The following is a 55,605-nucleotide window of genomic DNA, read 5'->3' on the forward strand; positions in this document are numbered from 1 at the left end:
AGCAGCAGCTTCATGGAGATCCCTCGTCCTCTTCGCGATAGTTCGGGCGATTTAACCATACAGATGGTTACTTTTGAGCCTGCTTTGTCGCGAAGTTGCGACGAACGAGTTGCTGAGTGCTTTCTGCTGACAGCGGAAGAGCGCCTCTTCTACCTGGATCGCGTGGCCGTGCGGCGCTTGCCGGCCGCCGCGGGGCGAAGCGACTCGAAGGCCTCCGCCAGCGACAGCACGCGGCCGCAGTTCACCGCCTGGTAGCCCGGCAGGCGGTTCACGGCGCTCTGGTAGGCCTCGCTCTGCAGGATGTCCAGCATCCGCCGCACGATCGGCGCGGCAAGCGAGCGCTCCTCGCACAGCAGGAAATAGCGCTCCACCTGGTTGGAGATGAAGTCGAGCTTGAACTGGCGCGCCGGCGTTTCCACGCCGTAGCCCGCGTCGGCCATGCCGCTGGCCACGAAGGCCGCGACGGCCGCGTGCGTGAACTCGCACTGCTCGTAGCCCTTGATGGCTTCGGGCGCGATGCCCTGCTCGCGCAACTGGAGGTCGAACAGATAGCGTGTGCCCGAGCCCGCCTGCCGGTTGATGAAGCGGACATCGGGGCGCGCCAGGTCGGCCAGCGTGTAGATCTTCTTCGGGTTGCCGGGCGCCACCATCAGGCCCTGGTGCCGCGTCGCCATGCCGATGACTTTCTGCGTATCGGCGTTGAGCCAGGAACCGTAGTGCGCGACGGCTTCGGCCTCGAACGCGCCCAGCGGCACATGGAAGCCCGCCACGTCGCAGCTGCCGTGGTGCAGCGAGGCCACGGCTTCCTCGCTGCCGCAGTAGCGCAGGTCGCCCGGCACCTGCGCCGCGGCCAGGAAGCCATGCAGCGCCTCGATGGCGAAGCCATGGCTCGCGTGGATGCGCAGCAGCGTGGGCGCGGTGGGAATCAGCTTCTCGATTTCCGCGCCCAGTTCGGAGGCCAGCGAATCCAGGAGCGGCGACAGGCGCGCGGTGATGCGGCGGTCGGCCCACACCAGCTTTTCACCCAGTGGCGTGAGGCTGGAACCCTTGCCGCGCTGCATCGCCACCAGCGGCTGGCCGAACATGGCTTCGCCCTGCCGGATCAGCTCCCAGGCGTGGCGGTAGGACACACCGGAAACGGTGCAGGCGCTGGACAGGCTGCCGTGCTCCAGCACCTGCACCAGCAGTTCGATCACCCGCGGCGCCAGCGCCGCGCCGTCGGCCTGGCGGATGGTCCATTGCGGCCTGATGTGCACTTCATGCATGAGTTTCGGCTTTCCAAAGCATATTTATTGGGCTGAACGCCTCATATTGTGGCATTCGATGCCTCTCCATAGACTCGCGCCACCACGGTATTGCAGCTCCAACATTAGGAGATTCAAAGCATATGAACAATCTGGGCATCGCGGCATCCATCGCCGCTGCGCACAAGGACACCCCGGGCGGGCTGCTTCCTGCGCTGCACGGCATCCAGGACGCGCTGGGGCATGTTCCGCCCGACGCCGTCCCCCTCATCGCCGAGCAGTTCAACCTGTCGCGTGCCGAGGTGCATGGCGTGGTCAGCTACTACCACCACTTCCGCTCGGCCCCGGCAGGCCGGCTGCTGGTGCAGGTCTGCCGAGCAGAGGCCTGCAAGGCCATGGGTGCGGATGCGCTGCTCGCGCATGCCGAGCAACGCCTGGGCTGCGGTGTGCACGGCACGTCGGCGGACGGCCAGTACTCGCTGGAGCCGGTGTTCTGCCTCGGCCTGTGCGCCTCGTCGCCCGCCATCGCGGTGAACGATGAGGTGCATGCGCGCATCACGCCGGCACGGTTCGACGGCATCGTCGAGGAAGCGCGGAGCGCCTCATGACCACCACCGTCTATGTCCCCCGCGACTCCGCGGCGCTGGCGGTCGGCGCCGACCGGGTGGCCCGGCAGATCGCGGCGCAAGCCCGTGCACGCAACGCCGATGTGCGCATCGTGCGCAACGGTTCGCGCGGCCTGTTCTGGCTGGAGACGCTGGTCGAAGTGGCCACGCCGCAAGGCCGCGTGGCCTACGGCCCGGTCACGGGTGCCGACGTCGCCGGCCTGTTCGACGCCAGCTTTCTTTCGGGCGGCGCGCATGCGCTGAACCTGGGCCTGACCGAAGAGATTCCGTACCTGAAGAAACAGGAGCGCCTGACCTTCGCCCGCATGGGCGTGACCGATCCGGTGTCCGTGGCCGACTACGAGGCGCACGAAGGCTTCGCGGGGCTGCGCCGCGCGCTCACCCTCGCACCGGCCGAGATCGTGCAGCAGGTGCTGGACTCCGGCCTGCGGGGCCGCGGCGGCGCCGCATTTCCGGCCGGCATCAAGTGGAAGACCGTGCTGGCTGCAGAGGCGCCGCAGAAATACATCGTCTGCAATGCGGACGAAGGCGACTCGGGCACCTTCTCGGACCGCATGACGATGGAAGGCGATCCGCTGATGCTGGTGGAAGGCATGGCCATCGCGGGCCTTGCGACCGGCGCGACCGAGGGCTACGTCTATGTGCGCTCGGAATACCCGCATGCCATTGCCACCATCAACGAGGCCATCCGCCATGCCGAGCAAGCCGGCTTCCTGGGCGACGACATCCTGGGCTCGGGCCGCAGCTTCCGCCTGACCGTGCGCAAGGCGGCCGGCGCCTATGTGTGCGGCGAGGAAACCGCGCTGCTCGAAAGCCTGGAAGGCCGCCGCGGCATCGTGCGCGCCAAGCCGCCGCTGCCGGCGCTGCAGGGCCTGTTCGGCCAGCCGACCGTGATCAACAACGTGATCACGCTGGCCTCGGTGCCCCTCATCCTGGCGCGCGGCGCGGACTTCTACAAGCACTACGGCATGGGCCGCTCCCGCGGCACGCTGCCGTTCCAGCTGGCCGGCAACATCAGGCATGGCGGCCTGGTCGAGAAGGCCTTCGGCCTGAGCCTGCGCGAACTGCTCTACGACTTCGGCGGCGGCAGCGCGAGCGGCCGGCCGATCAAGGCGGTGCAGGTGGGCGGTCCGCTGGGCGCCTACGTGCCCGAATCGCAGTGGGACCTGCCGCTGGACTACGAGGCCTATGCCGCCGTGGGCGCGGTGGTCGGGCACGGCGGCATCGTGGTGCACGACGACACGGCCGACATGTCGCAGCTGGCCCGCTACGCGATGGAATTCTGCGCGATCGAGTCCTGCGGCAAGTGCACGCCCTGCCGCATCGGCTCCACGCGCGGTGTGGAAGTGATCGACAAGATCACCAGCAACCAGAACCGGCCGCAGCAGGTCGTTCTCCTGCGCGACCTGTGCGACACCATGCTGCACGGCTCGCTCTGCGCCATGGGCGGCATGACGCCCTACCCCGTGCTGTCGGCCATCAATCACTACCCCGAGGACTTCGGCATCGAAGCCCCCGACCGCGCCGCAGCCTGACCGACGAGACGAACAGAGGAGACATCCCATGCTGAACCCATCGCAAGACATCGACCACGGCACGCCCAGGCGCGAATCCACCGAGGAAGTCACGCTCGAGATCGACGGCATGCCGATGACGGTGGCCAAGGGCACCTCGCTGATGCGCGCCGCGGTCGATGCGGGCGTGCAGGTGCCCAAGCTGTGCGCGACCGACAGCCTGGAGCCCTTCGGCTCCTGCCGGCTCTGCCTGGTGGAGATCGACGGACGCAAGGGCTATCCGGCGTCGTGCACCACGCCGGCCGAGGCCGGCATGAAGGTGCGCACGCAGAGCCCGAGGCTGCAGGAGCTGCGCAAGGGCGTGATGGAGCTCTACATCTCCGACCATCCGCTCGACTGCCTCACCTGCGCCGCCAACGGCGACTGCGAACTGCAGGACATGGCCGGCGTCACCGGGCTGCGCAACGTGCGCTACGGCTACGACGGCGCCAACCATCTGAAGAGCGCCAAGGACGAGTCCAACCCCTACTTCACCTACGACCCGGCCAAGTGCATCGTCTGCAACCGCTGCGTGCGGGCCTGCGAAGAAACGCAGGGCACCTTCGCGCTCACCATCAGCGGCCGCGGCTTCGAATCGCGCGTATCGGCGGGCCAGGACCAGCCCTTCATGGAATCCGAATGCGTGAGCTGCGGCGCCTGCGTGCAGGCCTGCCCCACGGCCACGCTGCAGGAAAAATCAGTGATCTGGCTGGGCCAGGCCGAGCACAGCGCCATCACCACCTGCGCCTATTGCGGCGTGGGCTGCGGCTTCAAGGCCGAGATGAAGGGCAACGAAGTGGTGCGCATGGTGCCCTGGAAGGACGGCAAGGCCAACGAAGGCCACTCGTGCGTGAAGGGCCGCTTTGCCTGGGGCTACGCCACCCACAAGGACCGCGTGCTCAAGCCCATGATCCGCAGCAGGATCACCGACCCGTGGCGCGAGGTGAGCTGGGACGAAGCCGTCAACCACGCCGCCAGCGAATTCCGCCGCATCCAGGCCAAGTACGGCACCGATTCCATCGGCGGGCTGGTGTCCTCGCGCTGCACCAACGAAGAGGGCTACCTGGTGCAGAAGCTGGTGCGCGCGGCCTTCGGCAACAACAACGTCGACACCTGCGCGCGCGTGTGCCACTCGCCCACCGGCTATGGCCTGAAGCAGACCATGGGCGAATCGGCCGGCACGCAGACTTTCAAGTCGGTCGAGAAGTCGGACGTGATCATGGTGATCGGCGCCAACCCGTCCGACGGCCACCCGGTGTTCGCGTCGCGCATGAAGCGCCGCCTGCGCGCCGGTGCACGGCTGATCGTGATCGACCCGCGCACCATCGACCTGGTGAAGTCGCCCCACGTCAAGGCCGACCATCATCTCAAGCTCAAGCCCGGCACCAACGTGGCGGTGATCAGCGCCATGGCGCATGTGATCGTGACCGAAGGCCTGGTCGACGAAGCCTTCGTGGCCGAGCGCTGCGAGCCCAAGTCGTTCAACGAGTGGCGGGAGTTCGTTGCGCGCCCGGCCAACTCGCCCGAGGCCATGGAAGCAGTGACCGGCGTGCCGGCCACCGAGCTGCGCGCCGCCGCGCGGCTGTTTGCCAAGGGCCACGGCGGCAAGCGCAATGCCGCCATCTACTACGGCCTGGGCGTGACGGAGCACAGCCAGGGCTCGACCATGGTGATGGGCATCGCCAACCTCGCCATGGCCACCGGCAACGTGGGCCGCGAAGGCGTGGGCGTGAATCCGCTGCGCGGCCAGAACAACGTGCAGGGCTCCTGCGACATGGGCTCGTTCCCGCACGAGCTGCCGGGCTACCGCCATGTGTCGGACAGCACCGCGCGCGGCAGCTTCGAAGACGCCTGGGGCGTGGCGCTGCGCGCCGAGCCGGGGCTGCGCATTCCCAACATGTTCGATGCCGCCATCACCGGCAGCTTCAAGGGCCTGTACTGCGAGGGCGAGGACGTGGTCCAGTCGGACCCGAACACGCAGCACGTGGCCGAGGCCCTGATGGCGATGGAATGCATCGTGGTGCAGGACCTGTTCCTGAACGAAACCGCCAAGTACGCCCACGTGTTCCTGCCGGGCGCGTCGTTCCTGGAGAAGGACGGTACCTTCACCAACGCCGAGCGCCGCATCTCGCGCGTCACCAAGGTGATGCCGCCCAAGGCCGGCTATGCCGACTGGGAGGTGACGCAGCTGCTCTCCAACGCGCTGGGCTATCCCATGAACTATGCGAGCGCCGAAGAAATCATGGACGAAATCGCCGCACTCACGCCCACCTTCGCGGGCGTGAGCTACGCCAAGCTCGCGAAGCTCGGCAGCGTGCAGTGGCCCTGCAACGAGGCTGCGCCCGAAGGCACACCGACCATGCACGTCGGCGAGTTCGTGCGCGGCAAGGGCAAGTTCATCATCACGCAGTACGTGCCAACGGACGAGAAGGTCACGCGCATGTACCCGCTGATCCTGACCACCGGGCGCATCCTGTCGCAGTACAACGTGGGCGCGCAGACCCGCCGCACCGACAACAACCAGTGGCACAGCGAGGACCGCCTCGAGATCCACCCGGCCGACGCCGAGGACCGCGGCATCGCCGAGGGCGACTGGGTCGGCATCCGCAGCCGCGCCGGCGAAACCGTGCTGCGGGCCACCATCACCGAGCGCGTGCAGCCGGGCGTGGTCTACACCACCTTCCACTTCCCCGAATCGGGCGCCAACGTGATCACCACCGACAACTCCGACTGGGCCACCAACTGCCCCGAGTTCAAGGTGACCGCGGTGCAGGTGATGCCGGTGATGCAGCCTTCCGAATGGCAGCAGGAGTACAGCCGGTTCAACGCTCTGCAGGAAGAGCTGCTGAGCAGGCGCATCGAAGAAACGGCGGCCGCCAAGTGAACCTGTCCGACGTCCCACTGCGTCCCGGAAGCGCGGAACTTCTGCCCGTGCGCGGCGTGCGCGCCCGCCGGGCCTTCGACAACCGCGACTGGGTGGCCGTGGAGGTGCCGGTCGCGCTGGAGTTCAACGGCATTGCGCACGCTGTGATGCTTGCGACGCCCACCGACCTGGCCGACTTCGCGCTGGGCTTCGCGCTCAGCGAGGGCATCCTGCTCGGACGCGGCGAGCTCTACGGCGTGGAGGAAGCGTACGCCCCCGAAGGCATCACGCTCAAGCTCGAGGTGGCGAGCGCGGCCTTCGCGCGGCTGAAGGCGCGCCGCCGCTCGATGGCCGGGCGCACGGGCTGCGGCCTGTGCGGCACCGAGAGCCTGGCGCATGTCACGCGCGCGCTGCCGCCCCTGCCCGAGGGCCCGGCGCTCTCGACCCGCGCCGTCGCGCGCGGCATGCGGGAGCTGGCCTCGCTGCAGGTGCTGCAGAAGGTGACGGGTGCCGTGCATGCGGCTGCCTGGTGCAGCGTCGAGGGCGAAGCCCTGCTGGTGCGCGAGGACGTCGGCCGCCACAACGCGCTCGACAAGCTCGTCGGCGCGCTCGCAAGAAGCAGCGTGCCCGCCTCCACCGGCTTCATCGCGGTGACCAGCCGGGCGAGTTTCGAGATGGTGCAGAAGACCGTTGCCGCCGGCGTGCCGCTGCTGGCCGCGGTATCGGCCTCGACCTCGCTGGCCACGGCGGTTGCGCAGGACGCGGGCCTGACGCTGGCAGGCTTCGTGCGCGGCGACGACCTGGTCATCTACACCCACCCGTGGCGGCTGAACGGCCTGCCCTCCAACGCCTGAGGTTTCCTGCAATGCACGTCGACCAGCTGATCCGCATGGTGAACCAGATGGGCAGCTTCTTCGAAGCCATGCCCGACCGCAGCGAAGCCCTGCATGACCTGGCGCTGCACCTGAAACGCTTCTGGGAACCGCGCATGCGGCGCGAGCTGCTGGCGCACCTGGACACCGGCGGACCGGGGGAACTGAACCCCGTGTCGGCCGAGGCGATCCGCGTGCACCGAGCGCTGCTCGAATAGCAGCGCTACTGCAGCGGCGCCGGCTTGATCCGCGACGCCATGCCCGCGGTGCCGAAGGCCTGGAAGCGGTCGATGCAGACATCGCGCGCGGCCGCGGTCGCCTCCTTCAGGAACTTGCGCGGATCGAATTCGCTGCGGTCCTGGCCCATGGCGCGGCGCATCGCGCCGGTCATCGCTAGCCGGATGTCGGTGTCGATGTTGACCTTGCGCACGCCATGGCGGATGCCTTCCTGGATCTCCTCCACCGGCACGCCGTAGGTCTCCTTGATGTCGCCGCCGAACTCGCGGATCACGGCCAGCCATTCCTGCGGCACCGACGAAGAGCCGTGCATCACGAGGTGCGTCTTCGGAATGCGCGCATGGATCTCCTTGATGCGGTCGATCGCAAGGATGTCGCCGGTCGGCCTGCGGCTGAACTTGTAGGCGCCATGCGAAGTGCCGATGGCAATGGCCAGCGCATCCACGCCGGTGCGCGACACGAAATCGACCGCCTGCTGCGGATCGGTCAGCAGCTGGTCGTGCGACAGCACGCCCTCGGCCCCGCTGCCGTCTTCCTCGCCGGCCATGCCCGACTCGAGCGACCCGAGGCAGCCCAGCTCGCCCTCGACCGAGACGCCGACCGCATGCGCCATCTCCACCACGCGGCTGGTCACGCCCACGTTGTAGTCATAGCTCGCGGGCGTCTTCGCGTCTTCCATCAGCGAGCCGTCCATCATCACGCTGGTGAAGCCCGAACGGATGGCCTGCATGCACATCGACGGGCTGGCGCCGTGGTCCTGGTGCATCACGATCGGGATCCCGGGGTACATCTCGGCCGCCGCCTCGACCATCTTGCGCAGGAAGGGTTCGCCCGCGTATTTGCGCGCGCCGGCCGAGGCCTGCAGGATGACCGGGCTGTCGGTCTTGCGCGCGGCCTGCATGATGGCCTGGATCTGCTCCAGGTTGTTGACGTTGAACGCCGGCACGCCGTACTGGTGCTCGGCGGCGTGGTCCAGCAATTGGCGCAGCGAAATCATGGCCATGGGAGCTCTCCTGTGAAGTTGGAAATGGGCGTGGGCAGGTCGCGCGTTTCGAAGCTCATGCGGCCTCTTTCAGGCCGGCCGGCGCGGCGTTCGCAAGCAGGCGGCGGGCGCGCTCGGCCACCACTTCGGCGGTCAGTCCGAACAGCTTGAAGAGCTCGCCAGCCGGCGCCGATTCGCCGAAGCGGTCGAGCCCGACCACGTCGCCGTATTCGCCGACGAACTTCCACCACAGGCCGGTGCTGCCGGCCTCCACCGCCACGCGCGGCAGGTGGCGCGGAATGACCGCGTGGCGCCAATCCTTGTCCTGCCGTTCGAACACGTCCATGCACGGCACGGACACCACGCGCGCCTCGATGCCGTCCTGCGCCAGCAGGGCCGCGGCGGCCAGCGCCACGCTCACCTCGGAGCCGCTTGCCAGCAGGCAGACGCACTCCGCCTCCGGACGGCGCAGCACATAGGCGCCGCGCGCAATGGATCCGATGCGCTCTTCGCCATCGCCAGCATGCGGCAGCGCCTGGCGCGTCAGCAGCAGGCAACTCGGCCCATCGACGCGGCGCAGCGCCTGGCGCCATGCCACGGCCGTCTCGGCAGCATCGGCCGGGCGCCAGACATCGACATCGGGAATCAGCCGCAGGCTCGAGGCATGCTCCACCGGCTGGTGCGTCGGGCCGTCCTCGCCGAGCCCGATCGAGTCGTGCGTGAAGACATAGATGACCGGCAGCTTCATCAGCGCCGACATGCGCACGCCGTTGCGCGCGTAGTCGGAAAAAGTCAGGAAGGTGCCGCCGAAGGGACGGAAGCCGCCGTGCAGCGCGAGCCCGTTCATGATGGCCGCCATGCCGAACTCGCGCACGCCGTAGTGCACGTGGTTGCCGGTGCCCGTGCCCTTGAGCGCGCGGTGGCCCTTCCAGTCGGTGAGGTTCGAACCCGTGAGGTCGGCCGAACCGCCGATCAGTTCGGGCATCGCCGGGCCGACTTCGTCGAGCACCTGCTGCGAGGCCTTTCGCGTGGCGACCGATGCCTTGCGCTGCTCGGCGCCCGACGCGGCCGCAGCCAGGGCTGCCTCGGCTTTTGCAGTGAGCGGCGCGTCGGTGCGATGGCGTCGCAGCAACTCGCGCGCCAGCGCCGGATGCTCCTGTGCGTAGGCGGCAAAGCGCTCCTGCCAGGCTTTGTGCAGCGCGGCGCCCGATTCGCGCGCCGACCACGCCTCTGCAATGGCCGCCGGCACTTCGAAGGGCGCGGCGCTCCAGCCGAGCGCCTGCCGCGTCAACGCGATCTCGGCCTCGCCCAATGCCTCGCCATGCGCCTTCGCGGTGCCGGCGCGGTTCGGCGAACCCTGGCCGATGCGCGTCTTGCAGCACACGAGCACCGGGCGGTCCGCGGCCGTGGCGCTTTCAATGGCTGCGTCGAGCGCCTCGGCGTCATGGCCGTCGACGTCGCGCAGCACGGTCCAGCCGTAGGCTTCGAAGCGGCCCGGCGTGTCGTCGCTGAACCAGCCGCCGACCTCGCCGTCGATCGAGATGCCGTTGTCGTCGTAGAACGCCACCAGCTTGCGCAGGCGCCAGGTGCCCGCGAGCGAACAGGCCTCGTGGCTGATGCCTTCCATCAGGCAGCCGTCCCCCAGGAACACGTAGGTGCGGTGGTCGATCACCTCGTGGCCGGGGCGATTGAATTCCTCGGCCAGCAGCTTCTCGGCCAGCGCCATGCCCACCGCATTGCTGATGCCCTGCCCCAGCGGCCCGGTGGTGGTTTCCACGCCGGGCGTGACGCCGGCCTCGGGGTGGCCCGGCGTGCGCGAATGCAGCTGGCGGAAGCGCCGCAGCTCCTCCATCGGCAGCGCATAGCCGCTCAGGTGCAGCAGCGCATACAGCAGCATCGAGCCGTGCCCGTTGGAAACGACGAAGCGGTCGCGATTCATCCAGCGCGGATCGGCGGGATCGTGCCGCAGGCGATGCCGCCACAAGGCTTCGGCGATGTCGGCCATGCCCATCGGCATGCCCGGGTGGCCCGAGTTGGCGGCTTGCACCGCGTCCATGGCCAGCGCGCGGATGGCGTTGGCGCACTGCGTGCGCAAGGCGAGGTTGTCAGTCGTCATGCGAGGTTCCGGTGGGTTCGTTGTGCGTGAGGTGTTCGGCCGCGGCGGGCGCGCGCTAGATCGCATAGGCCTTCTTGCGGCGCTCCATGAGGCGCAGGATCATCGGCGTGAAGATCAGCTGCATCGCGAGCTCCATCTTTCCGCCCGGCACCACCAGCGTGTTGGCCCGCGACATGAAGGAGTCGTGCAGCATGCTCAGCAGATAGGGAAAGTCGAAGCCCGTGGGGTTGGCGAAGCGGATCACGACCAGGCTCTCGTCCGGGCTCGGGATGGTGCGCGCAATGAACGGGTCGGAGGTGTCGACCACCGGCACGCGCTGAAAGTTGATGTGCGTGCGCGTGAACTGCGGGCAGATGTAGTGCACGTACTCGTTCATCCGGCGCAGGATCACGTCGGTCACGGCCTCGGTCGAATAGCCGCGCGTGTTCTTGTCGCGGTGCAGCTTCTGGATCCACTCGAGGTTGATCACCGGCACCACGCCGATCAGCAGGTCGACGTGGCGCGCGATGTCGACCTTCCCGGTGGTCACGCCGCCATGCAGGCCCTCATAGAACAGCAGCTCGCTGTCGGGCAGCGTTTCCCACGGCGTGAAAGTGCCGGGCTCCTGCTTGTAGGGCGCGGCCTCCTGCGCATCGTGCAGGTACTTGCGGCTCTGGCCGACGCCCGCCTCGCCGTAGTCGCGGAACAGCGCCTCGAGTTCGGCGAACAGGTTGGCGTCCTCGCCGAAGTGGCTGAAGTTGCGGTTGCCGGCGGCCTCGGCCTCGGCCATGGCCACCTTCATGGAATTGCGGTCGTAGCGATGGAAGCTGTCGCCCTCCACGATGGCCGCCTTGACGCTCTCGCGGCGGAAGATGTTCTCGAAAGTCCGCGTGACGGACGTGGTGCCCGCGCCGGACGAGCCGGTGATGGCAACGATGGGATGTTTGGCTGACATGGTGGCCTTGGGGAGATGAAGAATTCGTGCGGGCGGCGGGGTCTCGTTCAGGCGGCGGTTGCAAAGAGGCCGCGCTTTCCGAACAGCGGCGCCTGGTAGGTGTCCTGCGGCTCCTCGCTGTGGTAGGCCTCCACGCGCGCCACCTCGTCGGACGACCCGAAGACGAAGCCGATGCGCTGGTGGATCGACTCCGGCTCGACCGTCATCAGGCGGCGCCGGCCGGTGCTGGCCATGCCGCCGGCCTGCTCGATCAAGAACGAGATCGGATTGGCCTCGTAGAGCAGCCGCAGGCGCCCGTCGCGTCCGGCTTCCTTGCTGTCGCGCGGGTACATGAAGACGCCGCCGCGCATCAGGATGCGGTGCGTTTCGGCCACCAGCGAGGCGATCCACCGCATGTTGAAGTCGATGCCGCGCGGGCCTTCCCTGCCGGCCAGGCATTCGTCGACGTAGCGCTTCACGGCCGGCTCCCAGAAGCGGCTGTTCGAGGCGTTGATCGCGAACTCGCTGGTCTGCCGCGGAATGCTCAGGTTCGGATGGCTCAGCACCCATTCGCCCAGCTGCGGATCGAGCGTGAAGGCATGCGTGCCGTTGCCCAGCGTCAGCACCAGCATGGTCGAGGGGCCGTAGATCGCATAGCCGGCCCCCACCTGCTCGGTGCCGGGCTGCAGGAAGTCTTCAGGCCTGGCGTCGGCCTCTGGCGTGGGCGCGCGCAGGATCGAGAAGATGCTGCCCACCGCCACGTTGACGTCGATGTTCGACGAGCCGTCGAGCGGATCGAACAGCAGCAGGTACTTGCCGCGCGGGTACTGCTGCGGCGGCAGGTAGGGCTCTTCCATCTCTTCCGAGACCATGCCCGCCACGTGGCCGCCCCACTCGTTGGCGCGCAGGAACATGTCGTTGCTCAGCACGTCGAGCGTCTTCTGTTCCTCGCCCTGCACGTTCTGCGTGCTCGCGCTGCCGAGTACGTCGCCGAGGGCGCCGAGCGCCACCTTGCGCGAGATCGCCTTGCAGGCAAGGGAGACGTCGGTGATGAGCGCGTTGAGCGCGCCCGTGGCACCGGGGTGGCGGCGGCGCTCCTCGATGATGTACTGGGTCAGCGTGGCCTTGCCTGCAATGGGCATGATCGTCTCCTGGTTGAATCAAAAAATCCGGGTCGTCATTTCTTCGTCTCGGCGGCCCGCAGCGCGCGACTCGCATGCCCTCAGCAGCAGTTGCTGCGGCGTCGAGACGCGCCATGCGCGCGCCGCTTCGCCCGCATTCGCCGCCGCATGGCCGCCATAGCCCCAGGCCACCAGCGCGGCCGGACAGCCCGCTGCCTGTGCCGCGAGCAGGTCGGCCGGGCCGTCGCCCACCATCAGCAGCCTCGCGGGTTCCACGCCCAGCTGGCGCGCCGCGGCCTGCAGCAGGAGCGGCGCGGGCTTGCGCTGCGCTGCGGTGTCGGCGCCGTGAACCCCCGCCATCGCCGGCAGCAGACCTGCTGCATCCAGCACGGCGCGTGCCAGCGGCGTCGGCTTGTTCGTGACCACCACCATCGGCAGCGTGCGGCGCAGGCCGGAGACGAGTGCGGCAATGCCCTCGAACACGCTGCCGAACTTCAATGGCGCCGCCAGCGTGGCGGCATCGAAGGACTTGCGCAGCCGGCCGCGCAGCGCCTCGCTGCCGCCGAGCCCGTGCTCGCGCAGCGCCTGCAGGATCAGCGCGTCGGGGCCGTCGCCGATCCACGCGCGCACGGTGTCCAGCTCGAAGCAGGCCAGCCCGGCTTCCTCGAGCGCGCAGTTCAGCGCATGCCGGATGTCGGGCGCGCTGTCGACCAGCGTGCCGTCGAGGTCGAAGGCGATCGCATCGATGCCGTGCAACTCTTCTTTCGTCATGCGGGACGCCCTTCCATCGACTCGCGGCCCTGCAGTGCCTGCACGCGGATGGCGCCGATGGCCTCGCGGTAGCGGCCGCCGTTGAACACGGCCGAGCCCGCCACCAGGGTGTCGGCACCCGCGGCGCCGATGCGCGCGGCGTTGCCGGGCTTCACGCCGCCATCGACCTCCAGCCAGATCTCGCGCCCGCTGGCATCGATGCGGCGGCGCACCGCCTCGATCTTCGGCAGCACGCTCTCGATGAAGCTCTGGCCGCCGAAGCCGGGATTGACCGACATCAGCAGCACCAGGTCGAGCTGGTCCAGCACATGGTCGAGCACCGCAAGCGGCGTGGCGGGGTTGAGCACCAGGCCGGCCCTGCAGCCGCTGTCCCTGATCAACCGGATCGTGCGGTCGATGTGCTCGCTGGCCTCGGGATGAAACGAAATGATCGAGGCGCCGGCCTGCGCGAACATCGGGATCAGCGCATCGACCGGCTTGACCATCAGGTGCACGTCGATCGGCACCGTCGCATAGGGCTTGATGGCCTCGCAGACCAGCGGACCGATTGTCAGATTTGGAACATAGTGGTTGTCCATGACATCGAAATGGATCAGGTCGGCACCGGCTTCGATGACCGCCGTGACCTCCTCGCCGAGCCGTGCGAAGTTCGCCGACAGCAGGCTGGGCGCGATCCGCATGGTGTTTTTTTCGTTCTGCATCTAACTGTCCTCACGGTAAAGCGCCTGCACGGCATTCACTGGCGGCGCCACGGTGGCCATACGCAACAGTTCTTCGATTCCGAGCCACGCCGCCGATGCCAGGCAACCGCCGGGCTCGCCGGCCAGCGGCTGAGTGGGGTCGCCCAGGCTCGGCAGCACCAGCCCGGCGCCGCTGAAATCGCTGCCTTCGGTCCAGAAGGTCGGCGTGACCAGCGTCCAGAGACCAGCGCCCAGCGCCGAGCGCAGCCCGTTGGGCGAGTCCTCGATGGCGATGGCGCGTTCGGGCGGCACGCCCAGCGTGTCGAGCGCCAGCAGGTAGATGTCGGACGCCGGCTTCTTCGCGCGCACCTGGTCGCCGCAGGCGATCACGTCGAACATCGTGAGGCCGCGCGGGCCGAGCGTGGCCTGCAGCAGCGCGTCGATGTTGACGGCGGTGGTGGTGCTGGCAATCGCCAGGCGCAGGCCGGCGCGCTGAGCCTCCTCCAGAAACCGCAGCACGCCGGTGCGCAGCTCGATGCCGCCGCGCCGCGCGATGTCGGTGTAGTGCTGCGTCTTGGCCACATGGATGGCCGGCACGCGTTCATGCAGCCGCTTCTTCTCGGATGCACCCAGCGGCAGCGAATCGATGTAGGCCTTCATGCGCTCCTTGCCGCCCGTGACCGCCAGCAGCGCGCGGTATTCGGCCTGGCTCCAGTGCCAGCCGAGCCCGAGCTGCTCGAAAGCCAGGTTGAAGGCCATGCGGTGCACTTCCTCGGTGTCGGCCAGGGTGCCGTCGACGTCGAAGACCAGGGCTTCGATGCTCATCTCTTTTCTCCTTCGGCCTGCGGAGCGTCCGCCGGCGCATTGAAGACACGGCTGGCCAGGATGTCCTGCGCCTGCAGCGTGCAGAGCTGCTCGCGCGTCAGGGCCTCGTCGCTGCCGAACAGGCGCGTGGCGTGGCGCAGCCGGATGCGGTCGAGCGCGTTGCGGATCGATCGCGCATTGGCAAAGTGCGGCTGCTGCCGGCGCAGGCTCACGTAGCGCGAGAAGGTGGAGGCCGCGCCGTCGTCGAAGCTGTAGTTCAGCCGCCCCAGCATGAGCTGCGCGATCTGCATCAGCTCGGCCTCGCTGTAGTCCGGAAAATCGATGTGGTGCGCAATGCGCGAGGCCATGCCCGGGTTGCTGCCGAAGAAGGTCTCCATGCGGTCCTTGTAGCCCGCAAGAATCACCACCAGGTCGTCGCGCTGGTTCTCCATCACCTGCAGCAGGATCTCGATGGCCTCCTGCCCGTAGTCGCGTTCATTCTCGGGCCGGTAGAGGTAGTAGGCCTCGTCGATGAACAGCACGCCGCCCATCGCCTTCTTGATCACTTCCTTGGTCTTGGGCGCCGTGTGGCCGATGAACTGGCCCACCAGGTCGTCGCGCGTCACCGCCACCAGGTGGCCCTTGCGCACATAGCCCAGCTGCTTGAGCACCTCGGCCATGCGCATCGCCACCGTGGTCTTTCCGGTGCCCGGGTTGCCCGTGAACGACATGTGCAGCGAAGGCGGCTGCGACTGCAGCCCCTGCGCCTGGCGCAGCTTGTCGATCAGGAGCAGCGCCGCGATGTCGCGGATGCGGCCCTTGACCGGCGCCAGCCCGATCAGCTCGGCGTCGAGCTGGTCGAGCAGCGCCTTCACGCCCGAAGACTCGAAGAGCTGCCTCGGCGCCGTGGCCGTTGCGGCGGGGGATTCGGTGGCGTCCATGCGTGCCTCTTGCAATGCGCGTGCGAAAGGGTTCGATCAGTAGCGGCTGCCTTCGGGCCGCGCCTGCGCCGCATAGCTCTCGATGCTGTAGCGGATCGTGCGGCCCGGCTCCTCGGTGCGGATCAGGCGGAAGCCCGGTTCGTTCGACGGCCGGTTGACGATGAAGGACATCACGACCGACTCGGTGCCGTGCGTCGAATCGAAAGCCGTCACGCGGATGTACTGCTGCGGGAAGGTCTTGCGGCAGGCCGCGAGTTCGAGCATGACGCCGGCCGCATCCTTGATGTCGAACATCGGGTTGCCGAACATCTCCCAGAAGGTGTTGCGCGGATGGGGGTCGTCGGTGTATTCGAGGCCGATGGCCCAGCCCTTGTCCAGGCAGTACTCGACCTGGCGGCTGATCTGCTCGTCGCTCAGGTCGGGCAGGAAGGAAAAGGTGCCTTGTGTGATTCGCATGTCTGTTGCTCCTGGAACTGGAAAGCGGGTTCAGGCCACCGATGGCGTCGGCACGTAGTCGGAGGTATCGGTGGAGGCGTAGTTGAAGGAGATCTCGCCCCATGTGTCGAGCGCGGCCGCCAGCGGCGTGCACCACTTGGCCGCGTCGCGCAGGATCTGCGGGCCCTCGTTGGCGATGTCGCGGCCCTCGTTGCGTGCCAGCACCATGGCTTCGAGCGCCACGCGGTTGGCCGTGGCCCCGGCCTGGATGCCCTGCGGATGGCCGATGGTGCCGCCGCCGAACTGCAGCACCACGTCGTCGCCGAACAGGTCGAGCAGCTGGTGCATCTGGCCGGCATGGATGCCCCCCGAGGCCACCGGCATCACCTTGCGCAGCGCGCCCCAGTCCTGGTCGAAGTAGATGCCGCGCGGCAGGTCGACCTTGGTGCGCGTGTCGCGGCAGACGTTGTAGTAGCCCTGCACCGTCATCGGGTCGCCTTCGAGCTTGCCGACGGCCGTGCCCGCGTGGATGTGGTCCACGCCCGCCAGGCGCATCCACTTGGCGATCACGCGGAAGCTCACGCCGTGGTTCTTCTGGCGCGTGTAGGTGCCGTGGCCCGCGCGGTGCAGGTGCAGGATCATGTCGTTCTGGCGGCACCAGTGGCTCATCGACTGGATGGCCGTGTAGCCGACGACCAGGTCGATCATCACGATCACCGAGCCGAGCTCCTTGGCGAACTGTGCGCGGCGGTACATCTCTTCCATGGTGCCGGCCGTGACGTTCAGGTAGCTGCCCTTGACCTCGCCGGTGGCGGCGCTGGCCTTGTTGACCGCGTCCATCACGAACAGGAAGCGGTCGCGCCAGTGCATGAAGGGCTGCGAGTTGATGTTCTCGTCGTCCTTCATGAAGTCGAGCCCGCCGCGCAGGCCCTCGTACACCACGCGGCCGTAGTTGCGGCCCGAGAGTCCGAGCTTCGGCTTGGTGGTCGCGCCGAGCAGGGGCCGGCCGAACTTGTCGAGCCGCTCGCGCTCCACCACGATGCCGGTCGGCGGGCCGGGAAAGGTCTTGACGTAGGCCACCGGGAACTTCATGTCTTCCAGCCGCGCGGCCTTCAGCGGCTTGAAGCTGAAGACGTTGCCGATGATGGAAGCCGTCACGTTGGTGATCGAGCCTTCCTCGAACAGCGAGAGGTCGTAGGCCACGTAGCAGAAGTACTGGCCCGGGTTGTTGGGCACCGGCTCGACCTTGTAGGCCTTGGCGCGGTACATGTCGCAGGCCGTGAGGCGGTCGGTCCACACCACGGTCCAGGTGGCGGTGGACGATTCGCCCGCCACCGCAGCGGCGGCCTCGATGGCGTCCACGCCCTCCTGGGGCGTGATGCGGAAGAGCGCGAGGATGTCGGTGTCCTTGGGCACGTAGTCGCCGTCCCAGTAGCCCATCTGCGCGTACTTGAGCACACCGGCCGAGTAGCGCTTCTTGGCGTCGGTGATCTGGATTGCTTCGTTCATGTTGCCCATGGAGTGCCTCTCGAAAAGAAGGGGTTTGGTGCTGTCTGGTGAAGTGAATGTAGGCCTCGTGAAAGATAAAGAAAAATTAAATCTTTTGACATTCACATTTGCCGAACCTAATATCACTTCATGCCTCTTTCCAAGCACGCGAGCTTTCGCCAGCTCGCCACCTTCCACGCCGTGGCGCGGCTCGGCAGCGTTTCGCTTGCTGCAGACGAAATGCATCTGACGCAACCCGCGGTGTCGATACAGATCGGCACACTCGAGGAGTCGGCCGGCACGCCGCTCTTGCAGCGCACGGGCCGCGGCATCCGGCTGACCGAGGCGGGCGAATTGCTCGCGGGCTATGCCGGCCGCATCCTCGACCTGTGGCGCGAGGCCGGCGACGAAATGGCCATGCTGCAGGGGGTGTTCTCGGGCACCTTGCGCGTGGGCGCCATCACCACGGCCGAGTACCTGCTGCCGCCCATCCTCGTGAACTTCGCCAAGGAGCACCCGAAGGTGAAGGTCAAGCTGCAGGTCGGCAACCGCGACGAGATCGTGCGCATGCTCGCGGGCCAGGAGATCGACATCGCCATCATGGGCCGCCCGCCCGCGGAGCTGAAGACCGACTCCAGCGCCTTCGCCAAGCACCCGATGGCCTTTCTCGCGGCGCCCTCGCATCCGCTGATGTCTGCGGCCAAGCCGAGCATCGCCCTGCTCTCGGACACGCGCATGCTGGTGCGCGAGCGCGGCTCGGGCACGCGCACCACGGTCGAACGCTTCTTCAAGGACCACGGCCTGCCGCTGCGCATCGGCTCCGAGCTGTCGAGCAACGAGGCCATCAAGCAGATGTGCGCCGCGGGCTTCGGTATTGCGTTTTTGTCGATGCACACCTGCGTGCTCGAGATGAACGCGGGCCTGCTGGGCGTGCTGCCGGTGCCGGGCAATCCGGTGGTGCGCGACTGGTACGTGATGCACCTGGCGTCGCGCCAATTGCCGCAGGTGGCGCTGGCCTTCGAGGACTACCTGCGCACACATGGCCAGGCGCAGATCCAGCAGCAGCTCGGCACGCTGCCGGCACCTCGCACCGCTGCGAGGAAGCGCAGCGTGCGGCGCGCGGCCTGAGCTTTTCGGCGCGCGGTCTCAGACGCCCAGCTGCACCCGCATGCCGATCCACACCGCGCGCGGCGCGCCCGGCGCCACGAACTGCGCATTGCGCCATGCATCGGGCGCCGCCACCGCGCCGCTCGCATCGAAGCCGTTGCGGCCCAGCTGGCCCGCCGTGGCATAGCGGCGGTTGAACACGTTCGCCACCTTGGCAAAGAGTTCGAGGTTGCGCCCGAGCTTCCAGCGCGTCGTGAGGTCGAGCAGCGCGTAGCCGCCGATGCGGCCGCTGCCGCTGAAGTCGGCCCCGTCGGGCGCGTGCAGGCCGTTCTCGTTGCCGCGCACCGTCTGCTTCGAATACACGCGGTACTGCGCGCCCAGCGTCCACTCGGGGGTCACGCGCCAGTCGACATTGAGCTTGAGCGAATGCGCCGGCAGCCCCGGCAGGCGGTCGCCGCGGCGCACCGCGATCTCGCCCTCGCCGGTGCAGGCGGGGCTGGTCTCGGCGCTGCTGTTCGCTTCGGCCACGAGGCAGGCCGGCGAGTCGTACCTCGCGCGCAGGTAGCTGTACGACAGCGACCAGTCGACGCGGTCCGTGTGCTGCGAAAGGCCGAGTTCCACGCCCTGGCGCAGGGTGCGCCCGAAGTTGCTGAAGTAGCCGCGCGAGAGCCCGCTGCTCACGAACAGCAGGTCGTCCTTGTTGACGGTGCGGAACACCGAGGCATTCCAGCGCATGCCGGAGTCGAGCGTGCCGCGCAGTCCGGTTTCGAATGTCTGCGACACCACCTGCTTGAGCGGCGGATCGGACTGCAGCGCGTTGGGCAGCACGCAAGCGTTGGCCGGGTCGGAGCAGCCGAGCTCGATCGGGCTCGGCGCGCGGCTGCCCTGGCTCCAGCCCGCGTAGGCCGTGAGCCGCGGCGTGGCCTGCCATGTGAGGCCGATGGCGGGATTGAACTTCTTGTAGCGGCCTTCGCCGTCGAGCTGCGTGGACAGCCCGAGCAAGGCGCGCCCCTCGTCGCGGGTGCTCACGCGGGTGTCGTTGTAGCGGCCCGAGAGGCTCAGCTGCAGGTTCGGCCGCAGGCTCACCAGGTCGGAAAAATAGAGGCTCGCAGTGCGGCTCCTGCCCGCGAGCAGCGCATCGACTTCGGCTTCTTCCTGCGGCACCACCGCGCGCGTGGAGTCCAGCAGGCCCTCGGCCTCGGTCTGGCGGAAGTGCGTGCGCGCGCGGTCCACCGAGGCACCGAAGGTGAGCTGGTGAATGCCCGCGGCATAGGTCGACTGCAGCGCCACGCCTTCGCCATGCTGGCGCGTGTAGGTGCGGTTCTCCACGCCCGTGGCCTCGTTGTCCGGCGGATTGAAATCGTCGTTGAGGTCGCCATTGAGCGTGCTGTAGCGCGAACGCCGCGAGTAGGCGGTCATGGAAATCGTCTGCTGGTCGCTCAGGCGGTAGCTGGCGTTGAGCGTGAGCATCGACATGCGGTTGTTGGTGCGGTCGGGCCGCGTGTAGACCTGCTTGCGGTTCTGCATCAGCATCGACTCGGGCAGCAGGCCGTTGCCGATCATCCGGTTGTCGCCATGGGTGAAGCTCAGGTCCCAGGAAAGCCTTCCGCTGTCCTGCCCGACCTTGGCAAACAGCTGGCGCACGCGCGAGGGCGAGAAATTGCGCCAGCCGTCTTCGTTGAGGCCGCCGAGCGCGAGGAACAGGTGCCCGCCTTCGGCCAGCTTGCGGCCATGCGTGAGTTCGGTGCTCACGCGGCCGAAGGAGCCGGCCTGCAGCTCCAGCTCGGTGCCGGGGTGCGTGTCGCCGCGCTTGGTCTGCAGCGACAGCGCACCGCCGAGCGTGTTGAGGCCGAACAGCGGGTTGGAGCCCGGCAGCAGCGTGATGCTCGATATGGCGGCCTTCGGGATCAGGTCCCAGTTCACCACGTCGCCGAAGGGCTCGTTGATGCGCACGCCGTCCTGGTACACCGACAGGCCCTGCGGCGTGCCGAGCACCGGGCTCGCGCTGAAGCCGCGGTAGTTCACGTCGACCTGGTACGGATTGCCCTGGATCTCGTTCACGTTCACGCTGGGCAGCTGCGTGGCCATGAAGTCCGGCAGGTTCAGGCTCTGCGCGCGGCGCAGGTGCAGGTCGTCGGCGGTCTGCACGTTGGACGGGATCTGGTCCTTTGGTACCTCGATGCCCGGCACCGGCGTGGTGGCGACCACCTCGACGGCCGGCAGACTGCCCGGCTGGGCCGCGCCGGCCTCCTGCGCCTGTCCGGGCAGGGGGCAGGCAGCGGCCGCCACGGCAAGGCCGATCAGCCGGCGGGCGGTGGGCAATTTCGGTCGGCTCACGGCGTTCTCCCCCTCAAGTGCCGGTGCGCGCGAGGCCCAGCTTTTCGACGATGGCGCGCTCCTGCGCGAAGATTTCGCGGCACGACTGCGCGTAGGCCTCCGGACCGAGGTAGTCGACCTCCTGGTCGTACTTGGCGAGTTCGTCCCTGAAGCGCGGGTCGAACATGGCTTTCTTGAAAGCGTCGTGCAGCACCGCCACCACGCCGCGCGACAGGCCGCGCGGGCCGGCCAGCCCATAGGGCGACTTGGCCACGATGTCGAAGCCGAGCTCGCGCAGCACGGGCACCTGTGGCCAGCGCTTCGAACGCTCGCCGGAAAAGATCGCCAGCAGCCGCAGCGTGCCCGCGTCGACCGCGGGCCCGAAGCCGGTGGAATTGACGCCGGCCATCACCTGCCCGCCCGCAATCGCATTGAGCTGCTCGGCCGTGCCCTTGTACGGCACATGGATGTAGCGCAGGCCGCGCGCCGTGAACAGCGTCTCCAGCACCATGTGCGGCGTGGTGCCGATGCCGTTGGTGGCAATGGTCAGTTCGCCGGGCCGGGCCCGCGCGAATGCGAACATGTCTTCGAGCGAACGCATCGGGCTGCCGGCCGCGACCAGCACGCCGAAGGTGACGCTGGACACCTGGATGATCGGCGTCACGTCGCGGATCGGGTCCCACAGCACCTTCTGCGTGTGCGGCGCGCGGAACACCGGCTGCGGCATCTGGGCGATGGTGTAACCATCGGGCCGCGCCTGCTGCAGCACCGGCATGGCCAGCGTGCCGCCGGCGCCGCCGCGGTTTTCGGTCAGCACCGGCTGCCCGAGCGCAACCGAGGCCAGCTCGGCCAGGATCCGCAGCGAGATGTCGGTGGCGCCGCCCGCGGGCCAGGGCACCCACAGCGTGACGGGCCGCGAAGGAAAGGGCTCGGTCGACGCCATCGCCCGGGCCAAGGGCAATGCGCCCAGTGCCAGCACGCCGGCCCCGCGAAGCCAGCCGCGCCGGGTGGCGCCGCCCTGCCCGCCCGCGGCCTGCCTCCGGCTCATGGCCCGCCTCCGCCGCGCTTGGTCAGGCCGCCGAAGCCGCGCTGCGGGTCGTAGCCCCAGCAGGCGAGCCCGAAGAAAACGACCAGGCAGCCCAGCACCACATAGGGCGCCAGGCCCGGGTCCTTGCCGTAGAGCGCGAAGCGGATCCACTCCACCGCGTAGGTGAAGGGATTGAAGCGCGCCAGCTGGTACACCCATTCGGCGCCCGATTCCTGCAGCTTCCACAGCGGGTAGAGCGCGGTCGAAAGGAAGTACATCGGGAAGATGACGAAGTTCATCGTGCCCGCGAAGTTCTCCAGCTGCTTGATGTGCACCGACAGCAGCAGCCCGAGCGCGCCCAGCATGAGCGCGCCGGCCGCCAGCGCCACCAGCGCATGCAGCCCGGCAAGCGATAGCAGCGGCAGCTCGGTGCCGATCAGCGCCGCCACCACCACGAACACCAGCGCCTGCAGCACCGACAGCAGCGCGGTGGCGCAGAGCTTGGAGAACAGCAGCCACGGCCGCGGCAGCGGCGCCGTGAGCAAAAGGCGCATCAGGCCCATCTCGCGGTCGTAGACCATGGCCAGCGACGACTGCATGCCGTTGAACAGCAGCACCATGCCGACCAGCCCCGGCACGATGTAGACGTCGTACGGAATGTAGGTGTCGTAGGGCTCGACGATCGCGACGCCGAACACGTTGCGGAAACCGGCCGCGAACACCGCCAGCCACAGCAGCGGCCGCACCAGCGCCGACACCAGTCGCCCGGTCTGCTGCGAGAACTTGTAGAGCTCGCGCAGCATGATGGCGCGCATCGCCTGCAGCGCGTGGCCCAGCCCGCGACGTGCCAGCGGTTCGGCCTGTTCGCCCGCAGGCTTTGGGGTTTCTAGCGCGCGATCGGACATAGCTTCTCCGGTGCATCGGCGCCCAGCGTGTCGAGCACGTTGCGCGGGTGCAGCACGCCTTCGGCCGGCGCCTGCGCGATCACGCCCTGCCCGTCGGTCAGCAGCATGGGCTGGCGCAGCTGGCCATCCCAGGCGCGGAAGCTCAGGCTGGTGCCCTTGGAACCGTCGAGCGTGCTCTTGCCGATGGCCTGGGCCCAGGCCGCGTTCGGCCCCTTGGGCGCGGCAATGGCGGCGGCCGCCAGGGTCTTGCCGGCCATCCATGCGGCCCAGTCCTGCGCGGTCATCGGGCGTTTCGCGGCCTTGGCGAAGCGGCGCGAGACCTGCGGCGCGCCGTAGCGCTCGAACTGCGCATGCCAGGCCAGCGCCACCAGCCCGCCGTCGCCCACCACCGGCCGCGGCAGCACCGTGCGGTAGGGCAGCATGCGCGCGAATTCGCCGTCGCTGTCGACCACCCACACGGCGTCATAGCTGTTGCCGGCCGTGAGCAGCAGCGGGTTGGCGAGATCACGCTCGCGCGGGTCGGCCGAGAGCTTGAACGGCTTGCTGGCCACCACCTGCAGGCCGTAGCGCCTGATCGACGCCTGCACGGTGGCCGCACGCAGCGCGTCCTGCGGGCTGCCACCCACCAGCAGGAGCAGCTTGCTCCATTTGCGCGACACCAGCGTCTGCGCCAGCGCATCGCTGCGCATCCGTTCGCTCGGAATCAGGTGGAACATGCGGGCGCGGCAATCCTGCTGGCGCAGCCGGTCGGAGGCGTCGCCCAGGTTCAGCACCGGCAGCTTCACGGCATCGGCCACGGCCAGCGTCCATTCGGCCGGCAGGTCGGTCAGCAGCACCGCCGCGCCGTTCTTCTCGGCCGCCACCGCGGCGGCGCGCGCCGCCTCGAGGGTCGCGGCCGGCGCGCTGGCCAGCGCCACCTCGGCACCCGCGGCCTCCAGTTCGAACTTCGTCTCCTCGAGCGCGACCTCGAGCCCGTCGGAAAGCCGGCCGCCCGGGTGTCCCAGGTAGGCACGCTCCAGCCGCGAGCGCTCCAGGCGCGGATCGTCGTCCGGCGTGATCAGCGTGGCCTTGAGCACGGCCGCGCCCGCCGCCGCCGGCGCCACGAGCGCCACGGCCATCAACCACGCGCCCGCGAAGCAGGAAGCCGTTGCGCGCGTCCTCATTCGACGATCACGAGCCCATAGGGCACGCGCCCTACCGGAACGCTCTTGACGGCCTTGGCGCCGGCCACGTCGACCACCGTCACGTCGTCGCTCAGGCCGTTGACGACGTAGAGCCGCGCCTGCGCCTTGTCGAGCGTGACGTTCCAGGCCCGCTTGCCGACCAGCACCAGCGAGCCGACCTTGCGGCCGGGCACGTCGACGAAGGCCACGTGGTTGGCGCGACCAAGGCCCACGAAGGCCCGCTTGCCGTCGCTCGTCATCTGGATGCCCACGGGCGTGATGTCCTCGGCGCGCGCGCCTTTCACTTCGAACTTGAGCGTGTCGATCACCTCGTTGGTGGCAGTGGAGACGATGCTGACGCTCGCGCCCAGCTCGTTGGTGACCCAGAGCTCCTTGCCGTCGGGCGTGATGGCCATGCGCCGCGGGCGCTTGCCGACCTTGATGTTCTTCACGACCTTGCCGCTGGCCGTGTCGATCACGTGCACCAGGCTTGCCACCTCCGACGTGACGTACAGCGTCTTGCCGTCGGCGCTGACCTTGACGCCCTCCGGCTCCGCGCCCACCTTGACCGAGCGCAGCTTCTTGCCGCTGGCCGCGTCGATGAAGCTGGCCTCGCCCGCATCCTCGTTGGAGACATAGATGACCTTGCCGTCGGGCGACAGGTCGAAAGCCTCGGGTTCATCGCCCAGCGGAATGCGCCGCACCGACTTGCCGCTCGCGGGGTCGATCAGGTCGGCCTGGTTGGAATCAGTGCAGGCCACCATGATCTGGCGCTCGGGCGTGAGCTGGATGTGGCGCGCGCGCTTGCAGGTCGGGATCGTGCCCTTCACGGCCAGGGTTGCCAGGTCGATCATCGTCAGCGCGCTGTCCTTCTCGCTCGACACATAGGCGGTGCCCTGCGCCAGCGCGGCGGCGCTTGCGGCGGCCAGCGCGAACGCGCTAGCGGCCGCGCGGAACCGGGCGCGCGCAAGCGGGGGCAGGAAAGGTTGCGGCATGCGATGTCTCCATTCTTTTTGGCTCGGATAGTTCTTGATTCAGGCGGTGCGTGCGATGAAGCCCGCCTCCAGCGTGGCGCCGCCAAGGCTCTGGCCCACCTGCGCCGGCGTGCCGTCCGCCAGCAGCTGTCCCTTGTGCAGCACCAGCACGCGGTCGGCCTCCTCGGCCTCCTCGACCCGGTGCGTGGCCCACAGCACGCACACGCCGCGCTCGCGCACATCCGCATGCAGGGCCGCGAGCAGATCCTGGCGCGATCTGGGATCGAGCCCGACGGTGGCTTCGTCCATCAGCAGCACGGCAGGCCGGTGCAGCCCTGCGCGCGCCAGCTCGACCTTGCGCCGGTTGCCGCCCGACAGCTCGCGCACCTTGCGGTCGAGGTCGGCGTCGATGTTCAGGCGCTCGCAGGCCGACGCAATGCGCTCGGCCGCAAGCCGCCGCGGCAGGCCGTGCAGGTCGGCCTGGAACAGCAGGTTGCGCCGGATGCTCAGGTCCAGGTCGAGCGACATCTGCTGGAACACGACGCCGATGTGCCGCAGCGCCGCAGTCGCCGAACGGCGCAGCGAATGGCCGGCCACCTCGACCTCGCCTTCGTCGGCCGCGAACATGCCCGTGAGCACCTGGAACAGCGTCGACTTGCCCGCGCCGTTGGGTCCGAGCAGCGCCACGAACTGGCCCGCAGGCAGATGCAGCGACAACGACTGCAGCGCCGTGCGCGTGCCATAGCGCTTGGTTAAGTCGATGGTTCGCAGCATGTAGATCGATGGGATTCGCCGGGCTTTGGGTGTCTCAATGGTATGGGCCGTTTGCCTTCGAGCCGCAAATTCCGTGCCTCTGGAATTCGAGGGTTTTCACCGTGATGCGTCGCCGTCCGTTGGCTCGCGCGAAGGCCTGCCAGCCCGCTGCAAGCCATGGCCGCCCGACATTCGTCACGTCGCACGAGACACTTTGCGTCAAATTTGATGCGCACATGATGCAGGGCTACGGCAATGCGTGGCGGGAGGCCCCGGCCGGCACACCGAACGCCCGGGATTTCCCTAGGTCCGGATCGCGTTGCAGCACGCCGCCGCGCACTGCGCGAAGGCCGCCTCGCGCACGCCTGTTCCGAGTGGCGCCACCTGTCTTCGCATGAAGCGCGCACCGGCTGCCGAAGTGCTCCACGCTGGAACTGGCAGGCATGGATGTTGCGGACCGCAGCATTCGCCAAGGTGATCGAAAGATCCGCAGGCTGCCGCCATGACCATGTTCAAAACCCACTGAAATGTGAGGAGACATCTATGAAGTTTTCCAGGCAGATCGCCGGCCGTCTCGTACGGCATATCGGCGTCGCGATGTTGGCTCTTCCGGCCTTGGCGCTCGCCAATGCCGACGTCGAGAAAAACATCGCCAACTCCAAGAACTGGGCCACGCAAGCGGGCGATATGTTCAACCAGCGATACAGCAAGTTGAATCAGATCACCAAGAGCAACGTGGGCAAGATGCAGGTCGCGTGGACTTTCTCCACCGGCGTGCTGCGCGGCCACGAGGGTTCGCCCCTGGTGGTCGATGGCGTCATGTACCTGCACTCGCCGTTCCCGAACAAGGTGTTCGCGCTCGACGTGGAAACCCAGAAGATCCTGTGGAAGTACGAACCCAAGCAGGACCAGTCGGTGATCGCGGTCATGTGCTGCGACACGGTGAACCGCGGGCTCGCCTATGCGGAAGGAAAGGTCTTCCTGCAACAGGCCGACACCACCCTGGTGGCGCTCGACAGCAAGACCGGCAAGGTGGTGTGGACCGTGAAGAACGGCGATCCGAAGGTCGGTGCCACCAACACCAACGCACCCCACGTCTTCAAGGACAAGGTCATCACCGGCATCAGCGGCGGCGAGTTCGGCGTGCGCGGCTTCCTTGCAGCCTACAACATCAAGGACGGCAAGCTGGCCTGGAAGGGCTACAGCACCGGCCCGGACGAAGAAATGCTGATGGACCCGGCCAAGACCATGACCTGGACCGACGGCAAGATGGCGCCCGTGGGCAAGGACTCTTCGCTGAAGACCTGGAAGGGCGACCAGTGGAAGATCGGCGGCGGCACCACCTGGGGCTGGTACAGCTACGACAAGGCGACCAATGCCGTGTACTACGGCACCGGAAACCCGTCGACCTGGAACCCCTCGCAGCGGCCCGGCGACAACAAGTGGTCCATGAGCATCTGGTCGCGCGACGTCGACACCGGCAAGGTCAACTGGGTCTACCAGATGACGCCGTTCGACGAGTGGGACTTCGACGGCATCAATGAAATGATCCTGGCGGACATCAACGTCAAGGGCAAGCCGACCAAGGCGCTGGTGCACTTCGACCGCAACGGCTTCGCCTACACGCTGGACCGTGTGACCGGCGCGCTGCTGGTGGCCGAGAAGTACGACCCCAAGGTGAACTGGGCCACGCACGTCGACATGAAGACCGGCCGGCCGCAGGTGGTGGCCAAGTACTCGACCGCGCAGAACGGCGCCGATGTCAACACCAAGGGCATCTGCCCGGCGGCACTGGGCAGCAAGGACCAGCAACCGGCTTCCTACGACCCCAACACCAAGCTCTTCTACGTGCCGACGAACCACGTCTGCATGGACTACGAGCCGTTCAAGGTCGAGTACACGGCAGGCCAGCCGTACGTGGGCGCCACGCTCTCGATGTACCCCACGCCGGGCAGCCATGGCGGCATGGGCAACTTCATCGCCTGGGATGCGGGCACCGGCAAGATCGTGCAGACCAAGGCCGAGAAGTTCTCGGTGTGGAGCGGTTCGCTGAACACCGCGGGCGGGATCTCCTGCTACGGCACGCTGGAAGGCTACCTGAAGTGCGTGGATGCCAAGGACATCAACAAGGAGCTGTTCAAGTTCAAGACCCCGTCCGGCATCATCGGCAACGTGTTCACCTATGAGCACAAGGGCAAGCAGTACGTCGGCGTGTTCTCGGGCATCGGCGGCTGGGCCGGCATCGGCATGGCTGCGGGCATCGACCCCGAGAAGAGCACCGAAGGCCTGGGCGCCGTCGGCGGCTACAAGGACCTCGCCCAGTACACCGAGCTCGGCGGCTCGCTGACTGTCTTCGCGCTGCCCAACTGAAGCGTTACTACCGAGGCGCCATCGGACAGATGGACGCAACATGCGAACCGGGAGAGCACTCGCTCGAGGGCTCTCCCCCGCGCACTTTCAAAAGATACCCGGAGACCCAGGAGCCATGAAATTTCGTAAGTCAACGTTGCTGCCTTCCCTCGTCCTGCTCGCCGGCGTGGCCTGCACACTGGCCATTGCCGCGCCAGACCCCGCGCCCTACAAGGTCACCGACGGCTACAAGGTGGATCCCGAAACCATGAAGGGTTTCCGCACCTGGCGCTCCGCGGCCTGCGACCGCTGCCATGGACCCAACCAGGAAGGGATGGTGGGACCGTCCCTCATCAACAGCCTCAAGACGATGAAGAAGGAAGACTTCATCAAGACCGTGCGCGACGGCAGGCTCGACAAGGGCATGCAGAGCTTCGGCAACAACCCGGCGGTGATGGAGAACATCAACCAGCTCTACGCCTACCTCAAGGGCCGGTCCGACGGCGCCATCACCCGCGCCCGAGTGGAAGAAAACAAATGACGACGCGGCAGCCTGCTGCCAAGCCGCTTTCCATCGGCGCCCGCCTGCGGGCGGGCCTCCTGGGCGCAGCCTGCTGCTGCGCGCTGGTGCCGGCGCTGGCCCAGGAAACACCGCCGCGCAAGGCGCTGCGCGTCTGCCAGGATCCCAACAACATGCCCTTCTCCAACACCAAGGCAGAAGGCATCGAGAACCGCATCGCCGAGCTGTTCGGCAAGGCGCTCGGCCTGCCGGTCACCTACTACTCGTTCCCGCAGCGGCTGGCCTTCTTCCGCAACACGCTGCGCTTCAAGCTGCCGGGGCAGGACTACCCCTGCGACATCGTGATGGGCGTGCCCGTCGGCCTCGACGAAGTCTCGGTCACCAAGCCCTACTACCGCTCGACCTACGCGCTGGTCTTTCCCAAGGGCAAGGGCATGGACAACGTGGCCTCGGCGGAAGACTTCCTCAAGCTCGACCCGGCCAAGCTCAAGTCGCTGCGCATCGGCATCTACGACCGCTCGCCGGCTTCGCAATGGCTCAACAAGCACGGCCTGCTGGAGCAGGGTGTGCCTTACAAGCTCATGAGCGCCGACCCCGCGCAGTACCCGGGCGAGATCGTCGAGAAGGACCTGGCCGAAGGCAAGCTCGACGCCGTGGTGGTCTGGGGCCCGATCGCGGGCTACTTTGCGCGGCGCGTCAAGAACCCGGCCCTCGTCGTGGTGCCGCTCAAGTCCGAGAAGGGCGTGCGCCTCGATTACCAGATGGCCATGGGCGTGCGCTACGGCGAGCGCGAATGGAAGCAGCAGGTCGAAGGACTGATCGAGTCCAAGGCACCCGAGATCCAGGCCATCCTCAAGGAGTTCGGCGTGCCGCTGGTCGATGCATCGTTCGGGGTTCCCACCAACTGAGTTGCCGTTTTCCTCATGCGCTTCGCCATCGCCGCTTCGCTCTGCGTTCTTCTCTTGTCTCCCCCGGCCTCGCATGCCGAGCCCGACAAGCGCGACTTCTCGCCCGCCGAACGCCTGCTGTTCATGACCCCGCAGCTCAAGGACCTGCAGGCGCCCATGCTGCTGCGCTACACCTTCGGCAAGACCGGCAGCTTCGAGGAGGCGTTTGCCGACAGCGTGACCGTGTCCCTGAGCGCCAAGGAAGACGGCCGCTGCTGCGACGCCAAGGGCGTGTTCCTGAGCGGTGCGCACAAGCTCCCGGTGCCCGACGTGCCGGCCGCCGAAGGCAATCCCGTGATCCTCTATTTCCTGGAGCACGACGTGCGCGAGATGAAGCGCCTCACGCGCGGCTCCGAATACCACTTCCGCAAGCGCATCCGCATGGGGATCTACCAGGACGCCGAAGTGCGCGACGTGTCGCTGCGCTACCAGGGCCGCGCCATCAAGGGCAAGGAAATCGTCTTCAGCCCCTTCCTGGACGACCCGAACCGGCCGAAGTACGAAAAGTTCGCGACCAAGACCTACCGCTTCACGCTGTCCGACGCGGTGCCGGGCGGCGTCTACGGCATTCGCACCTCCATTCCGGGCGACAGCGCCGCGGCCCAGCCCCTCATGGTCGAGGAGCTCCTGATCGACGGAGCCAAGGCGCCGGCGCGCTAGCGCCTGTTGCCGCTCACGAAATTCTTCCAGCGAACGCCATGAACAAAACAGTCCGACTTCTTCTTTGTCTTCTCGGCCTGCCGATGGCCGTGCATGGCGCGACGCATGCCAACAACGACTTTCCCACGCTGGACCGCGTGCTGTACGTGCAGGAATGCATCGCGGCCCACCCCGATGCGGGCCACTTCGAAATGGCCAGCAAGTGCTCCTGCGCGGTCGACGCACTGGCCAGGGAGATCAGGTATTCGGAATACGTGGACCTGAGCACCGCCGCCAAGGCCACCACCATCGGCGGCGAGCGCGGCGGCTACATCCGCGACTCGGAAAAGCTGCAGGCCGACATCAAGCGATACAAGGCGCTGCAGGCCAAGGCCAACAAGGGCTGCTTCATCGGCCCGCCGACCGCGCGCTGAGCCGCGTCCCGGGCCGGTCGATCGCCATGACGGGTATCGCGACACCTGTGCACGCCGGGGTTGCCTCCCTGCTGCTGCTGTGCACTTCGGCCTGGGCTGCGCCGTTCGCCTACATCACCAACCAGGGCAGCCACGACGTGTCGGTGATCGACCTCGCCTCGCAGCAGGTGGTGGCCACGGTGCCGGTGGGCCGCTCGCCGGCCGGCGTGGTGGCATCGAGCCGCGCGGGCCGGGCCTTCGTCTCCAACCCCGACAGCAAGACCATCTCGGTCATCGACATGCGCCAGCAGAAGGTCGTGAACACGCTGCCGGCCGGCGACGGGCCGGTGGGCATCGACATCTCTCCCGACGGCCGGCGCCTGTACGTGGCCGACTGGTACAGCCGCCGGCTGCTGGTGCTCGACGCACAAGCCACCGGGGCAGCGAAGCCGCTGGCCTCGATCGCGGTCGGCCGCGCGCCTGCCGGCGTGGCCGCACATCCAGGCGGCGCCACCGTTTTCGTGGCCGAGCGCGATGACGACAGCGTGGCCGTGGTCGACACTGCCGCGCAGCGCGTGCTGGCGCGCGTGCGCGTCGGCAGCCATCCGTTCGCGCTGCTCTACGACGCGCCGCGCTCGCGCCTCTACGCGCTCAACGTGCAGAGCAACGACATCTCGGTGGTGGACATGCGCGACATCCGCCGCCCAGCCGTCATTGCCACCGTGAAGGCCGGCAAGGCGCCCTACGGCGCGGCGCTGGCCGAGGGCGGCGCGCTGCTCTACGTGACCAACCAGCACGAAGACTCGGTCAGCGTGATCGAAGCCGCCTCGCTGAAGCTGCTGCGCACCCTCCCCGGCTTTGCCTACCCCGAAGGCATTGCCGCGCACGGCGGCCGCGTCTACGTCGTGAACTGGATGGACGACAACGTGCAGGTGCTGGACGCCGCGAGCGGACAGAAGCTCAAGACCATCGCCACGGGGCAGAACAGCCGCGGCTTCGGCGCCTTCATCGGCACGCCGATGGAGCCCTGACCTTTTTTTCGGAACGACCTTTTTTCTTCTCACCTCATCACGGATATTTCCATGCTGACACATCCCTCCGGCCGACGGGCGCTGTCCGTTCTTCTCGCATCGTTCCTGCTTGCCGCATCGGCCCCGAGCCAGGCCCACGGGCCGACGCGCCAGAAGGTGAGCGAGAAAGTCACCATCGAGGCACCGGTCGATGCCGTCTGGGCCAGGATCAAGAACTTCAACGCGCTGAAGGACTGGCATCCGGCCGTGGCCGACAGCCCGGCCGACAAGGGCAATACCGAAGGCTCGGTGCGCACCGTCAAGCTCAAGGCCGGCGGCACGCTGGTCGAGACGCTCGAGGGCTACGACGACGCGAAGATGAAATACAACTACCGCGCCAAGGATGGCGGCGCACTGCCGGTCACCAACTACACCTCCGTGCTCTCGGTGGTGGCCGACGGCGGCAAGTCCGTCGTCGAATGGCGCGGCGCCTTCTACCGCGGCTATCCCAACAACGATCCGCCGCCGGACAAGAACGACGAAGCCGCCATCAAGGCCGTGACCGGCGTCTACCGCGACGGGCTCGCCCACCTGAAGAAGATGATGGAGTCGAAGTAGCCCCGGGGCACCGGACACCACCATGGGCACCGAAGAACAACTCGAAGACTGGCGCCGCCTCGCGCTGCGCGTCGAAAGCGAAGTCGCGAAAGCGGTGATCGGCCAGGCCGAAACGATTCGCCTCATCAACGTGGCGCTGTTCGCGCGTGGCCATGTGCTGCTCGAAGGCGACGTGGGCGTCGGCAAGACCACGGTGCTGCGTGCCTTCTCGCGCGCCATCGGCGGCGATTTCGAGCGCGTCGAGGGCACGGTCGACCTGATGCCCGGCGACCTGGTCTATCACACCTACGTGGACGCCGAAGGCCGCCCGCGCATCGACCCGGGGCCGCTGCTGCGCCACGGCGAGCGCCTGGTCACCTTCTTCTTCAACGAGATCAACCGGGCCCGGCCGCAGGTGCAGTCGCTGCTCTTGCGCGCGATGGCCGAGCGCACGGTGTCGGCCTTCGACCGCGAGTACAGCTTTCCGCACATGACGGTGTTCGCCGACCGCAACAAGGTCGAGCGCGAAGAGACCTTCGAACTGGCTTCGGCGGCACGCGACCGCTTCATGTTCGAGTTGAACATGCCCAAGCCGGCCGACCGCGGCATCCGCCAGTCGCTGGTGTTCAACACCGCCTACCACGACACCGAAAGCCTGATCGACAAGGTGGCGCCGGCCATCCTGCCCTGGGACCGGCTCAACGCCATCGGCGCGCAGGTGCAGCGCAGCGTGCGCGCCAGCGAGACCATCGAGCGCTATGTGCTCGACGTGTGGGAGGCCACCGAAGCACCGCAGAAGTTCGGCATCCGGCTCGATGGCGTGGACATGGACCGCCTGATCCTGGCCGGCGCCAGCCCGCGCGGCATGAGCGCGCTGCTGCGCGCGGCGCGCACCGTGGCCTGGCTTGAGGGCCGCTCGCACCTGGAGCCTGCCGACCTTGCGGCGGTGCTGCCCCCGGTGCTCGGGCACCGCGTCTTCTTCACGCCGGTCTACGAACTGCGCCGCGCAGAGTTGTCGGAAGCACTGGTGATGCAAATCATGGACAAGATCGCCGCCCCATAAGATGAACGCCCCCCGAAGCGCCTTCGGCGCCTCCCCCCACTGGGGGGCGCACCCAGCGGCCCGGCAAAGCCGGTTCCGCGGGTGCACGCGTCTGTGGGACACGCAGGCCTTCCTCGGGGCCAACCGGCGGAACGCCAAGGCCTGTTGACACCATGCAGAGGGTCGACGAATTCCACTACCAGCTGCCGCGCCGCTTCGGCGGCTGGCGCCCGGGTGCGCAGCGCGGGCTGAGCCAGGGCAGCGGACAGGAATTCGCTGCGCACCGGCGGCTGTTCGACCATCCCGACCCGCGCCGCATCGACCTGCGCGCGAGCGTGCGCGAAGGCCGCGGCGACTGGCTGGTGCGCATCCATCGGCTACGCGTGGCGATTCCGGTGCACGTGGTGGTCGACGTGTCGGCCTCGATGCATTTCGGCGCCGAGCGCCGCAAGCTCGACGTGGTGGCCGACCTGGTCGAGGCGCTGGGCTACAGCGCCTTTCGCGCCGGCGACACGGTCGGCCTGCTGGCCTTCGACCAGCGCGAGCGCCAGGACCTCTTCGTGCCGGCGCGCCACAGCCGCGGCAACGGCAGCCTGATGGCGACGATGCTGCGCGACTGCCAAGCTGCCGCGGGCCCGGCGCCCACCGACGGCAGCGCGCTGGCAGGCTTGCGCCGCGCCACCGAACGCCTGGTGGGCCGCGGCGGACTGGTGTTTCTCGCGTCCGACTTTCACTGGCCGATCGCCGCGCTGGGTGAGCTGCTCGAACAGTTCTCTCCGGCGTGCGTCGTTCCGCTGGTGGTCTGGGACCCGGCCGAGGTCGAACCGCCCGAGGCCCGCGCGCTGGTCGCCCTGCGCGACGCCGAAACCGGCGCGCGGCGCAGCCTGTGGATGCGCGATTCGCTGCGCACGCGGTGGCGCGAATCGGTCGCGGCGCGCCGCGCCGAACTCAGCGCGCTGTTCAATGCGCACGGCATGCCGCCCTTTCACCTGCAGGGCCGCTTCGACGCCGAAGCGCTCACGCGCTATTTCCTGGAGACGGCGGCATGAGCGCAACGAACCTCGTTCATCCCGCGGCGCTGGCATTGGCGCTGCTTCTGACCGCCGTGCCCGCCGGTTTTGCGCGCGCCGCCGATCCCGCCACGCCAGCCGCTGCGGCCACCATCGAGCAGCCGCGCAGCTTCGGCCACGTGCTCGGCGACCTGCTCACGCAGCGCGTGCTGCTCGAGCACCAAGGCCGGCCGCTCGAGCCCGGTGCGTTGCCCGCCGCGGCGCGCATCGATCTCTGGCTCGAACGCAGGCCATCGCGCATCGAGACCGATGCACAGGGCAGGCGCTGGCTCGCCATCGAGTACCAGCTCATCAATGCGCCGCGCGCGCTGACCGCCATCTCGCTGCCGGCCCTGACGATCGCCACCGTCGCGGGCCCTGCGCTCGCCTTGCCCGCCTGGCCGGTCAGCATCGGGCCGCTGGCGCCGGCGGAAACCTTCGGCCAGGGCGACCTGCAGCCGCTGCGGCCGGACCGGCCGGTCGCGGCGCTTCCGACCTACGCCATCGAACAGCATCTGAAGCTCTCGCTCCTGGCGCTGCTCGCGGTGCTGCTGGCCTGGCTCGCCTGGTGGGCCTGGCGCAACATGCGCGAGGCACAGCAGCTGCCGTTCGCGCATGCCTGGCGCGAGCTCAAGCGCATCGATGACCCGGCAAGCCCCGAGGCATGGCGCGTGCTGCACCGCGCGCTCAACCGGAGCGCCGGCCGTGTCGTGCACGGCGCCAGCCTGCCGCAGCTGCTGGCCGATGCACCCTACCTGCGCCCGCTGCAGCCGCGGCTGGAAGATTTCTACCGCGAATCGACCCGGCGCTTCTTCTTCGCCGAAAGCGCCGCCGCGCCGGCGCAGCCCCAGGCCGCCTACCCGCTCAAGCCGCTGTGCCGCGCGCTGCGCAATGCGGAAAAGCGCCACCGGCACTGACCGGCAGACAGAGCCATGCGCTTCGACCTCGCCCAGCCCTGGATGCTCGTGCTGCTGCCGCTTGCGCTGCTGCCGTTGCTGCGCAAGCGAAGCGACACGCTGGGCTTCTCGTATGTGGGCTGGCTGCCGGCCGACCGCGTCGGGCGCCTGGTCGGCTTTCTGTGGCGCGCGTTCGCGGTCGGCGCCATGGCTTTCACGGTGCTCGGGCTCGCGGGGCCGGGGCAGTCGGGCGCCGTGGTCGAGCGCGCCGGGCGCGGCGCCGAGGTGCTGATCCTGATGGACCGCAGCAGCAGCATGGATGCGACGGTGCACACCAACGGCCTGCAGACCGCGGGCCGCATGTCACAGGAGCCCAAGGCCAAGGTCGTGCGCGACCTGCTGAGCGAATTCGTCGCCAAGCGGCCCGACAACCGCTTTGCCTTCATGACCTTCAGCACGGTGCCTATCGCGGTGGTGCCGTTCACGCAGAAGACCGACACGGTGCAGGCCGCGCTTGCCGCCACCGCCATCGGCCGCGGCCTGCCCGAAACCCGCATGGGCGTGGCGCTGCTCGCGGCCATCGAGGAATTCGAAGGCCGCAGCTATTCGGGCAGCCGCGTGATCCTGATCGTTTCGGACGGCGGCGCCCAGCTCGACGAGCCGACGCGGCAGCGCATCCACGTCGGCCTTGCGCGCGAGAAGATCGGCCTGTACTGGATCTACGTGCGCAGCGGCCCCAACTCGCCCAACCTCAACACCGAGACGGTTTCAGCCTACGGCCTCGGCGAGGAACTGGCGCTGCACCAGTTCTTCAAGACGCTGAGCACGCCCTACCGGCTCTACCAGGTCGACGACTCCAATGCCATGGCCGCCGCCATGGCCGAGATCGACCGGCAGCAGAATTTTCCGCTCACCATTCATGAGCGGGTCCCGCGGCGCGACCACGGCGCCGCGTTCTACCTGGCAGCGATGCTGTGCTGCGCAGGCCTGCTCGCCTGCCGCGCCGTGCAGCTGCAGAGCTGGCGGAAAGAAAGCGCTTCATGAAGCGACGCACGATTCACCTGGTCTTCGGCATGCTGAGCCTGTGCTGCGTGGGCGTGGCACTGGAGCGTGGGCTGCGGCTGCGCCACACCATGGGCCTGAATGCCGAGATCGCCCGCATCGCCGCCACGCCGGTCGGCAAGGACGCGACGACGGCGCCGATCTCGGCCCCGCGCGAACTGCAACTGGCCCAGGCGCTGGCCCTCTCGAAAGCCGGCGCGCACGATGCCGCGCTCAAGGGCTATGCGAGCCTGATCCAGGCCGGCGAGCGCGACCCGGTCGCGCAGCAGGCGCTGTTCGACCTCGGCAACATGTACCTGCGCCAGGGCATGGCGCAGGAGGCCGGCGCGCTGCCGCTGTTCGAACTCGGCAAGCAGCGGCTGCGCGACCTGCTGCGCGCCGCGCCCGAGGACTGGGACGCGCGCTACAACCTGGAGCGCGCGCTGCGGCTCGCGCCCGAGGACCAGGAAGCCTTCTCCGCCGAGCAGCAGCCGGCGCACGAGCAGCGCCGGGTCCGGGTGCCGGGCTTCGTCGCCGGAGACCTGCCGTGAAACCGCCGCTGCGGCAACAGTGGCGCATCGCCTGGCGGCGCATCGGCGGCGGCACCGGCAGCTGGCCGCTGGTGCTGGCCCTGCTGCTGCTGGCGCTCGCGGTCTGGCCGCCGCGCGTGCAGCTACAGCGCCCGGTGTTCAACTGGCAGGTCAGCTTCGACATCACGCAGAGCATGAACGTCGAGGACGTGGAACTCGACCACACGGCGGTCAGCCGCCTCACGCTCGCGCGCGCCGCCATGCGCGAGGTGCTCGGTGCACTGCCCTGCGGCTCCAAGGTGGGCTGGAGCGTCTTCGCGGACTACCGCTCGCTCGTGATCCTCTCGCCGGTCGAGGTCTGCAGCCACTATGAGGAACTGCTGGCCTCGCTCGAGCGCATCGACGGCCGCATGCGCTGGGCCAATGCGAGCAACGTGAGCAAAGGCGTGACCTGGGCCGTGCGCGGCGCGCGCAGCGTGGGGCCCGATACCCACTTCGTCTTCATCAGCGACGGGCAGGAATCGCCGCCGCTGCGCATCAACGAGACACCGCCGATGACGGACATCAAGCCCGGCGAAGTCCAGGGTTGGCTGATCGGCGTGGGCGGCGACGTGCCGGTGCCGATTCCCAAGACCGGCAGCAACGGCGAGCCCGCCGGCTACTGGCGGGCCGACGAGGTGGTGCAGGGCTCGGCGATCGGCAGCGCGCTCAACCACGAACATCTTTCCGAGCTGCGGCAGGACCATCTGCGCGCGCTGGCCGAGCTGGTCGGCGTGAACTACCGGCGCCTGAACACGCCCGAGGCCCTGAAGACGGCCATGCTGGACCGCCGCTACGCGCAATATCTGCCGGCGGATACGGACCTGCGGTGGATTCCCGCGCTGCTCGCGCTGGCGCTGCTGGCATGGCGGTTCGCGCCGGAGCTCGGCCTGATGCGGGACTGGCGGCCACGGCGGATGCCGGCTCCGGCTCGGCCGGCAATGCCACGGTGGCCTCAGGTCGACTGGTAGGTCTCGCGAAATTCGGTCTGCAACGCGGGTTCGCGCTGTCGCCGGTGGACTCAATCCGCCCGGCTCACAAGGACGTCGCCCGTCTCAGGGCCGTTGACCACGGCGCCTGCCGCGTCACGCCGCACCTTGATGCCGACGCCGCAACGCTTCGGATCCATCTGCCATACCCAGCCGTAGAGCGCGCGCGGGCTGTCCTTGGGCGACATGAGCGGCATGTTCTTGCGCAGCCCGTCGTTGCTTCCCAGATCCACCCAGACCATCACGGTGGAATCTTCGGGGTCGCTGTGGGCGTCGACCTCGACGATCGTGGCCCGGAGAGGCTTGCGGTGCACCAGAGCCTGCAGCGCGGACGGCAGGTCCTCGAAAGGTGGGGCCTCCATGCCACCGGAGTTCTCGGCAGGAAAGGGATCGTCCAGCCGCACGGGCCGGAAGTAGTGTTCGGAGCTGCCCATGGTCGAACGCCCGCCGATGGCCGTTGCCATGTCCTCGAGGCGGGCAGCCTGCAACAGCAGCGGCTGTCCACCGCTGCGCATCAGGTACAAGCCGTCATCGCTGGCATCGCTGCCCAGCGACTTGCCGGTCAGCACCAGGTCGAGTTGCAGCAGGCAGTCGCCCTCATCGGTTTCGAGCGTCCGATACCGCCCGTCGTAATGCCGTATGCCCGATGCTTCACCCGTCTTGTGATCGTTCCTCCAGAAGAGCAGCTGATAGTTGCCATCCGCGTGAAGGGCGACCAGCCGGCGCCAATCGATATAGGTGGAAAGATAAAGCCCGCTCGGATGGCCATCTTGTCTTTCCAGGTCCTTGAACGCCTCGCGATATCCGGCGGGCAAGGCTGCGCGGATGGTGCCCGGCGGCGGCGCGGGCGGCGCCTGCTCGTGATCGACCTGTGCGCGAAGCTTCTGGTGAAGCGCGAGCGCATCCGTCCTGGCAATCTTCAGCATCTGCATGGACAGCAGCATGGGATCGACGTGATACGCCTCGCCGGACGATAGCGTGCCTGCTTGCTGCTGCGCGGTTTCGAGCATGGCCGGCTGGATGAATTCATCGGCTTGGCGCGGGTCGCTCAGAACGTTGTTGAACAGATCCGCCAGGTCCCAGGTCAGGATGCTGATGCTGCGGGTCACGGGGTTCAGCGCCGCAACGTCCTCGTCCACGGCCGTGAGCTTTCGGTAGAAAAGAAGCGTGCCGAACGGCGTCAGCGCAATGGGCACGCGCAAGGTGGCGCTGGGTGGCGAAACGATCCATCGATCGAGCGTGGATTGCCACGCCTGCGGATCGATCAGGCAGATCTGCCGGCGGCCGTAGAGCCCGAGGCCGTGCTTGCGCCACAACTCGAGCAGCGCGGCAGGCAACTGCCCCTCGTACCTGTCCAACAGTGTCTTCGCCGCCGGTGTGCAGCCTGCGTGCGGAGGGTTCGCCTTGATGAATGGATGGAGCTTGATTCGGCCGAACATGGATTTCGATTTCGGAAACAGGGTTGAATTTCGCAGAGGCACGCGCCTGCCGGCCAACGCGGCAGCCTCTCCAAGGGCTCGTCCGGGAATGTAGCCAGGGGCGCGTGCCAGCGTCAACCGCTTGACGGCGCACATGCCGCCGGGCAATTCAACCGTGCCGTGGCGCCGGCCCGAGGCGGCCCCTCGCCTCACGCGTGCGGCGTGACGATTGCGGCAGAAAGCCGCCGCGAATTGGCGGGATCGCGGAACACCAGCGGATGCTCGGCCGGCGCCGCCGGATCGCGCGCGGCCGCACGCTCCACCGCCTCGACCACGCGGTGGTGGTCCGGGCTCTTCGCGCACACCGGATCGGCCGCGGCCGCGTCCTGCGCCAGCAGGTAGGCCTGGCAGCGGCAGCCGCCCAGGTCCTGCTCGCGCTGGTCGCAGCTCGCGCAGGGCTCCTTCATCCAGCCGGTGCCGCGGTAGCGGTTGAAGCCTTCGGAATCGAACCAGATCTCGCGCAGGCCGTGTGCCTTCACGTTCGGGAATTCGAGGCCCGGCAGCATCTTCGCGGTGTGGCAGGGCAGCGCGGTGCCGTCGGGCGCCACGGTGAGGAACATGCTGCCCCAGCCGTTGACGCATTTCTTGGCCTTGCCCTCGTGGTAGTCAGGCGCCACGAAGAAGATGCGCATGCGCTCGCCGAGCCGCTTGCGCCAGGCGTCGGTCACCTCCTCGGCATGGCGCAGCTGCTCGTGCGTGGGCAGCAGCTGGTCGCGGTTCACGAAGGCCCACGAGTAGTACTGGGTGTTGGCCAGCTCGAGGTACTCGGCCCCCATCTCGTGCGCCATCTCGATGATGCGGTCGATGTGGTCGATGTTCATGCGGTGGATCACCACGTTCAGCACCATCGGCCAGCCCTGGTCCTTGATGATCTTCGCCACCCGGTTCTTGAGTTCGAAGGTCTTGGTGTGCGAGAGGAAGTCGTTCATCTCGCGCGTGGAGTCCTGGAACGACAGCTGCACGTGGTCCAGGCCCGCGGCCTTCAGCGCGGCGGCGCGCTGCGCCGTGAGGCCGACGCCGGAGGTCAGCAGGTTGGTGTAGTAGCCCAGGCGCGCGGCCTCGGCAATGATGATCTCCAGGTCGTCGCGCAGGAGCGGCTCGCCGCCCGAGAGGCCGCACTGCACCGCGCCGAGCTCGCGGCCTTCGCGCAGCACGCGCAGCCAGTCGTCGGTGCCGAGTTCGTTCTCCTGCTGCGCGAAGTCGACCGGGTTGAAGCAGAACACGCAATGCAGCGGGCAGCGGTAGGTCAGCTCGGCCAGCAGCCAGAGCGGCGGTCCGGGGCGCGGCGGCGCGGCGGTCATTGGGCGTCCCAGCGCAGCCAGTTCTGCTGCGCCGCCAGTTCGACGAAGCCGCGCACCTCGGGTTCGAGCCCGGTGGTGTCGAAGGCCTGCTCCAGGTCGGCCACGATGGCCGCGACGCTGCGCTCGCCGTCGCAGCGCTTCATGATCTCGCCCGCGCTGCCGTTGAGCCGGACCATGCCCTCGGGGTACAGCAGCACATGGCATTCCTGCGCCGGCTCCCATTGCAGGCGAAAACCCGGGCCGACGCGGGGCTTGCTTTCGGCGGTGAGCACGGGCTTGTTCGCGGTCATTGGAGTACCTTCGTGCTTCGCACTGCGGTGCGAGCTTGCTTGGGGCGGCCCGGCGCAGCGCTCATGCGCCGTTCACCCCGTAGCGCGTCGCCATCGCATCGTTCATGGCCCACAGGATGTCCAGCTTGAACTGCAGTATCTCGAGCGCGCGCTCCTGCAGTGCGCGGGTGTCGAAGTGGTCGAGCGTGATGGCCAGACCCTGCTCCACGTCGCGCCGAGCCTGGCTCACGCGGTTGCGGAAGTAGTCGAGGCCTGCCGATTCGATCCACGCATAGTGCTCGGGCCAGGTGGCCAGGCGCTGCTTGTGGATCTCGGGCGCAAAGAGCTCGGTGAGCGAGGAGCACACGGCCTCCTGCCAGGGCGCGCGGCGCGCGAAGTTCACGTAGGCATCGACCGCGAAGCGCACCGCCGGCACCACGTGGCGCAAGTCGCGCACTTCTTCGCGCGTGAGCCCCACCGCCTCGGCCAGCCGCAGCCAGGCCTCGACGCCGCCTTCGTCCTTGATGCCGCCGAGCTCGAAGCCGTCGTGGTCGAGGATGCGCTGCACCCAGCCGCGGCGCACCTGCTGGTCGGGGCAGTTCGAGAGCACGGCCGCGTCCTTGATCGGGATCGCGATCTGGTAGTAGAAGCGGTTCGCCACCCAGCCGCGGATCTGCTCGGGCGTGGCCCGGCCGCTGTTGAGCATGACGTTGAACGGGTGATGGATGTGGTAGCTGCGGCCGCGCTCGCGCAGCTTGGCTTCGAACTCCTGGCGGCTCCATGCCGGGGCGGTTTTCTCGCTGCCCGTGACTGGGCGCGATGAATCTTGAATCCTGTCGGCATGCATGGCGGGCTCGATGTTTTCAGAGTTGGATCGTCATCCCGTCCTCGCAGGGCTCGATGCCTGCGCGCCGCAGCGCCGCATGCTCTTCGGAGTCCTCATTGAGGATGGGGTTGGTGTTGTTGATGTGGATCAGCATGCGACGCGCGGTGGTGGCGGGCAGCTTCGACAGCCATTCGATCATGCCGCCCTCGCCCGACTGCGGCAGGTGGCCGATCTCGCGCGCGCGCTTGCTGCCCACGCCCAGGCGAAGCATCTCGTCGTCGGTCCAGAAGGTGCCGTCGACCATGACCGCATCGGCGCTGGCCATGGCATCGAACACGGGCGGCGTGATGGCCCCCAGGCCCGGCGCATAGAACAGGCTCTTGCCGCTCCTGCGGTCGAGGATGGCCACGCCGATGTTGTCGCCCGGCACCTGCTGCTCGCGGTGCGGCGAGTACGGCGCGGCCTTGCCGGTCAGCGCCATCGCGCGGAAGACGAGGCCGGGCACGCCGGGCACCTCGAAGGAATTGCCGTCGAGCGTGATCGCGTGGCGCGCCACGCCGCAGTAGTGCGACAGCACGCGCAGCACGGGATTACCCTCGCTCAGGTCTTCGGCCACCGGATCGGTGCACCACAGCGGCAGCGGCGTGCCGCGCTCGCGCAGCATGAAGAGGCCGGTGGCATGGTCGACCTGGCCGTCGATCAGCACCACGCCCGCGATGGCGGTGTCGCGCATTGCGCGCGCCGGCTGCAATATGGGGCTGCTGCGGATCTGCTCCAGGATGTCGGGCGATGCGTTGAACAACACGCCGTCCTCGCCCTCGTCGGGGCGCACGAAGATCGACGACTGCGTGCGCGGCTTGGCGCGCACCGTGCCGTTGCGCACGCCGGCGCAATTGGGGCAGTTGCAGTTCCACTGCGGGAAGCCGCCGCCAGCGGCCGAGCCCAGGACGGTGATGCGCATCGGGAGAGAAATGGATGACGTGTCGGTCGGATGAAAACAACCCGCCCCGGAACGCACCGGGGCAGGCTGTCGAGGAGTTGCCGCGTTGTACGCTTTCCCATCGCCCGAACCCAACGCAACCAGCCCGGTGCACCCGCGGAACTGGCTCTGCCAGTCCGCCGGGTGCGCCCCCCAGTGGGGGGAGGCTGCTACACGAAGTGAGCAAGCAACGGGGGGCGTCCAATCAACGAGCGCTGACGTACATCGTGATCTCGAAGCCGAAGCGAAGATCGGTGGCCGTCGGGGTTTCCCACTTCATAGGGTGTCTCCTGCAAGGTTGCACAGCGCCATGTGGCGGCTGCGGGAACTTCGTGTGCTCCGGTCCCCATCTTGAACCCATGAACCACCGAGACCCAGCCATGAAATCATGATTCGCACTTCATGATTTTCATGAATAGCGGCAACAGGGCCACCGCGTACCATCGCCCTCGTGCTTCCCACCGGCCTGTACCCCGAATCTCCTCCCTGGCGCACCCACGCACTGGAGGTGCCGCACGGCCATGTGCTGCATGTAGAAGAAGGTGGCAATCCCGAAGGCGCCTGCGCCGTGGTCCTGCACGGCGGGCCCGGCTCGGGCAGCTCGCCGCTGCTGCGCCGCTTCTTCGATCCGGCGCGATACCGCGTGATCAGCATCGATCAGCGCGGCGCCGGCCGCAGCCGCCCGCGCGGCGCGACCATGCACAACCGCACGGCCGACCTGCTCGGCGACCTGCAGCGCGTGCGCGAACAACTCGGGGTGCCGCGCTGGCTGGTGGTCGGCGGCTCGTGGGGCGCCACGCTGGCGCTGGCCCATGCGGCCTTCGAGCCGCAAGCGGTGGCGGCGCTGCTGCTGCGTGCGGTGTTCCTGCCGAACGCCGAAGAGATCGGCGCCTTCTTCCAGGACAGCGCCGGCCGCGCACCCGCCGCATGGGCGCGGTTCGCGTCCGTGGCACCGGCCGGCGAGCGCCACGACATGCTGGGCTTCCTGGCCCGCGGCCTGCAGCAGGCGCCGGCCGATGGCGCCCGCCAGCTCGCGCTCGCCTGGTGGCACTGGGAGCAAGCGCTGGCGCGCGGCACGGGTGTGCCAGCTGGCGAACCGATGCCCGCCCAAGCCCGACCGGACCGCGAAACGCTCGACGCACTGGTCGACCGCTACCGCGTGCAGAGCCATTACCTGCTGCACCGCTGCTGGCTCGATGCGCCCCCGCTGCCGGACCGGCTGGCCGCACTGCCCCGCGTGCCCACCCTGCTGCTGCATTCCCGCGACGACCGCATCTGCGCGCCGCATGGCGCAGAAGCCGTGCACGACCGCATTCCGCACAGCCGGCTGCAATGGATCGACGGCGCGGGCCACGACCCCGCGCACCCGGCCATGGCCTCGGCGATGGTTGCCGCGCTCGACAGCTACGCGCGGCATGGCCACTTCGGCAACGCGCCCACGCCATGACCCTGCGCCTGAAGATCAACCTCATCGTCAGCCTGCTGACGCTGCTGTTCGTCGCGGCCATGCTCGCGCTGCAAGTGCGTGCGATGCGCGAGTCGATCCAGGAGGAAGTCGTCGCGGCCAACCGCGTGGCCGCGCAGCTGCTGAACCGCACCGCCTGGCTCTACGCGGCCCAGGGCACGCCGGCCATGCTGTCGTTCCTGCAGGGCGTCGGCCGCGTGCGCTCCAACGACATCACGCTGCTCGATGCCGAGGAACACGTGCTCTACAGCTCGCCCAACTCGGTCTACAAGGCCGGCCGCGATGCGCCCGATTGGTTCGACCGCCTCGTCTCGCCGCCGCCTTCGCAGATGTCGATCGCCTTTCCCGGCGGCAAGCTGATCGTGAGCTCGAACGCTTCGCGCGCGGTGCTCGATGCCTGGGACGATGCCGCGCTGCTGACCCTCAGCGCGCTGGGCCTGCTGCTGGTGGTGAACGCGGGCGTGTTCTGGCTGGTCGGCCGCGCCACACGCCCGTTCGCGGACATCGTCGATGCGCTCAACCAGCTCGAAAGCGGGCGCTTCGATGTTTCGCTGCGCGCGCTGCCCGGCACCGAGGCGGCGGCCATCGGCGCCGCCTTCAACCGCATGGTCGGCATGCTGCAGCAGCACATCGAGACCGAACGGCGTGCCGTGCGCGCCGAGAGCCGCCTGTCTGAAAGCCGCGAACTGGGCCGCTGGGTCGACCAGAAGATCGAGCAGGAGCGCCGCCTGATCGCGCGCGAGCTGCACGACGAGCTGGGCCAGTCGGTCACCGCGATGCGCAGCATGGCCCTGTCGATCGCGCAGCGCGTGCAGGCGCTCGATCCGCAGTCCGAGCAGGCGGCGCGGCTGATCGCCGAGGAATCGGGGCGGCTCTACACCGCCATGCACGGCATGATCCCGCGCCTCACGCCGCTGGTGCTCGACAAGTTCGGGCTGGTGGCCGCGCTCGAGGACCTGGTCGAGCGAACCCGCAACAGCCACGGCGGCGTGCAGGTCGAATGGCACCTGGAGATCGAGCTCGACCGCCTGCGGCTCGACACCGACACCGCGCTGGTGCTGTACCGCGCCGCGCAGGAGGGCATCACCAACGCGCTGCGCCATGGCGAGGCGCACCGCATCGTGCTGGCCCTGCAGGGCGACGAAGAGACCGTGAAGCTCACGCTGACCGACGACGGGCGCGGCCTGCCCGGCCCTGATGCCGCCAGGGAAACCAGCACAGGGCACTATGGCCTGCGCTGGCTTGCCGAACGCATCGACAGCCTGGGCGGCGACCTGCGCCTTGAACCCGCCGCGCCCAGCGGCGCCCAATTGACGGTGCGCCTGCCCTTGCCGGCGGCCGCCGCGGAGAACACATGACCCAGGCGATTCAGCCGATTCGAGTGATGCTGGTGGACGACCATGCGCTGGTGCGCATGGGCTTTCGCATGCTGCTGGCCGACGCGCAGATCGAGGTGGCGGCCGAGGCCGACACCGGCGAGCAGGCCTGCCAGGACTATCCTCAGGTGCGGCCCGACGTGGTGGTGATGGACCTGTCGATGCCCGGCATGGGCGGCCTGGAAGCGCTGCGCCGCCTGCTGGCGCACGACCCCAAGGCGCGCGTGCTGGCGCTGTCGGCGCACGAGGACACGATCCATCCGCGCCGCGTGCTGCGCGCCGGCGCACTCGGCTACCTGGCCAAGCGCAGCGCGCCCGATGCGCTGATTGCCGCGGTGAAGGCCGTGGCGCGCGGCGACCGCTACATCGACGCCAACACCGCGCAGGCGCTGGCCACGGCGCAGATCGAGGGCGAAGCCAACCCGGCCGACCTGCTCAGCGAGCGCGAGTTCTCGGTTTTCATCCAGCTCGCGCGCGGCATGACGGTGGCGCAGATTGCCAGCACGCTGAACCTTTCGCTCAGCACGGTGGGCTCGCACCTGTACCGCGTCAAGCAGAAGCTGGGCGCCACCAATCAGGCGGAGCTCACCTGGGTGGCGCTGCGCTGGGGGCTGATCCAGGTCTAGCCAGCCGCCGGCGGCGTCCGTTCGATGATCGGCCAGCCGGCCTCGGCGGCCCGGGCGCGCAGGCGATCGTCGGGCGCCACCGCCACCGGATCGGACACGGCGCACAGGAGCGGCAGATCGCTGGCCGAATCGGAATAGAACCACGACTGCTCGAGCGCCTCGAGCCGCGTGCCGCGCGTGGCGAGCCACTGATTCACGTGCATCAGCTTGTGCACGCCGTAGCACGGGTCGCCGTCGATGGCGCCGTCGAGCGTGTCGTCGATCACCAGCGAGCGCGTCGCCAGCACGTCGGCCACGCCGAACAGGCGGCCGAAGGGCTCGGCGATGAAGCGGGTGGTGGCGGTCACGATGGCGCAGACATGGCCCGCATCCTGGTGCTGGCGCACCAGCGCTCGCATCGGCTCGGGCACCTGCGACGCGATCTCGGCCTCGAACTCCGCCGCCCATTGGCGCAGCGCGGCCATGCCGAAGCTCGCGAGCGGCGCGACGCTGGCGCGATGCAGCTCGCGGATGTCCAGCGTGCCGTCCACGTACTGCTGGCAGTAGCCCAGGTAAACGGTCTCGGCTTCGGCCGGCAGCACGCCGCGCGCCACCAGGAAGCGCGTCCACGCCATGCCGCTGTCGAACGGAATCAGCGTGTGGTCCAGGTCGAACAGCGCCAGCTTCATCGGCAAGCCCGGTCGAGGAAGGGGCGGGCCCTGCTTCTCAAGCGGCGGCCGCCTCGTGCGGCTGCGCTTGCTGAACCAGCCGCGCCGGCAGCACGCCGCGCAGCGCATTGCACACCACGAGCTTCTGCGCAGCCTCCAGGTCTTGCCGGTACAGGCTGCGTTCGGTGGCCTCCCAGATCGAATCCTCGATCAGCACGCCGCGCATCACGCCGGGCAGCGCGCCGTCGGCAACCGGCGGCGTCCACCAGCGTCCGTCGATGCGTGCGAACACGGTGCTGCGCCCGCCTTCGACGAGCCGGCCGTCTTCGGTGAAGAACAGGCTGTCGAAGGCCCCGGCGCGTTCGGCCGCGCGCACCCCGGCGTCGTAGTGCTGGCGCACGGTGGTCTTGTGGGCGGCCAGCGGGTTCGCATCGGGCAGCCGCTGGTCGGCAATCAGCAGCTTCACCGCGCCCGGCGGCAAGGGTGGCAGTGGCGAATGGGTGATGCCGATGCGCCCGCCGTGCGCCAGCGCGAGCCGCAGGCGCGAGGGCTGGCCGGGCGCGAGCGCGGGCAAGGCTTCCCGCAGCGCCTGCATCGCGGCATCGCGGTCGAACCGGAAGCCCAGCGCACGCGCGCTGCGCGCCAGCCGCGCCAGGTGGCGGTCCAGGTAGCGGATGCCTTCGCCGGGGGTGGCCAGCATGGTCTCGAAGAGTTCGAAGCCCGGATCGAGCGCGGTGAGGAAGCGCGCCTTGAGCAGGCATTCCTCGAATTCGTCGGCCGCAATGCTGTCCTGCACGATGCCCGCGCCAATACCCAGCCGCAGCGGCCGCAGGCCCTTCTGCTGTGCGCCCAGCGTGAGCGTGCGGATCGCCACCGACAGGCAGAAGTCGCCGACGGCCGCGCCGTCCGGCGGCGCATCGACCCAGCCGATCGCGCCGCAGTAGAGGCCGCGCGGCGTGCTCTCGAGTTCGCCGATCCATTCCATGGTGCGGTGCTTGGGTGCGCCCGTGATGGAGCCGCAGGGGAACACCGCGCGCAGCAGCTCGGGCATGCCGACGCCGGCGCGCAGCCGCGCCTGCACGGTCGAGGTCATCTGGAACACCGTGGCGTAGGGCTCGATGGCAAAGAGCGTCGGCACCTTGACGGAACCGATGCACGCCACGCGGCCGATGTCGTTGCGCAGCAGGTCGACGATCATCACGTTCTCGGCGCGGTTCTTGGCGTCGACCGAAAGCCGGCGCGCCATCTCGCTGTCGCCCTCGGGCGCATCGGCGCGGGCCGCAGTGCCTTTCATGGGGCGTGCGGTGAGCACGCCCGCGTCGTGGCGCAGGAAGAGTTCGGGCGAGCACGAGAGCACGTGGGTGATGTCGCCCTCCCCCGCGTTCTGGCCGCCTTCGGGCAGGGCGATCACCGCGCCATAGGCCACCGGCTGCCGCTCGCGCAGGCGCCGGTACAGCGCCACGGGCGAGCCATAGCCCTGGCCGTGCAGCCGGTAGGTGAAGTTGACCTGGTAGGTTTCGCCCGCGGCGATGGCGTCGTGGATGCGCGCGATGGCTGCGGTGAAGGCCGGCTCGTCGATGCTGGGCTGCAGGTCCAGCACGCCGACGGGCTGCGGCGGGCTGGCCTCGCTCGCCTCGAGCTGCTCCAGCCAGCTGGCAACCTGGTCCGACGAAAGCATGGCGCAGTCGCGGAACATCAGCACGCGCAGCGCCGATGCATCGCTGGCCGCAAGCCGCGCATGCCCCGCGCGCTGCAGCCTGGCGCCCCATTCGTAGTCGGCCAGCAGCACCGCATGCAGGCCCTGCCGCAGATCGGCGTCGACGCGTGCCCAGGCGGCATCGAGATCGGCCGGGTCGGCGCAGCGGTGCTCGCGCACGAAGCCGGTGTGCAGCCGGCTGGTGGGCCGCGCGGGCGTCGAGCCGCAGTCGTCGAGAAGCGCGAACGAAGGCAAGGTCAGCTCCAGTCGTCCATGTCGTGCTTGATGCGGTGGCGATTGGCGATCAGCTCGTCCACCGACGGCTCGTTGTTCAGCGCACGCCGGATCGCGAGCTTGGTGGCTTCGTAGTTGGTGCGGTACATGTCTTTCTTGTCGAGGTTCTGGTCCTTGGCGCAGCGCGGATCGATCCACACCAGGCTGATGATGCACAGCGTGTTGGCATGTTCCCGGGGAATGATGCCATCGATCAGGCAATCGACCACCGCATCGGCCGTTGCGCTCTGCACCACGCCGCCGAACAGGTCGATGTTGGCCGCGTCCTTCAGCGTGACCTTGGGCACCATGATGGTCGCGGGCCGCACGAGCTGGTTGCAGGCGCGGATCGCGAACATCGCGGTGTGGCCCTTGCTCTGCGCCATCATGTTGGCGAAGGCCTGGCCCACGGGGCCATCGGTGGCGCCGATCAGGATCTCGGGCATGGCATCGGTGAACTGGCCTTCCTTGGCGAGGACGGTGGCTTCGCCGGCGTGGAAAAGATAGGGATGCGTCATAAACAAAACAAACGAGGTTAGAAGAAACCGAGAACCATTCCAGAAACACCGCGGAACCGGCTTTGCCGGGCCGCTGGTGTTGCCCCCGGTAGGGGGTTGGCGAAGCGACACGAAGTGCGCGAAGCTTGGGGGCGAGTCATAGGCACACGATGAGTTCGCCTTTGCCGTCGGCCGAGAGATCGCCGAGGTGGCGTTCGATGCGGCGCGTGGGCAAGGCCGCAAAAGCTCCGCCGTGGCGCGCCAGATCGCGCGACAGCAGGGCCCAGAAGACCGGCGTTGCAGTCCGGTTGGGCACGAAGGTCAGCGCCGCCTCGATGCCTTGCGGCAACGCGGCATCGGGTCCGGCAAAGACGATGCTGCCGCGGCGCATGCCGTAGCCCGCATGCGCGCCGGCCTTGCCACCCACGGCGATCGTGCCCGCCACCATGCGCGAGCCCAGGAACGCGCCCGCATCGCCATGGACCAGCGCGGACCCGCGGCGCATGCGGTCGCCGAAGCGCTCGCCCGCATGGCCATGGACCACGAAGGTGCCGCCGCGCATGCCGTCCATGCTGCCGGGCAAGGTGCTGGCCGCGAAATCGCCGACGTCGCCCTTCACCTCGATGCTGCCGCCGGCCATTTCGCAGGCGGCCAGCAGGCCGGCGCTGCCATCGATCTGCAGCGAGCCGCCGCGCATGCAGCCGCCCGCATAGTGGCCGGCATGGCCTTCGACGTGGATGCGCCCGCCGTCCATCTGCCAGCCGATGCGGTCGAAGCGCTCGAGAACGCCTTCGAAGCGAAGCGTGCCCTCTTCCGTGCCCTTCGCAACATCGAACAGTTCGGCCAGCGGCAGCATCGCGTTGCCATGGCCCACGGGCAGCTGCCCGATCTGCGCAGCCGAGAGTTCCGCCAGCGCGGTCGGCGTGACGCCACGCAGATCGACGCGCAACGCCGGCACCTGCCGCAACCTGAAATGCCATCCGCTCATGGTGCATCCCCCGCCGCGCCCAGAAGCCTGTGCAGATGGAAATGGAACGGGCCCAGCTTGCCGCCGTAGTTGCCGGCCGAGATGCGAAGCAGGCCTCCGGCCGGTCCGATGGCGATGGCGGCTTCCATGCCCACGCGCATGGCGGCGCCCACGTCGGCCTCGGTCAGGCCATCGATCACGATTTCCATCACGCAGCCGATCGCCTGGGCGGAGGCGCCGCCCGCCAGTTCGCTGTGCGCCACCAGCCCCACGAGGCTCGGGCAGAAGGCATCGTTGGTCGAGGCGTTGAGGTTAGCGTAGCGGCTGCCAACCTTCGAGCCCGATCGCACCACGCCGCCCGGAAACGGCATCACCACATTGGGCAGCCGCTTCATCGCCGCCACGGCGGCCTCGGCGGCCGCCAGTGCGGCATCGGTGTCGCGCGCCAGCAGCAGCAGGTTGCCGCCGCCCACGGCCTTCACCACGGGCGTGTCTTCCTGCGCGACGAATTCGCCGTCCATCACCGGCACGCGCCAGTAGCGCACGCCATCGATCACCTTCGAGATCTGCCAGCCGTCCCCGAAGAAGCGCAGGTTCTTGCCGAGCGCGGCCACGTCGCTGCCGGGCGCGCCGCGCGGCAGGCCCGCGAACACCGCGGTGGTGGGACAGGTCAGCACGCACTGGCCGACGCGGCGCTCGAGCTGCTTGCCGAGCTCCTTGCCCGACATCGAGAACATCAGCACGCTCACGCCGGGGCGGCCGTCGGGCGATTCGTCCGGCAATATCTCGCGCTCGATGCCGGCCTCGCAGCCGCAGGCGATCACCGAGGTCGCGAAGCCGGTGGCCGACACCGCCGCATGGTGCGCCCACGCCATGTTGTGCGCCGTGATAAGGATGCGCGTGGCCTTCATCGGAAAGGCCTCGGCAAAAGTTTCGTCGATGACGACGCCGTTGCGCTCCAGACCCATCACGACGACTCCTTGAAGCACTCGGCCGGCAGCAGGCGCCCGCCGTTGCAGCATTGGCACAGCTCGTCGTGCCCGATGGCGATGTGGTCGAAGTTGACCGAGCCCTGCGCCGCCAGGTGCCGGCGCAGCCGCTTCTCGATGCCGCGGTCGTAGTCGGGCGCGACGAAGTGCGTGCCGCCCACCGGCGCCGCCGTGACGCGGCCCGCGCGCGAGACCAGCACGCCGTCCTTGAACACGTATTCGGGCGTCGCGAACATGGCCTCGCGGTCGGCGTTCTCGCGGTACACCGCAATGTCGGCCGCCGCGCCCGCGCCCAGGTGGCCGCGGTCGCGCAGGCCCAGCAGCCGCGCGGGGCCGGCGCGGGTCATGATCGCGATCTCGTAGAGCGAGAGCTCGCGCGTGATCGAACGCAGCGCGGCCTGGGCCGCCACCTCGGGATGCAGCTTGGCGAGCTGTTCCTCGCGGAAGCTGCGGTCCATCAGCAGGCGGATCAGGTGCGGATAGCTCGTGAACGGGCCGCCGTTGGGATGGTCGGTGGTCAGCACCACGCGCCACGGATCGTCGACCAGCAGGAAGATCTCCAGCCCGATGACCCACTGCAGCGCATTCACGTAGCTCTGCTCGCGGTAGCGGAACGGCACCACGCCGCAGCCGGCCTCGCACTCGATGTCGGCGCCGATCCACTTGCGCGGATCGGCCAGGCCCGACTGCGCATGCTGGCGCATGGTGTCGCCCGAGGCCGTGACGGTCTGGCCGAACATGATCTGGCCGACGTCGATGCTGACGTTCCTGTTCGCATTCACCACCTCGGCGAGCTGCAGCGCGGCCGAGGAGAACTTCTTCGGCCCCTCGGTGCCATAGGCGTGGAACTGGATGTGCGTCAGGTGCCCGGGCAGGCCGTCGAGCGCGGCGATGGTGTCGAGCGTGGACTGGATGTTGCCGGCCACGCCCAGGTTGCTGCCGTGGATGTGCAGCGGATGCGGCACCCCAAGCTCGCGCAGCGCGCGCGCCAGCGTGTGCACCACCTGCCGCGGCGTGACCTGCCAGTGCACGTGGTTCTCGTCGACGTCGAGCTTTCGCTGGTTGAACTTGAAGGCCGAGATGCCGCCGGGGTTCACCACCTTCACGCCCATCGCCTTGCTGGCGTTGATGGTCCAGCCCGCGTAGTCGCGGATGCGCTCGAAGTCCCAGCCCTCGGCCAGCATGCGCAGAAACAGCTCGTCGTTGCCGAGCATCACGTAGGCGCCGTGGTCGAGGATCGGCGTGTCGCCCATCTCCATGTGCGCGTGGCGCGCATTGCAGGCCATCATGGCCGGCTCGAAGGCCGCCGTGTAGCCCATCTCGACATAGCGGTAGCCGGTGGCCAGCGTGCCCGGCGTGCAGGTGCCGCACGAGGCAAGCTCGAGCAGATTGTCGGGCAGCGCGATGGGGTTGGCGTTGGCGCGGTGGTCTTCAGGCAGCAGCATGCGCGCGAGGTTGACCTTGCCGCCGCCGATGTGGGTGTGCATGTCGATGCCGCCGGCCATCACGATGCAGCCGCCGATGTCGATCTCCTCGGTGGCGGCTTCGTTCGGTGCGAGCTCGACCATGCGGCCATCGCGCACGTACAGGTCGCGCACCTCGTCGCGGCCATTCGCGGGATCGATGACGCGGCCGCCGCGCAAGCGTAGCGTCGCCGTCATTGCACACGCCCCTTCTTCAGCGCCTGCACTGCCTGCGTCAGGCGCCGGACCACCTCGGCCACGCCCGGCAGCCCGTCGTCGTACACAGGTCGCAGCGGCAGCAGCACCGAGCCGTCGGTGCGGAACAGATGGCCGGCGGAACCGATGCCGGGCGTCGACACGGGAATGAACACCAGCTCGTGCGCGTCCCGCAGCAGGGGCATGCCCGGATGGCCGAGCACGATGCGCGGCATGCCCGCGGCTGGCGGCGCTGGCTCGGGGCCGTAGCTCGACACCCACAGCAGCGTGTCGGCCGCGCCGTCGGCGAGCAGGCGCTCGGCATCGAAGCACAGCGGCTCATGCTCCAGGCCCAGCGGCCCGGCGCGCGAACGCAACGGCAGGCCCGAGAGCCAGGCGAACACCTGGTTCACGGTGGAAGCCCCGTCCCCGCCGCCCAGCGGCAGCGAGGCCGCGCGCGTGCTGCGGTTGAGCGTGGCGACGATGCGCTGGATCGCCTCGATGATCAGCGCGCCCTGCGCCGGCAGCCGGCCCGATTCGTACACCAGCACCGCATAGCGCGCCGCCTGCAGCCGCGCCGCGAGCGCCGCCAGATCGGCCGGCACGCGGGCATCGTCTTTCGAAACACGGCCCGCCACGAGTGCGGCGAGCATTGCCACGGTGTCGAAGAGGTCGCCGTGCAGCGGCAGCGTTTCCACGGCCACGCCCTCCCGCTCGCCCACGCCGATGCGCCGGAAGAACTCCGGGTAGTGCGCCGCCGGCTCCTCGGTCATGCAGACGATCAGGTCGGCCCGCGTCCTCGCTTCCGCCAGCGTGGTGCTGAAGCCGCCGCGGTCCTGCAGCGCGCGCAGGCCGTGCATCAGCGCCGCTCCCTGGGCCGGATCGCAGATGGCACCGGTTTCGCAGGCCAGCGCATAGAGCGCCCTGGCGCCCGCGACGTCGGTGCCGAGGCCGCCGAACAGGGGCTGGCGGCTGGCCGCGAGCAGCGACGCGGCCTTGCCGAGCGCCGTGTCCAGGTCGCAGTCCTGGCCGCCGACCTGCGGCTGCGCCGCGCCACCCGAGGCGTCGAAGTTGGCGAGCGCCTTGCGCGCGCGCGGGCAGTCGCCGCCCACGAGCTTCAACGGCGTGCCCGCCTCGACGCCGAAGGTGTCGCACAGCAGCGGGCAAAAGGGGCAGGTCCAGGGGGCATTGCCGGTTGGCACGGCAGTGTCGGGTTGATTCATGGGCAGGCCACCACGCAAGCCATGTGCCATTCACCCGCAGGGCCGCCGCGCCTTGGGACGGGGCCCGGATGACACACACAATGTGAGACAGAGTGTTGCGCTTTTGGCGGTCAATGCGTGCCGGCAACGGCCGGCAACAGTGCAAGCGAGCCCACCGATGGATGGCACGGTTCGTGTGTACAGCGGGCTGATGGCACGCCTCACCCACCCTCGTCGCACCGGCTTCGGCAGATCAGCGGCGCACGCGTGGCAGTTGCAGGTCGTGCAGTGCGCTGGCCACCAGCCAGGCGTCGGCGCCGGCGGCACTCGCCCGCGCCAGGTCGTCCTCGCTGCGGATCCCGCCGGCACCGATCACCATGGCGCCCGGCGCCAGGCGCCTCACCTCCTGCAGGGTTTCCAGGTCGGGGCCGGCGCCGGAGCCGACGCGCTCCAGCGTCATCACGATCAGCCGCTTCGGCCACAGGTCCACCGCGTCCCAGCAGCCGGCGGCATCGAGCCGCTGGCCATCGCGCCGGTCCAGCGACAGCGCCGCACCGGGGTCGCCGGCGCCATCGGCGGCCGTGGCCTCGAAACAGCGCTCCAGCGCCTCGCGCGAACGCAGCGATTCGCTGCCGAACACCAGCACGATGCGCGGCGCGTAAGGCGCCAGCTGCTCGCGCAGCGCCTGGCCGGCCGATGCATCCGCCAGGCCGGCATCCAGCCAGAGCTCGATGTCCGGCAGTGCCTGCAGCAGATCGGCCAGCACGCCGGTCTGCACCGCCCCGCCCTGCAGGGCGTCGAGATCGGCCACGTACAGCTGGCGGGCCGCGCAGTGCTCGCACAGGATGCGCGCCACCGTCACCGGATCGCTGCTGGCGCACAGCGCCGACACGATCGGCCGGTAGGCCTTGCGGTCGCCGCGCACGGCCCGCACCACCTGGCCCTTCAGCAGGTCGACCACAGGAATCAGGTTCAGTTCGGAAGTCATGGGAAAGATGGGGAAGAGCCCGGAAAGTGGATGATGAAATGACCCAACGCGTTTTTGTCTACGAGTATCTCAGTGGCGGCGGCTGGAGCGACTACGGCGACGACGCCGCAGCCGACGAGCTTTTGCCGCTGGGCCTGTCGATGCGCGATGCCATGGTGGCAGACCTGGTGCGCGCCGCCGATTGTTCGGTCTCCGCGGCGGTCTGCGAACCGGGGAACACCCTGCCTGCAGGTGCCGTGCCACTGCGGGCCCGTGCCAACGAATCGGCCTTCGACTTCGTCGCGCGGCAGAGCGCTCTGCATGACCTCGTGTGGCTGGTGGCGCCCGAGACGGACGGCCTGCTCGCGCGCTTCCAGCGCACGGTGGGTGATGCACGCTGGCTCGGCTGCAGCGCCGAAGCCATCGAGCTCACGGCC

At 68.6% G+C, this 55,605-nt stretch carries 55 protein-coding genes (2 of these 55 only partly in view); 23 read left to right on the forward strand and 32 right to left on the reverse strand.

Going from position 1 to position 55,605, the window contains the following annotated elements; genetic code table 11:
* On the reverse strand, window positions 1–14 hold the 5' portion of the coding sequence (locus tag IB278_RS08610; RefSeq protein ID WP_145745135.1) for a hypothetical protein. It extends 658 nt beyond the left edge of the window; the window shows 14 of its 672 coding nt (coding positions 1–14); the start codon lies at window positions 12–14; the stop codon falls past the left edge of the window.
* A gap of 135 nt (window positions 15–149) precedes the next feature.
* Entirely contained in the window at window positions 150–1,265 is a 1,116-nt protein-coding gene (locus tag IB278_RS08615) for a substrate-binding domain-containing protein (RefSeq protein ID WP_145745132.1), read from the reverse strand.
* 122 nt (window positions 1,266–1,387) lie between these two features.
* Between IB278_RS08615 and IB278_RS08620 the strand changes: the two genes are divergently transcribed.
* The 5 genes from IB278_RS08620 to IB278_RS08640 are packed head-to-tail and all read left to right on the forward strand — an operon-like array spanning window position 1,388 to window position 7,376.
* Entirely contained in the window at window positions 1,388–1,852 is a 465-nt protein-coding gene (locus IB278_RS08620) for a formate dehydrogenase subunit gamma (RefSeq protein WP_145745130.1), read from the forward strand.
* Window positions 1,849–3,405 carry a formate dehydrogenase beta subunit gene (locus IB278_RS08625; RefSeq protein WP_192323218.1) on the forward strand — a complete coding sequence of 519 codons (1,557 nt, stop codon included), beginning with the start codon at window positions 1,849–1,851 and terminating at the stop codon, window positions 3,403–3,405. Before IB278_RS08620 ends, IB278_RS08625 begins: the two co-directional genes overlap by 4 nt.
* A 28-nt stretch (window positions 3,406–3,433) precedes the next feature.
* Window positions 3,434–6,307, forward strand: a complete 2,874-nt coding sequence (fdhF, locus tag IB278_RS08630) for a formate dehydrogenase subunit alpha (RefSeq protein WP_192323219.1) — start codon at window positions 3,434–3,436, stop codon at window positions 6,305–6,307.
* Window positions 6,304–7,140: a formate dehydrogenase accessory sulfurtransferase FdhD gene (fdhD, locus tag IB278_RS08635; RefSeq protein ID WP_145745123.1), complete on the forward strand. Its 837-nt coding sequence runs from the start codon at window positions 6,304–6,306 to the stop codon at window positions 7,138–7,140. Before fdhF ends, fdhD begins: the two co-directional genes overlap by 4 nt.
* Before the next feature lie 11 nt (window positions 7,141–7,151).
* Window positions 7,152–7,376: a formate dehydrogenase subunit delta gene (locus IB278_RS08640; RefSeq protein ID WP_145745121.1), complete on the forward strand. Its 225-nt coding sequence runs from the start codon at window positions 7,152–7,154 to the stop codon at window positions 7,374–7,376.
* Between the two features lie 5 nt (window positions 7,377–7,381).
* On the opposite strand, the gene fba is transcribed toward IB278_RS08640, so the two are convergent.
* Genes fba through IB278_RS08690 form a run of 10 tightly spaced genes read right to left on the reverse strand, consistent with a single transcriptional unit; the run spans window position 7,382 to window position 17,676 of the window.
* Entirely contained in the window at window positions 7,382–8,398 is a 1,017-nt protein-coding gene (fba, locus tag IB278_RS08645; RefSeq protein ID WP_145745118.1) for a class II fructose-bisphosphate aldolase, read from the reverse strand.
* Between the two features lie 55 nt (window positions 8,399–8,453).
* Entirely contained in the window at window positions 8,454–10,493 is a 2,040-nt protein-coding gene (tkt, locus tag IB278_RS08650; protein WP_192323220.1) for a transketolase, read from the reverse strand.
* Between the two features lie 55 nt (window positions 10,494–10,548).
* Complete coding sequence (locus IB278_RS08655) at window positions 10,549–11,427, reverse strand: phosphoribulokinase (protein WP_145745114.1); 879 nt, start codon at window positions 11,425–11,427, stop codon at window positions 10,549–10,551.
* A gap of 47 nt (window positions 11,428–11,474) precedes the next feature.
* Window positions 11,475–12,548, reverse strand: coding sequence for a class 1 fructose-bisphosphatase (locus tag IB278_RS08660; protein WP_192323221.1), 1,074 nt, complete (start codon window positions 12,546–12,548; stop codon window positions 11,475–11,477).
* 18 nt (window positions 12,549–12,566) lie between these two features.
* Window positions 12,567–13,298 carry an HAD-IA family hydrolase gene (locus IB278_RS08665; RefSeq protein WP_192323222.1) on the reverse strand — a complete coding sequence of 244 codons (732 nt, stop codon included), beginning with the start codon at window positions 13,296–13,298 and terminating at the stop codon, window positions 12,567–12,569.
* The gene (gene rpe / locus IB278_RS08670) at window positions 13,295–13,999 is read right to left on the reverse strand and encodes a ribulose-phosphate 3-epimerase (RefSeq protein WP_192323223.1); all 705 of its coding nucleotides are present in this window, start codon (window positions 13,997–13,999) and stop codon (window positions 13,295–13,297) included. The genes IB278_RS08665 and rpe overlap by 4 nt, the downstream gene beginning before the upstream one ends.
* On the reverse strand, window positions 14,000–14,803 hold the full coding sequence (locus IB278_RS08675; protein ID WP_192323224.1) for an HAD-IA family hydrolase: 804 nt from the start codon (window positions 14,801–14,803) through the stop codon (window positions 14,000–14,002).
* Window positions 14,800–15,723, reverse strand: a complete 924-nt coding sequence (gene cbbX / locus IB278_RS08680) for a CbbX protein (protein WP_192323225.1) — start codon at window positions 15,721–15,723, stop codon at window positions 14,800–14,802. Before cbbX ends, IB278_RS08675 begins: the two co-directional genes overlap by 4 nt.
* Window positions 15,724–15,759: 36 nt before the next feature.
* Window positions 15,760–16,179 (reverse strand): ribulose bisphosphate carboxylase small subunit, encoded by a 420-nt coding sequence (locus IB278_RS08685; RefSeq protein WP_192323226.1) that lies wholly within the window; start codon window positions 16,177–16,179, stop codon window positions 15,760–15,762.
* Window positions 16,180–16,209: 30 nt separating this feature from the next.
* Window positions 16,210–17,676, reverse strand: a complete 1,467-nt coding sequence (locus IB278_RS08690) for a form I ribulose bisphosphate carboxylase large subunit (protein WP_145745102.1) — start codon at window positions 17,674–17,676, stop codon at window positions 16,210–16,212.
* Window positions 17,677–17,796: 120 nt separating this feature from the next.
* Between IB278_RS08690 and IB278_RS08695 the strand changes: the two genes are divergently transcribed.
* Window positions 17,797–18,774, forward strand: coding sequence for a LysR family transcriptional regulator (locus tag IB278_RS08695; protein ID WP_192323227.1), 978 nt, complete (start codon window positions 17,797–17,799; stop codon window positions 18,772–18,774).
* An 18-nt stretch (window positions 18,775–18,792) separates the two neighbouring features.
* On the opposite strand, the gene IB278_RS08700 is transcribed toward IB278_RS08695, so the two are convergent.
* Genes IB278_RS08700 through IB278_RS08725 form a run of 6 tightly spaced genes read right to left on the reverse strand, consistent with a single transcriptional unit; the run spans window position 18,793 to window position 25,912 of the window.
* Entirely contained in the window at window positions 18,793–21,090 is a 2,298-nt protein-coding gene (locus IB278_RS08700; protein WP_307697918.1) for a TonB-dependent receptor, read from the reverse strand.
* A 13-nt stretch (window positions 21,091–21,103) separates the two neighbouring features.
* On the reverse strand, window positions 21,104–22,117 hold the full coding sequence (locus IB278_RS08705) for a Bug family tripartite tricarboxylate transporter substrate binding protein (RefSeq protein ID WP_145745098.1): 1,014 nt from the start codon (window positions 22,115–22,117) through the stop codon (window positions 21,104–21,106).
* The gene (locus IB278_RS08710; RefSeq protein ID WP_145745096.1) at window positions 22,114–23,001 is read right to left on the reverse strand and encodes an ABC transporter permease; all 888 of its coding nucleotides are present in this window, start codon (window positions 22,999–23,001) and stop codon (window positions 22,114–22,116) included. Before IB278_RS08710 ends, IB278_RS08705 begins: the two co-directional genes overlap by 4 nt.
* Window positions 22,983–24,164: a branched-chain amino acid ABC transporter substrate-binding protein gene (locus IB278_RS08715; RefSeq protein ID WP_145745094.1), complete on the reverse strand. Its 1,182-nt coding sequence runs from the start codon at window positions 24,162–24,164 to the stop codon at window positions 22,983–22,985. Before IB278_RS08715 ends, IB278_RS08710 begins: the two co-directional genes overlap by 19 nt.
* Window positions 24,161–25,159, reverse strand: a complete 999-nt coding sequence (locus IB278_RS08720) for a PQQ-dependent catabolism-associated beta-propeller protein (protein ID WP_145745092.1) — start codon at window positions 25,157–25,159, stop codon at window positions 24,161–24,163. The genes IB278_RS08715 and IB278_RS08720 overlap by 4 nt, the downstream gene beginning before the upstream one ends.
* A gap of 39 nt (window positions 25,160–25,198) precedes the next feature.
* Window positions 25,199–25,912 carry an ABC transporter ATP-binding protein gene (locus tag IB278_RS08725; protein ID WP_192323228.1) on the reverse strand — a complete coding sequence of 238 codons (714 nt, stop codon included), beginning with the start codon at window positions 25,910–25,912 and terminating at the stop codon, window positions 25,199–25,201.
* 576 nt (window positions 25,913–26,488) lie between these two features.
* On the opposite strand from IB278_RS08725, the gene IB278_RS08730 reads away from it, so the two are divergent.
* The 13 genes from IB278_RS08730 to IB278_RS08790 all read left to right on the forward strand — a co-directional run bounded on the left by IB278_RS08730 (window position 26,489) and on the right by IB278_RS08790 (window position 37,934).
* Complete coding sequence (locus IB278_RS08730; RefSeq protein WP_370878909.1) at window positions 26,489–28,261, forward strand: methanol/ethanol family PQQ-dependent dehydrogenase; 1,773 nt, start codon at window positions 26,489–26,491, stop codon at window positions 28,259–28,261.
* Window positions 28,262–28,376: 115 nt separating this feature from the next.
* Window positions 28,377–28,781 carry a c-type cytochrome gene (locus IB278_RS08735; protein ID WP_012748141.1) on the forward strand — a complete coding sequence of 135 codons (405 nt, stop codon included), beginning with the start codon at window positions 28,377–28,379 and terminating at the stop codon, window positions 28,779–28,781.
* On the forward strand, window positions 28,778–29,668 hold the full coding sequence (locus tag IB278_RS08740) for a substrate-binding domain-containing protein (protein ID WP_192323229.1): 891 nt from the start codon (window positions 28,778–28,780) through the stop codon (window positions 29,666–29,668). Before IB278_RS08735 ends, IB278_RS08740 begins: the two co-directional genes overlap by 4 nt.
* A gap of 15 nt (window positions 29,669–29,683) precedes the next feature.
* On the forward strand, window positions 29,684–30,367 hold the full coding sequence (locus tag IB278_RS08745; RefSeq protein WP_145745084.1) for a hypothetical protein: 684 nt from the start codon (window positions 29,684–29,686) through the stop codon (window positions 30,365–30,367).
* A gap of 38 nt (window positions 30,368–30,405) precedes the next feature.
* Window positions 30,406–30,780, forward strand: coding sequence for a hypothetical protein (locus IB278_RS08750; protein WP_225612820.1), 375 nt, complete (start codon window positions 30,406–30,408; stop codon window positions 30,778–30,780).
* Between the two features lie 26 nt (window positions 30,781–30,806).
* Window positions 30,807–31,790 (forward strand): cytochrome D1 domain-containing protein, encoded by a 984-nt coding sequence (locus IB278_RS08755; RefSeq protein WP_192323230.1) that lies wholly within the window; start codon window positions 30,807–30,809, stop codon window positions 31,788–31,790.
* Between the two features lie 51 nt (window positions 31,791–31,841).
* Window positions 31,842–32,387 (forward strand): SRPBCC family protein, encoded by a 546-nt coding sequence (locus tag IB278_RS08760; protein WP_192323231.1) that lies wholly within the window; start codon window positions 31,842–31,844, stop codon window positions 32,385–32,387.
* A gap of 22 nt (window positions 32,388–32,409) precedes the next feature.
* A complete protein-coding gene (locus IB278_RS08765) occupies window positions 32,410–33,429 on the forward strand; it encodes an AAA family ATPase (RefSeq protein WP_192323232.1) in 1,020 nt (339 codons plus the stop codon).
* 152 nt (window positions 33,430–33,581) lie between these two features.
* Window positions 33,582–34,457, forward strand: a complete 876-nt coding sequence (locus tag IB278_RS08770) for a DUF58 domain-containing protein (protein WP_192323233.1) — start codon at window positions 33,582–33,584, stop codon at window positions 34,455–34,457.
* Complete coding sequence (locus IB278_RS08775; protein WP_145745075.1) at window positions 34,454–35,374, forward strand: calcium incorporation protein MxaA; 921 nt, start codon at window positions 34,454–34,456, stop codon at window positions 35,372–35,374. The genes IB278_RS08770 and IB278_RS08775 overlap by 4 nt, the downstream gene beginning before the upstream one ends.
* A 15-nt stretch (window positions 35,375–35,389) precedes the next feature.
* Window positions 35,390–36,397: a vWA domain-containing protein gene (locus IB278_RS08780; RefSeq protein WP_145745073.1), complete on the forward strand. Its 1,008-nt coding sequence runs from the start codon at window positions 35,390–35,392 to the stop codon at window positions 36,395–36,397.
* Window positions 36,394–36,945 carry an MxaK protein gene (locus IB278_RS08785; RefSeq protein WP_192323234.1) on the forward strand — a complete coding sequence of 184 codons (552 nt, stop codon included), beginning with the start codon at window positions 36,394–36,396 and terminating at the stop codon, window positions 36,943–36,945. The genes IB278_RS08780 and IB278_RS08785 overlap by 4 nt, the downstream gene beginning before the upstream one ends.
* The gene (locus tag IB278_RS08790) at window positions 36,942–37,934 is read left to right on the forward strand and encodes a VWA domain-containing protein (RefSeq protein ID WP_192323235.1); all 993 of its coding nucleotides are present in this window, start codon (window positions 36,942–36,944) and stop codon (window positions 37,932–37,934) included. The genes IB278_RS08785 and IB278_RS08790 overlap by 4 nt, the downstream gene beginning before the upstream one ends.
* Window positions 37,935–37,984: 50 nt before the next feature.
* On the opposite strand, the gene IB278_RS08795 is transcribed toward IB278_RS08790, so the two are convergent.
* The 6 genes from IB278_RS08795 to pqqA all read right to left on the reverse strand — a co-directional run bounded on the left by IB278_RS08795 (window position 37,985) and on the right by pqqA (window position 43,085).
* On the reverse strand, window positions 37,985–39,391 hold the full coding sequence (locus IB278_RS08795) for a GAD-like domain-containing protein (RefSeq protein WP_192323236.1): 1,407 nt from the start codon (window positions 39,389–39,391) through the stop codon (window positions 37,985–37,987).
* Window positions 39,392–39,579: 188 nt separating this feature from the next.
* On the reverse strand, window positions 39,580–40,731 hold the full coding sequence (gene pqqE, locus IB278_RS08800; protein WP_145745069.1) for a pyrroloquinoline quinone biosynthesis protein PqqE: 1,152 nt from the start codon (window positions 40,729–40,731) through the stop codon (window positions 39,580–39,582).
* Window positions 40,728–41,021, reverse strand: coding sequence for a pyrroloquinoline quinone biosynthesis peptide chaperone PqqD (gene pqqD / locus IB278_RS08805; RefSeq protein ID WP_145745067.1), 294 nt, complete (start codon window positions 41,019–41,021; stop codon window positions 40,728–40,730). The genes pqqE and pqqD overlap by 4 nt, the downstream gene beginning before the upstream one ends.
* A 61-nt stretch (window positions 41,022–41,082) precedes the next feature.
* The gene (gene pqqC / locus IB278_RS08810; RefSeq protein WP_145745065.1) at window positions 41,083–41,847 is read right to left on the reverse strand and encodes a pyrroloquinoline-quinone synthase PqqC; all 765 of its coding nucleotides are present in this window, start codon (window positions 41,845–41,847) and stop codon (window positions 41,083–41,085) included.
* Window positions 41,848–41,863: 16 nt separating this feature from the next.
* On the reverse strand, window positions 41,864–42,787 hold the full coding sequence (gene pqqB / locus IB278_RS08815) for a pyrroloquinoline quinone biosynthesis protein PqqB (protein ID WP_192323237.1): 924 nt from the start codon (window positions 42,785–42,787) through the stop codon (window positions 41,864–41,866).
* A 223-nt stretch (window positions 42,788–43,010) separates the two neighbouring features.
* Entirely contained in the window at window positions 43,011–43,085 is a 75-nt protein-coding gene (pqqA, locus tag IB278_RS08820) for a pyrroloquinoline quinone precursor peptide PqqA (protein WP_010100094.1), read from the reverse strand.
* A 171-nt stretch (window positions 43,086–43,256) separates the two neighbouring features.
* Between pqqA and IB278_RS08825 the strand changes: the two genes are divergently transcribed.
* The 3 genes from IB278_RS08825 to IB278_RS08835 are packed head-to-tail and all read left to right on the forward strand — an operon-like array spanning window position 43,257 to window position 46,272.
* Window positions 43,257–44,252, forward strand: a complete 996-nt coding sequence (locus IB278_RS08825; protein WP_145745061.1) for an alpha/beta fold hydrolase — start codon at window positions 43,257–43,259, stop codon at window positions 44,250–44,252.
* Entirely contained in the window at window positions 44,249–45,628 is a 1,380-nt protein-coding gene (locus IB278_RS08830) for a histidine kinase (RefSeq protein ID WP_145745059.1), read from the forward strand. The genes IB278_RS08825 and IB278_RS08830 overlap by 4 nt, the downstream gene beginning before the upstream one ends.
* Entirely contained in the window at window positions 45,625–46,272 is a 648-nt protein-coding gene (locus IB278_RS08835; protein WP_021007691.1) for a response regulator transcription factor, read from the forward strand. Before IB278_RS08830 ends, IB278_RS08835 begins: the two co-directional genes overlap by 4 nt.
* On the opposite strand, the gene IB278_RS08840 is transcribed toward IB278_RS08835, so the two are convergent.
* The 8 genes from IB278_RS08840 to IB278_RS08875 form a co-directional block, all read right to left on the reverse strand.
* On the reverse strand, window positions 46,269–46,940 hold the full coding sequence (locus IB278_RS08840) for an HAD family hydrolase (protein WP_145745226.1): 672 nt from the start codon (window positions 46,938–46,940) through the stop codon (window positions 46,269–46,271). The two genes, IB278_RS08835 and IB278_RS08840, sit on opposite strands and share 4 nt — an antisense overlap.
* Before the next feature lie 37 nt (window positions 46,941–46,977).
* Window positions 46,978–48,870: a chorismate-binding protein gene (locus IB278_RS08845; RefSeq protein ID WP_192323238.1), complete on the reverse strand. Its 1,893-nt coding sequence runs from the start codon at window positions 48,868–48,870 to the stop codon at window positions 46,978–46,980.
* 2 nt (window positions 48,871–48,872) lie between these two features.
* Window positions 48,873–49,406 (reverse strand): formaldehyde-activating enzyme, encoded by a 534-nt coding sequence (gene fae, locus IB278_RS08850; protein WP_145745056.1) that lies wholly within the window; start codon window positions 49,404–49,406, stop codon window positions 48,873–48,875.
* 136 nt (window positions 49,407–49,542) lie between these two features.
* On the reverse strand, window positions 49,543–50,373 hold the full coding sequence (locus IB278_RS08855) for a formylmethanofuran dehydrogenase subunit C (RefSeq protein ID WP_192323239.1): 831 nt from the start codon (window positions 50,371–50,373) through the stop codon (window positions 49,543–49,545).
* On the reverse strand, window positions 50,370–51,320 hold the full coding sequence (gene fhcD, locus IB278_RS08860) for a formylmethanofuran--tetrahydromethanopterin N-formyltransferase (protein ID WP_192323361.1): 951 nt from the start codon (window positions 51,318–51,320) through the stop codon (window positions 50,370–50,372). The genes IB278_RS08855 and fhcD overlap by 4 nt, the downstream gene beginning before the upstream one ends.
* A complete protein-coding gene (locus IB278_RS08865) occupies window positions 51,320–53,002 on the reverse strand; it encodes a formylmethanofuran dehydrogenase subunit A (protein ID WP_145745050.1) in 1,683 nt (560 codons plus the stop codon). The genes fhcD and IB278_RS08865 overlap by 1 nt, the downstream gene beginning before the upstream one ends.
* Complete coding sequence (locus IB278_RS08870) at window positions 52,999–54,222, reverse strand: formylmethanofuran dehydrogenase (RefSeq protein WP_192323240.1); 1,224 nt, start codon at window positions 54,220–54,222, stop codon at window positions 52,999–53,001. Before IB278_RS08870 ends, IB278_RS08865 begins: the two co-directional genes overlap by 4 nt.
* Before the next feature lie 232 nt (window positions 54,223–54,454).
* On the reverse strand, window positions 54,455–55,189 hold the full coding sequence (locus IB278_RS08875) for a HisA/HisF-related TIM barrel protein (RefSeq protein WP_192323241.1): 735 nt from the start codon (window positions 55,187–55,189) through the stop codon (window positions 54,455–54,457).
* Window positions 55,190–55,227: 38 nt separating this feature from the next.
* Here IB278_RS08875 and IB278_RS08880 point away from each other — a divergent pair, with 38 nt between their 5' ends.
* On the forward strand, window positions 55,228–55,605 hold the 5' portion of the coding sequence (locus IB278_RS08880; protein ID WP_192323242.1) for an ATP-grasp domain-containing protein. Its footprint extends 612 nt past the window's final position; the window shows 378 of its 990 coding nt (coding positions 1–378); it begins with the start codon at window positions 55,228–55,230; its stop codon lies off the right edge, out of view.

Source organism: Variovorax sp. VRV01 (genome assembly GCF_014852545.1).
Lineage (GTDB): Bacteria > Pseudomonadota > Gammaproteobacteria > Burkholderiales > Burkholderiaceae_C > Variovorax > Variovorax beijingensis_A.

Bases quoted from the DNA above. Each gene is read 5' to 3' on its own strand.
- IB278_RS08615 (WP_145745132.1), bottom strand. From the start codon at position 1,265: ATGCATGAAGTGCACATCAGGCCGCAATGGACCATCCGCCAGGCCGAC.
- IB278_RS08620 (WP_145745130.1), top strand. From the start codon at position 1,388: ATGAACAATCTGGGCATCGCGGCATCCATCGCCGCTGCGCACAAGGAC.
- IB278_RS08625 (WP_192323218.1), top strand. From the start codon at position 1,849: ATGACCACCACCGTCTATGTCCCCCGCGACTCCGCGGCGCTGGCGGTC.
- fdhF (WP_192323219.1), top strand. From the start codon at position 3,434: ATGCTGAACCCATCGCAAGACATCGACCACGGCACGCCCAGGCGCGAA.
- IB278_RS08640 (WP_145745121.1), top strand. From the start codon at position 7,152: ATGCACGTCGACCAGCTGATCCGCATGGTGAACCAGATGGGCAGCTTC.
- fba (WP_145745118.1), bottom strand. From the start codon at position 8,398: ATGGCCATGATTTCGCTGCGCCAATTGCTGGACCACGCCGCCGAGCAC.
- tkt (WP_192323220.1), bottom strand. From the start codon at position 10,493: ATGACGACTGACAACCTCGCCTTGCGCACGCAGTGCGCCAACGCCATC.
- IB278_RS08655 (WP_145745114.1), bottom strand. From the start codon at position 11,427: ATGTCAGCCAAACATCCCATCGTTGCCATCACCGGCTCGTCCGGCGCG.
- IB278_RS08660 (WP_192323221.1), bottom strand. From the start codon at position 12,548: ATGCCCATTGCAGGCAAGGCCACGCTGACCCAGTACATCATCGAGGAG.
- IB278_RS08665 (WP_192323222.1), bottom strand. From the start codon at position 13,298: ATGACGAAAGAAGAGTTGCACGGCATCGATGCGATCGCCTTCGACCTC.
- rpe (WP_192323223.1), bottom strand. From the start codon at position 13,999: ATGCAGAACGAAAAAAACACCATGCGGATCGCGCCCAGCCTGCTGTCG.
- IB278_RS08675 (WP_192323224.1), bottom strand. From the start codon at position 14,803: ATGAGCATCGAAGCCCTGGTCTTCGACGTCGACGGCACCCTGGCCGAC.
- cbbX (WP_192323225.1), bottom strand. From the start codon at position 15,723: ATGGACGCCACCGAATCCCCCGCCGCAACGGCCACGGCGCCGAGGCAG.
- IB278_RS08685 (WP_192323226.1), bottom strand. From the start codon at position 16,179: ATGCGAATCACACAAGGCACCTTTTCCTTCCTGCCCGACCTGAGCGAC.
- IB278_RS08690 (WP_145745102.1), bottom strand. From the start codon at position 17,676: ATGGGCAACATGAACGAAGCAATCCAGATCACCGACGCCAAGAAGCGC.
- IB278_RS08695 (WP_192323227.1), top strand. From the start codon at position 17,797: ATGCCTCTTTCCAAGCACGCGAGCTTTCGCCAGCTCGCCACCTTCCAC.
- IB278_RS08705 (WP_145745098.1), bottom strand. From the start codon at position 22,117: ATGAGCCGGAGGCAGGCCGCGGGCGGGCAGGGCGGCGCCACCCGGCGC.
- IB278_RS08710 (WP_145745096.1), bottom strand. From the start codon at position 23,001: ATGTCCGATCGCGCGCTAGAAACCCCAAAGCCTGCGGGCGAACAGGCC.
- IB278_RS08715 (WP_145745094.1), bottom strand. From the start codon at position 24,164: ATGAGGACGCGCGCAACGGCTTCCTGCTTCGCGGGCGCGTGGTTGATG.
- IB278_RS08720 (WP_145745092.1), bottom strand. From the start codon at position 25,159: ATGCCGCAACCTTTCCTGCCCCCGCTTGCGCGCGCCCGGTTCCGCGCG.
- IB278_RS08725 (WP_192323228.1), bottom strand. From the start codon at position 25,912: ATGCTGCGAACCATCGACTTAACCAAGCGCTATGGCACGCGCACGGCG.
- IB278_RS08730 (WP_370878909.1), top strand. From the start codon at position 26,489: ATGTTGGCTCTTCCGGCCTTGGCGCTCGCCAATGCCGACGTCGAGAAA.
- IB278_RS08735 (WP_012748141.1), top strand. From the start codon at position 28,377: ATGAAATTTCGTAAGTCAACGTTGCTGCCTTCCCTCGTCCTGCTCGCC.
- IB278_RS08740 (WP_192323229.1), top strand. From the start codon at position 28,778: ATGACGACGCGGCAGCCTGCTGCCAAGCCGCTTTCCATCGGCGCCCGC.
- IB278_RS08745 (WP_145745084.1), top strand. From the start codon at position 29,684: ATGCGCTTCGCCATCGCCGCTTCGCTCTGCGTTCTTCTCTTGTCTCCC.
- IB278_RS08750 (WP_225612820.1), top strand. From the start codon at position 30,406: ATGAACAAAACAGTCCGACTTCTTCTTTGTCTTCTCGGCCTGCCGATG.
- IB278_RS08755 (WP_192323230.1), top strand. From the start codon at position 30,807: ATGACGGGTATCGCGACACCTGTGCACGCCGGGGTTGCCTCCCTGCTG.
- IB278_RS08760 (WP_192323231.1), top strand. From the start codon at position 31,842: ATGCTGACACATCCCTCCGGCCGACGGGCGCTGTCCGTTCTTCTCGCA.
- IB278_RS08765 (WP_192323232.1), top strand. From the start codon at position 32,410: ATGGGCACCGAAGAACAACTCGAAGACTGGCGCCGCCTCGCGCTGCGC.
- IB278_RS08770 (WP_192323233.1), top strand. From the start codon at position 33,582: ATGCAGAGGGTCGACGAATTCCACTACCAGCTGCCGCGCCGCTTCGGC.
- IB278_RS08775 (WP_145745075.1), top strand. From the start codon at position 34,454: ATGAGCGCAACGAACCTCGTTCATCCCGCGGCGCTGGCATTGGCGCTG.
- IB278_RS08780 (WP_145745073.1), top strand. From the start codon at position 35,390: ATGCGCTTCGACCTCGCCCAGCCCTGGATGCTCGTGCTGCTGCCGCTT.
- IB278_RS08785 (WP_192323234.1), top strand. From the start codon at position 36,394: ATGAAGCGACGCACGATTCACCTGGTCTTCGGCATGCTGAGCCTGTGC.
- IB278_RS08795 (WP_192323236.1), bottom strand. From the start codon at position 39,391: ATGTTCGGCCGAATCAAGCTCCATCCATTCATCAAGGCGAACCCTCCG.
- pqqE (WP_145745069.1), bottom strand. From the start codon at position 40,731: ATGACCGCCGCGCCGCCGCGCCCCGGACCGCCGCTCTGGCTGCTGGCC.
- pqqD (WP_145745067.1), bottom strand. From the start codon at position 41,021: ATGACCGCGAACAAGCCCGTGCTCACCGCCGAAAGCAAGCCCCGCGTC.
- pqqC (WP_145745065.1), bottom strand. From the start codon at position 41,847: ATGCATGCCGACAGGATTCAAGATTCATCGCGCCCAGTCACGGGCAGC.
- pqqB (WP_192323237.1), bottom strand. From the start codon at position 42,787: ATGCGCATCACCGTCCTGGGCTCGGCCGCTGGCGGCGGCTTCCCGCAG.
- IB278_RS08830 (WP_145745059.1), top strand. From the start codon at position 44,249: ATGACCCTGCGCCTGAAGATCAACCTCATCGTCAGCCTGCTGACGCTG.
- IB278_RS08835 (WP_021007691.1), top strand. From the start codon at position 45,625: ATGACCCAGGCGATTCAGCCGATTCGAGTGATGCTGGTGGACGACCAT.
- IB278_RS08840 (WP_145745226.1), bottom strand. From the start codon at position 46,940: ATGAAGCTGGCGCTGTTCGACCTGGACCACACGCTGATTCCGTTCGAC.
- fae (WP_145745056.1), bottom strand. From the start codon at position 49,406: ATGACGCATCCCTATCTTTTCCACGCCGGCGAAGCCACCGTCCTCGCC.
- IB278_RS08855 (WP_192323239.1), bottom strand. From the start codon at position 50,373: ATGAGCGGATGGCATTTCAGGTTGCGGCAGGTGCCGGCGTTGCGCGTC.
- fhcD (WP_192323361.1), bottom strand. From the start codon at position 51,320: ATGGGTCTGGAGCGCAACGGCGTCGTCATCGACGAAACTTTTGCCGAG.
- IB278_RS08865 (WP_145745050.1), bottom strand. From the start codon at position 53,002: ATGACGGCGACGCTACGCTTGCGCGGCGGCCGCGTCATCGATCCCGCG.
- IB278_RS08870 (WP_192323240.1), bottom strand. From the start codon at position 54,222: ATGAATCAACCCGACACTGCCGTGCCAACCGGCAATGCCCCCTGGACC.
- IB278_RS08875 (WP_192323241.1), bottom strand. From the start codon at position 55,189: ATGACTTCCGAACTGAACCTGATTCCTGTGGTCGACCTGCTGAAGGGC.